The following is a 57,017-nucleotide window of genomic DNA, read 5'->3' as shown; positions in this document are numbered from 1 at the left end:
CCCAGCCGGGACTGGCTGATCGGCAAGCCCGACGACCGGGTGGCCCGCGACCCGGCACCCCGGGTACCCGCCCAGGGCCGCCCCGGCGCGGCCAGGCCCCAGCCCCAGCCGCAGCCGGGAGTGCCGGTGCCGCCGCGGGCCCGGGGGACCGGCGGGCCCGGCCACCGGGTCACCGGCGGTGACATTTCCGCCCTCCGCTCGGTCGGCGAACTGTTCCGCACCCTCGACGACCGGTTCGGCGGCGGCCACGCCCGGCAGGCACTGGTGCGCTATCTGGAGCACGAGTGCGAGCCGATGCTCCGCGGCAGCTACGACGAGCAGACCGGCCGCCGGCTGTTCGGCGCCGCCGCCGACCTGACCCGGCTCGCGGGCTGGACGTCGTACGACATCGCCGCGCACGGACTGGCCCAGCGGTACTTCGTGCAGGCCCTGCGGCTCGCGCAGGCGGCCGGCGACCGGGCGTACGGCTCCTTCGTCCTGGTCACGATGAGCCGCCAGGCCGTGTACCTGGGCCACGGCAGGGAGGCCGTGCAGCTGGCGCGGGTCGCCCAGCAGGGCGTCGGCACGGGTGCTCCGCCGGTCGTGCAGGCGCTGCTGCACGCCGCCGAGGCGCGGGCGCACGGCGTCCTGGGCGAGGTGCGGGCGTGCACCGCGGCGCTCGTGCGGGCCGAGCGCGCCCTGGACGCGGCGCGGGCCGGGGACGACGTGCCGTACTGGGCCGCGTTCTTCGACGAGGCGCAGCTCGCCGACGAGTTCGGGCACTGCCACCGCGATCTCCAGCAGTTCCGGGCCGCCGCCCAGCACGCCGAGCGCTCGCTCCGGCTGCGCGCCCCCGCGTACGCCCGCAGCCGCCTGTTCTGCCGGGTCGTCCTGGCCACCGCCCGCCTCGCCCTCGGCGAACTGGACCAGGCCTGCGCGCTCGGCGCGGAGGCCGCCGGCCAGGCGGCCGAGATGCGCTCCGCCCGCGCGGTGGAGTACGTGCGGGACTTCGAACGCCGGCTGGAGCCCTACCGGGACGCGCTCGCGGTCCGCACCTACCGGGAGAAGGTGGCGGCCCTGGGCTGAGCGGGCCCCGACCGGGCCTAGGCCGCCCGCGGCAGCGTCGGGACCGGGTCGGCCCGGTGGAGGGAGGCCGCCATGCCCAGGTCGGAGAGGATCGCCGTCGCCGCCCGGCGGGCGGAGTGCAGAGCGCCCTGGACGGTGCCGGAGTCCCGGTGGTCCCCGCAGACGTACAGACCCGCCAGCAGTCGCACCGGCCGACGGGGATCGTGCGGTGGGCGCATCACCGGGACCGCCTCCGGGGTGTGGTGCACGGCCAGCGTCTCCCAGCGGCGCGTCGAGGTGCCGTAGAGCCGGGCGAGGTGGATGCGGACGGCCGTGTCCACGCCTTGCGGCGGGGTGCCCAGCACGGTCGAGGAGATCAGCGTCCGGCCGGCCGGCGCCCGGCTCGGGTCCACGTTGCTGAGCACCGCCGTGTGCGCCACCGGCCCGCCCCGGTCGGCGTCCAGCAGCAGCGAGGTCCCGGTCGGGAACGCCGCCCCGGGCTCGTCGGTGGTGTGGTGGAGCACGGTCACCGGGTGGAAGTCCGGCACCCTGAGCCCCGGCAGCAGTTCCGCCGCGGCCCGCGCGTCGGTCGCGAGCAGCACCGCCCGGCACCGGATCTCCCCGTGCTCGGCGGTGGCCACGGACGTCGTGGAGACCGAGGTGACCCGCACCCCGGTGCGCACGGTGTCCGGTGGCAGCGCCCGGGACAGCAGCTCGGGCAGCCTCTCCGCGCCGCCCTCGGGCACGCACAGCCGCCCGCTCGCGAAGGCGTGCAGCGCCAGGTCGGCGCACCGGCTGGACGTGATCAGCTCCGGGTCGCACAGCAGCGCGGCGAGCAGCGGGCGCAGGAAGCCCTCGACGGTACGCGCCGGCACCCCGCGCCGGGCGAGGGCCAGCCCGGCCGGCAGCTCGGGGCGCGCCAGCAGGCGTTCGACGGGCGTGGCCGCGATCCGGCCGAGCGCGGCGCCCAGCCGGGCCTGGTCCACGGCGCCGCCCACCGGCGCGCCGGCCCGGCCGGGCGGGGGGACCGTGCCGCGGGGAGTGCCGGCGAGGGCGCGCACCACGTGAAGTGCGCCCCGTGCGCCCCGCGCGCTCCCTCCGGGCGCCGGCGCGCCCGCACGCTGGGTGCGGCCGTCGCGGTGCAGCAGGACGCCCGGCGCGAAGCGGCGCACGGCCAGCGCGCCCGGGGCCGCGGCCAGGCGGAGTTCGGGGTAGGACGTGGACAGCAGCTGTCCGACGCGGTCGAGCCGGAAGCCGTCGACCTTCTCGGTCGACATGCGGCCGCCGACGGACGGGGCGGCCTCCAGGACCGCGGTCGTCAGTCCTGCGCTGGTCAGCCGGTGAGCCGCCGAGAGGCCGGCGACTCCGGCTCCCACGACGACGACGTCCACCTGGTACGCGGGCTCAAGCACGAGGCCCCTCCTGTGGTTGCGCGGCCGGTGGAGACGTCATGCCCCCAACTGGCGTCCGGGATACCGGAGTTCGCGTCGAGGGTAGGGGGCGCGTTCGGTCAGAAGGAGTCGCGCATCAACAGAGCACGGTCGCATAGAGGTCGCATACGGTCACTTTCGTTCGCCCGGGTTGCCAGTCGGCTCATCCCGCCGCACGGATCGCCTCGTCGATGCCCGGGAACGCGAACCGGAACCCCGACTCCAGCAACCGCTTCGGCACCACCCGCTGACTGCCCAGCACATCCCCGGCCATCTCCCCGAGCGCCGCCCGCAGCGCCGGCGCGGGCACCGCGAACACCGCCGGCCGGCGCAGCACCCGGGACATCGCCGCCGTGATCTCACGGTTCGTCAGCGGCTCGGGCGCCGTCAGGTTGACCGGCCCGGACAGCGTGGCGGTGTCCAGGACATGCCGGATCGCGGCGACCTCGTCGTGCAGCGCGATGTACGACCAGTACTGCCGCCCGTCACCCAGCCGCCCCCCGAGCCCCGCCCGGAACAGCGGGAACAGCCGCGCCCACGCCCCGCCGCCCCGGGCCACGACCAGTCCGGTGCGCAGGAACACCGTCCGTACTCCCGCCTCCCGCACGGGGGCCGCCGCCTGCTCCCACTCCACGCACAGCCCGGACAGGAAGCCGTCGCCCGGCGGGGCGTCCTCGTCCACCACCCGGTCGCCGGTATCGCCGTAGAAGCCGATCGCGCTGCCGTTCAGGAACACCCGCGGCGGCTCGGGGAGCGCGGTCACCGCCTCGGCGAGCGCGGCCGTGCCCCGCACCCGGCTGTCCCGCAGCAGCCGCTTGTACTCCGGGGTCCAGCGCCGGTCACCCACCCCGGCCCCCGCCAGGTTGACCACCGCGTCACAGCCGGCCAGCCCGGCCGGGTCGACGTGACTGCGCCCGGGGTCCCAGCGGACCTCGTCCGCCCCCCGGGGCGCACGGCGCACCAGACGTACCACCTCGTGCCCGTCCGCGGTCAGGGACCGCACCAGAGCGCTGCCGATGAGGCCGGAGGCGCCGGCCACCGCGATGCGTGAACGTTCCATGCCCACCAGCATGACCGCACAGCCGCCGGGAAACCCGGTGGGCGCCCCGGACGGCCCGCCGTAGGGTGATCATCATGCCTGAGCTGTCCCTGCGCGCCGCCCGCCCCGAAGACGACGCCGAACTGGCCCGCCTCGACCGGGCCGCCTGGTCCCCCCTGCACGAGGTGGTGCCCGCGCCCGAGCCGCCCTACGCGCCGTTCTTCGAGCGGCACGACCCGCGGGACCACCTGGTCGCCGAGGCCGGCGGGCGCCTCCTCGGCTACATCCGCCTCGTCCGCCCGACCCCGCTCGCCTCCAACGCGCACGTCCTGGCCGTCCAGGGCTTCGTCGTCGCCGAAGAAGCACGCGGGCAGGGAGCCGGGCGCGCCCTGATCCGGGCCGCCGTCGCCGAGGCCCGGGGACGCGGCGCGCGGCGCCTCACCCTGCGCGTCCTCGGGCACAACACCCCGGCGCGCCGGCTCTACGAGTCCGAGGGGTTCGCCGTCGAGGGCGTGCTCCCCGAAGAGTTCTGTCTGGACGGCACGTACGTCGACGACATCCTCATGGGCCGCCGGCTGTGAGCCCCGCCCACCCGGCGGACCGGGCCGCGGCGACCGGCCGCCCTTGTCAGGAACCGACCAGCTCGCCCGTGTCCACCGGCGCCGTCGCCGTGGCCGCGCGCCGGGCGTCGGCCGCCACCTCGGCCGCCGTCAGCGCGTAACCCGTCTCGGCGTCCGAGGTCGAGCGGGCGAAGACCACCCCGAACACCCGGCCGCCCGTCGTCAGCAGCGGGCCGCCGGAGTTGCCCGGCCGGACCGTGGACCGGATCGAGTACACCTCCCGGGTGACCGCGCGGTCGTTGTGGATGTCCTGCCCCAGCGCCCGCACCCGGTTCGCGACCGTCGCCGCCTGGAGGTCCAGGCCCCCGTCCTGCGGATAGCCGGCCACCACCGCCGAGTCCCCGCGTGCCGCGCCCCCGCCGAACCGCAGCACCGGGGCGCGCAGCCCCGGCACGTACAGCACCGCCACGTCCCGGTCGGGGTCGAACAGCACCACCCGGGCCCCGTACGACGGACCGACCCCGCCGACCCGCACGCCCGGGCGGTCGATGCCGGCCACCACGTGCGCGTTGGTCATCACCCGCTCCGGCGCGTACACGAACCCGCTGCCCTCCCGGCCCTCATTGCCCGCGGCTCCCTCGATCTTCACCGAACTCCTGCGGGCCGCCTCCGACGCCGCGGGCGTCACACTGTCACCGGAGGGCCGGGCCACCCGGGCCGTCGACTCGTTCTCGAACGGGTTGAACACCTGCGGGAAACCCGCATCGGCCAGCGCGGACGTCGCCCGCGAGAACCACGCCGGTGTCGTCTCGGGCATCGCCTGCTGCACCGCGCCCAGCAGCGCCGAGTCGCGAATCTGCGTCGTCAGCGTCCGCGCCGGGGCCGCGCCCAGCACGCTCCCCGCCACCCAGGCCACGATCAGCACCGCCACCGCGTTCGCCGCCGCGCCCCCGGCCCCGTCCGCGACCCGCAGCGGCCCCCGGTCCAGCTCCCCGCGCAGCCGCAGCGCCAGCCGGCCCGCCAGCTCGTGCCCCACCATCGCCGGGACCAGCACCGTCAGCACCGCGAGCACCGTCGCCGCCGACGTGCCCCGCTCCACCTGGCCCGTCACCCACGGCAGCACCCACACCCCGACGACGGCGCCGCCCACGAACCCGGCCAGCGAGACGCATCCGGCCACCAGTCCGCGCCGGTAACCGGACACCGCGTACACGACGATCACCAGCGCGAGCAGCAGGTCGAGCAGATCCACGCCAGCCGCCTCCCTCTCGGACCCCTCCGCACGGCCGGGACGGGTCCGCCGGCCGGCCACCCGTGCGTGAGCGCACCCGGCGGCGAAACCGGCTCACGTACGTGTGTACCCCGGAAACGCCCCGGACCCGGGCAATGGTTCCGGCGGACGGTCCGGGGCCGGCCGCCCTGCTCCACGGCGGGGCCCACCCCCGCAGCGACGCCACAGGCGGCGCGCGGCCCGCCGCGAGCCCCGCGCCTACGGCCGTGCACGACACGAACCGACCGGATGCGGGGACCGTCACCAGCGGCAGCCGCACCGGCCCGCGAGTCCACGCCTCGGGCCGTGCGGCACCGAGCCCGTGCGGCCCGACACGGCCCCGCCGCACCACGCCGCGTCGTCGGCCGTACCGCCGCACGCACCGCTGCCGGGTCAGTCCTTGAACCGCTCCCACAGCCGCGGGTACCGCTGCGCGAGCGCCCGCTCGTCCTCCAGGTCCACCGGCGTGCCCTCGGGTTCCGCGGGCGCCGGGGTGATGCCCAGATCGGGCGCGACGGTCCCGGTCAGCTGCTCGTACGCCTCGTCCGCCGCGTACCCCAGCTCCTCGCCGTCGCCGTCGATCTCCTCGTCGAACTCGCCCAGCAGCCCGGCCAGCGCGTCCGGATCGTGCAGGGCGCCCTCGAAGACCTCCCGGCCCTGGCCGATCAGCCAGCACCGGAAGAAGTCGAACGCGTCGTCGCTGCACCCGTCCAGCAGCACCCAGGCCGCGCCCCACAGGTCCCACCGGTAGGCGCGGTTGTAGCGGGCCTCGAAGTGGCGGGCGAAGTCCAGGACGAGATCGGGGTCCAGCCGGAGCAGCCGTTCCACGAGCAGGTCGGCCTGCTCCTCGGGGTCGCCCCCGGCGGCCTCGCGGGCGGCGTCGATCAGCTCCCAGAACTCCGTCTCGTCCATCACGCCACCAGCATCGGGCCTCGGCCGGTGGGCCGCACGTGGAGTACCGCGGATCGTTACCCGCCGTCCACCCGCCCGTACAGTTGTGCGAGCCGGGCCGCGTCGGCCGCGCACCGCTCCCGCAGGCTCGCCGGAGCCAGTACCTCCGCCTCCGGCCCGAGCGCCGTGAGCTGGGCGTGCGCGACCTCCTCCGACTCCACGGGCAGCGTCACCGTCACCCACCCCTCGGCGTCCGGGGCCCCCACGTCCTCCAGCGCGCGCCGCGCGGAGAGCGGGTCGACGGCGTGCGGCAGCCCGCGCAGGCCCCGCGGGGACAGCCGTACGACGACCTCGGCGCGCAGGATCGACAGCGCGAAGCGCTCCGCCTGGTCCGCCCAGTGGGTGGGCAGGTCGAAGTCCGGGTCGCGGGCGAACCGCTCACCGAGGGCGTCGACGGTGTCGAACCGGTCGACGCGGTACGTCCGCGGGGAGCCGCCGTCGGCCACCCGCGCGCACAGGTACCAGACGCCCGCCTTCAGCACGAGCCCGTACGGCTCCAGCCGCCGCTTCACGGCACTCTCCCCGCGCCGGTAGACCGCGTCGATCCGCCGGTCGTCCCACACCGCCTCCGCGATCACGGGCAGCCGGTCGGGCGTCACCGGCTCCCGGAACCAGGCCGGGGCGTCCAGGTGAAACCGCTGGGCGGCGCCGTCCGGGGCGTCCCGCAGCGAGGGCAGCAGCGCGGCCGCCACCTTCAGCCGGGCCGCCGAGGCGGTGTCCTCCAGCCCCATGTCCCGCAGCGCGCCCGGCACCCCGCTCAGGAACAACGCCTCCACCTCGCCGCGCGCCAGACCCGTCAGCCGCGTCCGGTACCCGCCGGCCAGCCGGTATCCACCGGCCCGCCCGCGGTCGGCGTACACCGGCACCCCGGCCTCCGACAGCGCCTGCGCGTCCCGCGCCACGGTCCGCTCCGACACCTCCAGCTCCCGCGCGAGTTCGGCGGCGGTCATGGCGGGCCGGGACTGGAGCAGGAGAACCATTCTGATGAGCCGGGCCGCACGCATGGACTCATGATGCCGGAGCCGACCGACAGCGGGGACGGCCACGGTCCGCCGCCGGCCGGTCACCGCCGCGCGGGCCGGGCGCCGTCACGGCGGAGGACGAAAGCGGCGGAGGACGAACGCGGCGGAGGACGAAAGCGCGGCGGACCGGGGACGCGACAGGCGTCCCCGGTCCGCCGCGACGGCGGTGCCCGGTCTCTACAGACCGTACTTCTCGCGGGCCTCCTTGACGGCCGTGGCCTTCACCTCGCCGCGGCGGGCGAGCTGGGCCAGGGCCGCGACGACGATCGACGGGGCGTCGATGCCGAAGTGGCGGCGGGCGGCCTCGCGGGTGTCCGACAGACCGAAGCCGTCGGCGCCCAAGGACGAGTAGTCCTGCTCGACCCACTGCGCGATCTGGTCGGGAACCTGGCGCATGTAGTCGGACACGGCCAGCACCGGCCCCTCGGCGCCCTGGAGCGCCTGGCGGACGAACGGCACCCGCTCCTCGCCGCGCAGCAGCGCCGCGTCGGCCTCCAGCGCGTCCCGGCGCAGCTCGGTCCAGGAGGTCGCCGACCACACGTCGGCGGCGACGCCCCAGTCCTCGGCGAGCATCCGCTGCGCCCGCAGGGCCCAGTGGATCGCCGTACCGGAGCCGAGCAGCTGGAGGCGCGGGGCGTCGGCGGGCACGGCCACGCCCGCGGACTCGGCGGTGTTGAAGCGGTACAGGCCCTTGACGATGCCCTCGTCGATGCCCAGGCCCTGCGGCTTGGCGGGCTGCGGCAGCGGCTCGTTGTAGACCGTCAGGTAGTAGAAGACGTTCTGGTCCTCCTCCGGCCTCGCCTCGCCGTACATCCGGCGCAGACCCTCGCGGACGATCACCGCGATCTCGTAGGCGAACGCGGGGTCGTAGCTCAGGGCGGCCGGGTTGGTGGCGGCGATGACCGGGGAGTGCCCGTCGGCGTGCTGGAGGCCCTCACCCGTCAGGGTGGTGCGGCCGGCCGTCGCGCCGACGAGGAAGCCGCGGCCGAGCTGGTCGCCGAGCTGCCACATCTGGTCGGCGGTGCGCTGCCAGCCGAACATCGAGTAGAAGATGTAGAACGGGATCATCGCCTCGCCGTGCGTCGCGTACGCGGTCGACGCGGCGATGAAGTCGGCCATGGAACCGGCCTCGGTGATCCCCTCGTTGAGGATCTGGCCGTTCTCGGCCTCCTTGTAGTACATCAGCTGGTCGCGGTCGACCGGCTCGTACGTCTGGCCCTTGGGGGAGTAGATGCCCAGGGACGGGAACAGCGACTCCATGCCGAAGGTGCGCGCCTCGTCGGGGACGATCGGCACCCAGCGCCGGCCCGTCTCCTTGTCGCGGACCAGGTCCTTGACCAGGCGGACGAAGGCCATGGTGGTGGCCACGTTCTGGGAGCCGGAGCCCTTGTCGAAGGAGGCGAAGGCCTTCTCGGCGGGGGCGGGCAGCGGGGCCACCGCGTGGGTGCGGCGGGCGGGGGCCGGGCCGCCGAGGGCCGCCCGGCGCTCCTGGAGGTAGCGGACCTCGGGGGAGTCGGCGCCCGGGTGGCCGTAGGGGACCACGCCGTCGACGAAGTCGCTGTCCTTGATGGGCAGCTCCAGCAGGTCGCGCATCGCCTTGAACTCGTCCACCGAGAGCTTCTTCATCTGGTGGTTGGCGTTCTTCGACGCGAAGCCCTCGCCGAGGGTGTGGCCCTTGACCGTCTGGGCCAGGATCACGGTCGGCGCGCCCTTGTGCTCGACGGCGGCCTTGTACGCGGCGTACACCTTGCGGGACTCGTGACCGCCGCGCGAGAGGTGGAAGCACTCGAGGATCTTGTCGTCGCTGAGCAGCTTCGCCATCTCCGCCAGCGCCGGGTCGGCGCCGAAGAAGTCCTGCCGGATGTAGGCGGCGTCGCGGGTCTGGTACGTCTGGACCTGCGCGTCCGGTACCTGGCGCAGCCGGCGTACCAGTGCGCCCGTGGTGTCCAGCTGGAACAGCTCGTCCCAGGCGGAGCCCCACAGCGTCTTGACGACGTTCCAGCCGGCGCCGCGGAACTGGGCCTCCAGCTCCTGCACGATCTTGAAGTTGGCGCGGACCGGGCCGTCGAGGCGCTGGAGGTTGCAGTTGATGACGAAGGTGAGGTTGTCCAGTTCCTCACGGGCGGCGAGCGCGAGGGCCGCCGTCGACTCCGGCTCGTCCATCTCGCCGTCGCCGAGGAACGCCCATACGTGCGAGGCGGAGACGTCCTTGATGCGCCGGTTGGTCAGGTAGCGGTTGAAGCGCGCCTGGTAGATCGCCGAGAGCGGGCCGAGGCCCATCGACACCGTCGGGAACTCCCACAGCCAGGGCAGCCGGCGCGGGTGCGGGTACGACGGCAGGCCGCTGCCGCCGGCCTCCTGGCGGAAGTTGTCCAGGTGGTGCTCGTCCAGGCGGCCGTCGAGGAAGGCGCGGGCGTAGATGCCGGGGGAGGCGTGGCCCTGGATGTACAGCTGGTCGCCGGAGCCGTCGCCCTCCTTGCCCTTGAAGAAGTGGTTGAAGCCGGTCTCGTACAGCCAGGCCGCGGAGGCGAAGGTGGCGATGTGGCCGCCGACGCCGTGCTTCGCGCCGCGGGTCACCATGGCGGCCGCGTTCCAGCGGTTCCAGGCGGTGATCCGGGCTTCCATCTCCGGGTCGCCGGGCACGGAGGGCTCGGCGGCGGTCGGGATGGTGTTGACGTAGTCGGTCTCGAGAAGCTTCGGCAGCGCGATGCCACCCGCCTCGGCGCGCTCCAGCGTGCGGCGCATCAGGTACGCGGCGCGGTGCGGTCCGGCCTCCCGGGCGACGGCGTCCAGGGAGGCCTGCCATTCGGCGGTCTCCTCCGGGTCGCGGTCCGGGAGCTGGTCGAGCGCGCTCGGCTGGATGGCCTGGGGGTCGGTCATGTCGCCGCCTTCCTCGGTCGAAGGGGGTTCCCTCATCGGTAAGGGTTCGGGGTTGCCCTTGGTCTTTGGCAGGACAGGGCAGCGGACTCCGGTAGAAGTCCGTCGGCGACTGTAACTCCCTGATCGATGATCGATCAAAGGGTTGAGTGCGAAAACCTCTTGATTTGAAGAAAGTCGGCACGCGGTGCCTCCGGTACTGGCACCCGGTGACGCGTTCCGGAGGAGTTTTCGCAGGTGAGCGGCGGAATGCTCGGGTGCGTCAGGCGCGCGGGGCGCAGCCCAGGACGTGCGCCTTCACCAGCTCCGCGATCCGCGGATCCCGGCGCTTGAACGCCTGCACCAGCTCCTCGTGCTCCTCCGCGTACGACTGCTGGACCGTGCCCAGCCAGCGGATGGACAGCGCCGTGAAGACCTCGATGCCCAGGCCCTCCCACGTGTGCAGCAGCACGGAGTTCCGCGCCGCGCGCACCAGCTCACGGTGGAAGCCGACCGTGTGGCGCACCTGCGCCGTGCCGTCGCCCTCGCGGTCGGCCTCGTACAGGGCCAGCACGTGCGGCTCCAGCGCCGAGCAGTCCTCCGCGAGCCGCTCCACGGCCAGCTCCGCGGCGATGGCTTCCAGGCCCGCCCGGACCGGATAGCTCTCCTCCAGGTCGGCCGCGCTCAGATTGCGGACGCGTACGCCCTTGTTCGGGGCCGACTCGATCAGGCGCAGGGACTCCAGCTCGCGCAGGGCCTCGCGGACCGGGGTCTGGCTGACCTCCAGCTCGGTGGCGATCCGGCGCTCCACGATGCGCTCACCCGGCTGCCAGCGCCCGCTGACGATTCCCTCCACGATGTGCTCGCGGATCTGTTCGCGCAGCGAGTGGACGACGGGCGCGGTCATGAGGGCTCCTTCGGGAGGGCTGACGTGTAGACAATACGGCGGGTCCGCTCCGTAGGCAGGGCGCGCGGGGGTGCTTTGGCGCAGGTGAGACGAGGCGCACACGGTGTGTGCGCCCCCCAACGCCGGTGCCCCCGCCCGGACCTTCCCGGGCGGGGGCACCAGCGTGTGGCGGCCGGTCGGCGCTACAGGCCCAGCTCGACCTCGAACTCGCCCGCCTCCAGGATCGCCTTGACCGCCGTCAGGTAGCGGGCCGCGTCGGCACCGTCCACCAGCCGGTGGTCGTAGGAGAGGGTCAGGTAGGTCATGTCGCGAACGCCGATGACCGTGCCCTCCTCGGTCTCGATGACGGCCGGACGCTTGACCGTGGCACCGATGCCGAGGATCGCGACCTGGTTCGGCGGCACGATGATCGTGTCGAACAGCGCGCCGCGCGAACCGGTGTTGGAGATGGTGAAGGTCGCGCCGGACAGCTCGTCCGGGGTGATCTTGTTGGCGCGGACCTTGCCCGCCAGCTCCGCCGTGGCCTTCGCGATGCCGGCGATGTTGAGGTCGCCCGCGTGCTTGATGACCGGGGTCATCAAGCCCTTCTCGGAGTCCACCGCGATACCGACGCTCTCGGTGTCGAAGTAGGTGATCGTGCCCTCGGCCTCGTTGATCCGGGCGTTGATGACCGGGTGGGCCTTCAGCGCCTGGGCCGCCGCCTTGACGAAGAACGGCATCGGGGAGAGCTTGACGCCCTCGCGCGCGGCGAAGGAGTCCTTGGCCAGGGCGCGCAGGCGCATCAGGCGGGTGACGTCGACCTCGACGACCGACGACAGCTGGGCCTGCTCGTGCAGCGCCTTGACCATGTTGTCGCCGATGACCTTGCGGATGCGGGGCATCTTGACGGTCTGGCCGCGCAGCGGGGATGCCTCCAGGGCGGGGGCCTTCTTCGCGGCGGGCGCGGCGGCGGCAGCGGCCGGAGCCGCGGCGGCCTTCGCGGCCTCGGCGGCGGCGATGACGTCCTGCTTGCGGATGCGGCCGCCGACGCCGGTGCCCTTGACGCCGGACAGGTCGACGTTGTTCTCCGCGGCGAGCTTGCGCACCAGCGGGGTCACGTACGCGCCCTCGTCGCTCGCCTGGGCGGCGGGCGCCGGTGCGGCCGGAGCGGCGGCCGGGGCGGGCGCGGGAGCCGGGGCGGACGGCACCGGGTCGGGGGCCGGGGCCGTGACCTGCTGCGGAGCCGGGGCCGTCGGCGCCTGCGGGGCGGCCGGGGCCGGAGCGGGAGCAGGAGCCGGGGCGGGCGCCGGGGCCGGGGCCGGGGCAGCGGCGGCGGGCTCCGCGGCCGGGGCGGCCGGAGCCGGGGCGGCGGCAGGAGCGGCGCCCGGCGCGCCGATGACGGCGAGCTTGGCGCCGACCTCGGCGGTCTCGTCCTCGTTCACCACGATCTCCAGCAGCACGCCGGAGGCGGGCGCCGGGATCTCGGTGTCGACCTTGTCCGTGGAGACCTCGAGCAGCGGCTCGTCGGCCTCGACGGAGTCGCCCACCGACTTCAGCCAGCGGGTGACGGTGCCCTCGGTGACGGACTCACCGAGCGCGGGCAGGACCACGTCCGTGCCCTCGGCGGACGAACCACCGGCGGCGGCCTCGGCCGTCGGGGCCGGGGCGGGGGCGGCCTGCTCCGTGGAGGGAGCGGCCTGGGCGGCCGGGACGGCCGCCTCGGTCTGCGCCGGCTCGGGCTCGGCGGCCGGCTCGGGCTCGGCGGCGGGTGCCGGGGCGGCGGCGGGCGCGCCCGTGCCGTCGTCGATCACGGCCAGCTCGGCGCCGACCTCGACGGTCTCGTCCTCGGCGACCTTGATGGAGGCCAGCACGCCGGCGGCGGGCGAGGGGATCTCGGTGTCGACCTTGTCCGTCGACACCTCGAGCAGCGGCTCGTCGGCCTCGACGCGCTCTCCCTCGGCCTTCAGCCAGCGGGTGACAGTGCCCTCGGTGACGCTCTCACCGAGCGCCGGAAGGGTTACGGAAACCGCCATGGTTTCGGTTGCTCCTAACGAATTGCGGAAGTCTGTGTCGTCGCGCCCGTGACCGAAGGCTCAGTCGTGGGAGTGCAGCGGCTTGCCGGCCAGCGCCAGGTGGGCCTCGCCCATCGCCTCGTTCTGCGTCGGGTGGGCGTGGATGAGCTGGGCGACCTCGGCCGGCAGCGCCTCCCAGTTGTAGATCAGCTGGGCCTCGCCCACCTGCTCGCCCATGCGGTCGCCGACCATGTGGACGCCGACCACGGCACCGTCCTTCACCTGGACGAGCTTGATCTCGCCCGAGGTGTTCAGGATCTTGCTCTTGCCGTTGCCCGCCAGGTTGTACTTCAGAGCGACGACCTTGTCCGCGCCGTAGATCTCCTTGGCCTTGGCCTCGGTGATGCCCACGGAGGCGACCTCCGGGTGGCAGTACGTCACCCGCGGCACGCCGTCGTAGTCGATCGGGACGGTCTTGAGGCCGGCCAGACGCTCCGCCACCAGGATGCCCTCGGCGAAGCCGACATGCGCGAGCTGGAGCGTCGGGACCAGGTCACCGACGGCGGAGATGGTCGGGACGTTGGTCCGCATGTACTCGTCGACGAGGACGTAACCGCGGTCCATGGCGACCCCGGCCTCCTCGTAGCCCAGGTTCTGGGAGACCGGGCCGCGGCCGACGGCGACGAGGAGGACCTCGGCCTCGAACTCCTTGCCGTCCGCCAGGGTGACCTTGACGCCGTCCTGGGTGTACTCGGACTTCTCGAAGAAGGTGCCCAGGTTGAACTTGATGCCGCGCTTGCGGAACGCGCGCTCCAGCAGCTTCGAGGAGTTCTCGTCCTCGACCGGGACGAGGTGCTTCAGGCCCTCGATGACGGTGACGTCCGCGCCGAAGGACTTCCACGCCGAGGCGAACTCGACGCCGATGACGCCGCCGCCCAGGATGATCGCGGACTTCGGCACGCGGTCCAGGACGAGGGCGTGGTCGGAGGAGATGACCCGGTCGCCGTCGATCTCCAGGCCCGGCAGCGACTTCGGCACGGAGCCGGTCGCCAGCAGGACGTGGCGGCCCTGGACCCGCTGACCGTTGACGTCGACGGAGGTGGGGGAGGACAGCCGGCCCTCGCCCTCGATGTACGTCACCTTGCGGGACGCGATCAGACCCTGGAGCCCCTTGTACAGGCCGGCGACGACACCGTCCTTGTACTTGTGGACGGCCGGGACGTCGATGCCCTCGAAGGTGGCCTTGACACCGAACTGCTCGCTCTCGCGGGCCTGGTCGGCGATCTCGCCCGCGTGCAGCAGGGCCTTGGTGGGGATGCAGCCCCGGTGCAGGCAGGTGCCGCCGACCTTGTCCTTCTCGATCAGAGCGACGTCCAGGCCCAGCTGCGCCCCGCGCAGGGCCGCGGCGTAACCACCGCTGCCACCGCCGAGGATCACTAGGTCGAAAACGGTGCTGGCGTCGTTCGCCACGTCACGTCCTCCATGCATGTGTGCCGCGCGCCGGGCACCCTGTCCCTTCGGGAGGTGACCGGCCGGTCGGCTGGTGTGCGGCCGCTTGATGCTTCGGCCCTTCGGTGGGGGCCCTGTCCTGCCGGGCTCCATCTTTGCACTTGTTCGAGGCGGACGAGACGCCGGGCCGTGGTGTGACGCACCCCACGTCCCCCGGGAGGCGCGGGGCACACGGAAGGGGCGCGGGGAACCGTGCGAACGGCTCCCCGCGCCCCGCGGGCCCGCGCCCGGCGGATCGCGCCGGGCGGTCAGGCGGGCATCAGCCGAGGTCGCCCGCGGCCGTCAGCTCCGCCAGCCGCACCAGCGTCCGCACGGCCGTGCCCGTGCCGCCCTTGGGGGTGTAACCGAACGGGCCGCCCTCGTTGAACGCGGGGCCGGCGATGTCCAGGTGCGCCCAGGCGATGTCCTCGCCCACGAACTCGCGCAGGAACAGGCCGGCGACCAGCCCGCCGCCCCAGCGCTCGCCCATGTTCGCGATGTCGGCCACGGGCGAGTCCATGCCCTTGCGCAGGTGCTCCGGCAGCGGCATCGGCCAGGCCGGCTCGCCGACCTCCTCGGCCGCCTCGTACACGGCGGAGCGGAACGCCTCGTCGTTGGCCATGACGCCGAAGGTCCGGCTGCCCAGCGCCAGCATCATCGCGCCGGTCAGGGTGGCGACGTCCACGATCGCGTCCGGGTTCTCCTGCGAGGCCGCCCACAGCGCGTCGGCGAGGACGAGGCGGCCCTCGGCGTCGGTGTTGAGGACCTCGACGGTCTTGCCGCTGTACATGCGCAGCACGTCACCCGGACGGACGGCGGAACCCGAGGGCATGTTCTCGGCCAGCGCCAGCCAGCCGGTGACGTTGACGGCGAGGCCCAGGCGGGCGGCGGCGACGACCGCGGCGAACACCGCGGCCGCACCCGCCATGTCGCACTTCATCGTCTCGTTGTGCCCGGCCGGCTTCAGCGAGATGCCGCCGGAGTCGTAGGTGATGCCCTTGCCGACGAAGGCCAGGTGCTTGTCCGCATCGGGGTGCGTGTACGACAGCTTCACCAGGCGCGGGGGCGCCTCCGAGCCGCCGCCGACGCCGAGGATGCCGCCGTAGCCGCCCTTGAGCAGCGCCTTCTCGTCGAGCACCTGCACCTTGAGGCCGTGCTCCTTGGCCGCGGTCTGCGCGATGCCGGCGAAGTCGGCGGGGGTGAGGTCGTTCGGCGGCGTGTTGACCAGGTCGCGGGCGCGGTTCAGCTCCTCGCAGATCGCGACCGCGCGGGCGAGCGCGCCCTTGTGGGCGGCGTCGCGCGGCTTGCCGCCGAGCAGCGTGGCCTCGGCCAGCGGCGCCTTGCCGTTCTTGGCCTTCGGGTCCTCGGCGCCGGCCTTGTAGGTGTCGAAGGAGTACGCGCCGAGCAGCACGCCCTCGCCGATCGCCTCGACGGCGCCGGGGCCGTCGACGGGCAGTGCGAACGCGGCCTTCCGCGCCCCGGCGAGCGCCCGGGCGGCCACGCCGGCCCCCCTGCGCAGCGCCTCGGCGTCGTAACCGGCCTCGGCGTCCTCGGCGTCCTCGGCGTCCTCGGCGTCCTCGGCGTCCTCGGTCCCGGGCTCGGCGCCCAGGCCCACCGCCACCACGAGCGGGGCCCGGAAGCCGGCCGGGGAGGGCAGCTTGGTCAGCTCGCCCTCGGCACCCGAGGCGCCGAGGGTCTCCAGGAGGCCGGCCAGCTTGCCGTCGTACGCCTCGTTCAAGGCCTCGGCGCCCGGCGCGAGGACGGGCCCCTGGGCGCCCTTGGCGACACCGATCACGATCGCGTCGGCCCGCAGGCCGGGCGCCGCGGCGGTGCTGAGAGTCAGAGCAGTCACGGTGGTGAGATCTCGCTTCCGATGTGAAGTTGCTGTGGCCGATATGGGGTGGGTCGACCGGGCCCGGGAGCCGACCCTAGGTCCAGGCCTGGAGGCGGGTGGCACCGGGGCCTTCACCCTGTCGGCGAACACCCGGGACGAGACTACGCGCGTACCCCCGTTCGCTCATTCCTTCGGGCGTTCACCCGCGCGTGGCGTCATGGCCACTTCCCGCCCCGCGCACACGTGACCTGAGCCACACTCGGCGGGTTCCGGCGGGGTGACGACCCACGGTTCGCAAGATTGCCACCGATCCGCCACGGGCTCACCGCGGCGGGTCCCCTGGGGGAGGAACCTGTCATGGCCCACCGCGCGCACCGCTGGAGAGCGGCCGGCGTCACCGTCACGGCCGCGGGACTGTTCACGCTGGGGCTCGCCGCACCCGGCGCCTCGGCCGCGGCCGTGCCACGCGTCGACCTGCGGGTGCTGGTCGTCGACGACGGCGCGGGCCCGGCCGGCGCGATCGCCGCCCAGCTGCGGAGCGAGGGCGTCCCGTACACCCTGCTCGACCTCGGCGACTCCGGGCGCCCCACGATCACCGGCGCCTTCCTGAGCGACACCGCCGGCGGCCGGCCCCGGGCCAGGTTCCAGGGTGTCGTCCTGCCGGACGAGGCCCCGTTCGGCGCGGACTCCGCCGAGCGGACGGCCCTGGAGGCGTACGAGAGGACCTACGGCATCCCGCAGGTCGACGCCTACACCTGGGCCCACCCCGGGGTCGGGCTCGACTACGCCGACCACGACGGGTACATCGGCCCGCTGGACGGCCGCGAGGCCGCCGTCACCCCGGCCGGCCGGACGGGCCCCTTCGGCTATCTGCGGGGCTCCTTCTCCTTCGAGGACAACACGCCCTCGGCGGATGAGAGTTACGGCTTCGTCGCCCAGCCCCGCACCGGCTTCACCAGCTACGTCGACACCACCGTGCCCGGCGGTTCCGGCACCGGCACCCTGCTCGGCGAGTACGCGCACGACGGCCGTCGCGAGCTGGTCGTCACCTTCGCCTACAACCAGTACCAGCAGCAGTTCCGGGTACTGGCCCGCGGCATGGTCGAGTGGCTCACCCAGGGCGTGCACCTCGGACAGGCCCACGACTACTTCGCCGTCCACGTCGACGACGTCCTCGCGCCCGACGCCCGCTGGGACACCGGGCGCAACTGCACGCCCGGCGACATCGACTGCGCGGGCGGCGGCGAGGACACCGGGACACCGATCCGCATGACCGCGGCCGACGCCCGGTACGCGGCCCAGTGGGAGAAGAGCCACGGCTTCACCCTCGACCTGGCGTTCAACGCGGGCGCCGGCGAGCAGTGGAGGAGCGGGAACGGCGGCAAGGACCCGCTCGCCGACCAGCTGCTGGAGGACAAGGCCGCCTACCGCTGGGTGAACCACACCTACACCCACCTCTTCCTCGGCTGCGTCCAGGACACCTCGGCCGTGCCGTGGAGCTGCGCGAAGAACGCCGACGGCACGACCAGGTGGGTGAGCCGCTCGGACATCTCCGGCGAGATCTCCGCCAACGCCGACTGGGCGCTCTCGCACGGCCTGCCCGTCGACCGCGGCGAGCTGGTCACCGGTGAGCACTCCGGTCTCAAGACCCTGCCGCAGCAGCCGCAGGACAACCCGAACCTCGGGCCGGCGCTCGCCGCCGACGGGGTGAAGTGGACCGCCTCCGACAACTCCCGCGAGTCCGCCCAGCGCGCCGTGGGCGGCAGCGCGCTCACCGTGCCCCGCTACCCGATGAACGTGTACTACAACGCCGGCACCAAGGCCGAGACGGCCGACGAGTACAACTGGATCTACACCGCCAAGGCCGACGGCGGCAGCGGCGTGTGCACGGACGACCCGGCCTCCACCTGCCTGTCCGAGCCGCTGGACACCGCCACCGGGTTCACCGACCGCATCGTGCCGGCCGAGGCGCACACCGACCTCGGGCACGTCCTGAGCAACGACCCCCGCCCGCACTACGCCCACCAGTCCAACCTGGCCGAGGACCGCGTCCTCTACCCGGTGCTGGACCGGGTCCTCGCCGACCACCAGGCGCTGTTCGCCGGCAACACCCCCGTCGTGAACCTCCGCCAGAGCGCGATCGGCGCCGAACTCCGGAACCGGGCCAGGTGGCGGACCGCGCTCGACTCCGGCAAGGTCACCGCCTACCGCGTCGGGAACACCGTGACGGTCACCGCCCCCTCGGGGACGAGGATCCCGGTCACGGCACCGGAGGGAACCGAGCAGCGGTTCCTGCTCACTTCCGCCGCCTTCGGCACGCCGTACGCGGGCACGCGCTCGGCGTGGGGGGCACCGGGCGCCCTCCAGGCGGCGCTCACACTGAAACTGCCGTAGGGAAGGACGCGAAGCGGCGCGGTAGCACCGGGTGCGGTCCCGCGCCCCTTCGGACGCCGCCGTACGCCGCGGGCGGCGGCTAACGGCCGAGGCACAGCACGACGAGCGCGGCCGTCGCCGCCGTCTCCGCGAGCGCGCCGAACACGTCCCCGGTGACCCCGCCGAACCGGCGGACACAGCGCCGCAGGAGTGGTTCGGCGGCGGCGACGGCGGCGGCCACGGCGAGGGCGGTACGCACGCTGTCGTACCCGCCGAGGCAGGCCCCCGCCGCGCCGGCCGCCACCCCCACCCCGGCCGCCACCGACACAGCCGCGCCCCTGGGCACCACCGCGGCCACCGCCGCGCCCAGCCCCTCCGGGCGGGCGGGCGGCACCCCGGCGCGGGCGGCCAGGGTGAGCGCGAGCCGGGCGGCGGTCGCCGAGACGACCGCGGCCAGCGCGCCCCGCGCCCAGGAACCGCTGTAGAGCTGGGCCAGCGCGGCCACCTGCGCCAGCAGCACCAGGACCAGGGTGAGCACCCCGAACGGCCCGATGTCCGACTGCTTCATGATCCTGAGCGCGTCCTCGGCGGACTTGCCGCTGCCCAGCCCGTCGGCGGTGTCGGCGAGCCCGTCGAGGTGCAGCCCCCGCGTCAGCGCGGCCGGTACGGCGACCGAGGCGACGGCGGCGAGCAGCGCTCCCGCGCCGAGCAGGAGCAGCAGCAGGCCGAGCGCGGCCGCGCAGCCGCCGACGACGAGACCGGCCACCGGGGCGCACAGCATGCCCCCGCGGGCGGCCTCCCGGTCCCACCGGCGCACCCGGACGGGCAGCACGGTGAGGGTGCCGAAGGCGAAGCGGAGACCGTCGAGAGGGGAGGACGTGGACACCGGCGCAGGTTACCGGGCGCCCACCGGACCGCCTCCGGCCCCCGGGCGCTCCCGGTCGTACTGAGACGGCCGGACACAACCGGGTAATGTGCGCCTATGGGGCACTGGTGGGTGCGGAACATCGTCGAGCCGGGCAAGCTGCCCCTGCTGCTCGCCCTCACCGCCTTCGTGCTGACCTTCGTCGTCACCCGCGTCATCACCCGCCTGATCCGCGCCGGCAGGGGCCCGTTCGGCAACGTGAAGGCGGGCGGCCTGCACATCCACCACGCCGTCCCCGGGGTCGTGCTCACCGTCGTCGGCGGCTTCGGCGCGGTGGCCAGTGACCGGCACGGCGCCGGCGGGGCCGTCGCGGCCGTCGTGTTCGGCATCGGCGTGGGCCTGGTCCTGGACGAGTTCGCGCTCATCCTGCACCTGAACGACGTCTACTGGACCGAGGACGGCCGCAAGAGCGTCGAGGTCGTCGTGCTCACCGCCGCCCTGGTCGGCCTGCTGCTGGCCGGCTTCTCCCCGTTCGGCGTCAACGACCTGACCCGGCAGGAACTGGCGGACCGCGGCAGCGTCATCGCCACCATCACCGGGAACTTCCTCCTCTCACTCGTCGCCCTGGGCAAGGGCAAGACCCGCACCGCGATCTTCGGCGCGATCGTGCCGCTGGTCGCGCTCGTCGGCGCCGTCCGGCTGGCCCGCCCCGGCTCCGCGTGGGCCCGCCGCTTCTACGGCGGCCGTCCCCGCGCCCGCGCCAGGGCGGCCCTGCGCGCCTACCACCACGACCGCCGCTGGGCCCGGCCGCGCCGCGCCGTTCAGGACTGGATCGGCGGAAAGCCCGACCCCCGCCCGGCGCGCCTGCCCGGCCGCAGGTGAGGCAGGGCCCGGTGCGGCACGCGGCCGTGCCGGTGCCGCACCGCCACCAGCAGGCACAGCAGCCCCACGGCCATCAGCGCGGCCAGATGCTCCTTGCCCGCCAGGTTCTCCTTCACCAGCACCTCGACGACCATCGACAGGGTCACCGCGCCCGCCGTCCCGTAGGCGCCGTACCGCCAGCTCACGAACACCGCCAGCCCCACGACGGCCGCCGACGGGCCGGTGTCCACCACCTGAGCGTCGGTCCACGGCAGCCCGAACGGGGCGTGCGCGCCGAGCGTGATGCCGACGCGCGCGTACAGGGTGCCGGCGAGCGTGGCGACGTACGCGATGACCAGCGTCCGCCACCAGCCCAGGCACAGCTCGGCGACCCCGAACACCAGCAGGAGCTGCGCCAGCGCCCCCCACACCGGCAGGTCCAGCGCCGGCACGAACAGCGACAGGGGAGTGCGCAGCAGGGCCGGCCACAGCGGGTCCTCGGCCCGTACGGCACCCAGGTCCTGCACCACCCGGTACCCCCACGGCTGGTTCTGCACGTACTGGAGCAACGCCGTCAGGCACACCACCCCGACGGTCATCGGCAGTGCCGCCGGGCCCCGCTCCCGCAGGGGCGTGCGCACGGTGTCGTACAGCAGCCCCCACTCGGCACGGGCCCAGCGGGCGGGCGTTCTCATCACACGTTCCTCACCGGTGCGTGTCCAGGTGCCTGCGGTGCAGCCACTTCGGCAGTCCCGGCGCCTCCAGGAAGCCCTCCGCGCGGGCCGAGGCGAGGCCGATGCGCAGCAGGTCCGCGCTCTTCTCGAAGAGCAGGAACCGCGGCTCCCAGATGGGCCGGTACTTGGCGTTGGCGCGGTACAGCGACTCGATCTGCCACCAGCGGGAGAAGAAGCTGAGCAGCGACCGCCACAACCTGAGCACCGGTCCGGCCCCCAGACGCGCGCCACGTTCGAAGACCGACCTGAACATGGCGAAGTTCAGTGAGACCTGCGTGATCCCGATCTCGCCGGCCCGCCGCAGCAGCTCGATGACCGCGAACTCCATCAACCCGTTGTCGGAGTCCCGGTCCCGCCGCATGAGGTCCAGGGACAGCCCGTGCGGCCCCCACGGCACGAAGGAGAGCAGCGCCCGCAGCCGGCCCTGCGCGTCCGTGCACTCCAGCATCACGCACCGGCCGTCCTCCGGGTCCCCGAGCCGGCCCAGCGCCATGCTGAAGCCGCGCTCGGTAGCGCCGTCGCGCCAGTCGTCGGCGCGCTCCACGAGGTACGCCATCTCGTCCGCCGGGATGTCCTCGTGGCGCCGGATGCGCACCCGGTACCCGGCCCGCCGCACCCGGTTGTGCGCCTGCCGGACGGTACGCATCGCCCGGCCCTCCAGGGTGAACTCGGCGACCTCCACGATCGCCTCGTCGCCCAGTTCCAGGGCGTCCAGACCGTGCCGGGCGTAGACGGTTCCGGCCTCCTCGCCCGCCCCCATCACCGCCGGGATCCACCCGTGCGTCCGTGCCTCCGCCAGCCACGGCACGATCGCCCCGGGCCAGGCCTCCGGGTCCCCGATCGGATCCCCGGACGCCAGGCTCACCCCGCCGACGACCCGGTAGGCGACGGCGGCCTTCCCGGTCGGCGACCACACCACGCTCTTCTCCCGGCGCAGCGCGAAGTAGCCCAGGGAGTCCCGGTCACCGTGCCGCTCGAGCAGGGCCCGCAGCCGCTTCTCGTCGTCCTCGGTGAGCGCGTCGACGGCCCGCCGGGAACGGAAGGCGGCGTAGAACACGGCGAGGACCAGGGCCGTGCTGAGGACGTTGACGGTGACGTTGGTCCAGTTGGGCGGGTCGATCCCCGGGAAGCGGGACTCCTGCGCGGCCACCGACACCAGGCGCAGGGTGCCGTAGTGCCAGCGCTCCAGGAACGTCGAACGAGACGCGTCGGGCGCCTGGTTGGTGACCGTCACCAGCAGCCCGGCCAGCAGGCTCGCGGCGAGCCCCCCGACGACGGCCACCGTGGCCGCGAGCCGGGGGTTGGACCGGTCGCCCTTGGCGTAGAACTCCCGGCGGCCGGCGAGCAGTGCGCCGACGAAGGCGGCCGTCAGCGCGAGGGAGACCCAGTTCTGCGGGTACCGCCGGATGTCCGGGAACGTCATGGCGAACGCGAACAGGGCCAGGAAGAGGCCGCTCACCACCAGGTTCAGGATCCACGCGGCCCGCTTCCGGCGCCGCATGGTGATCGCCAGGAAGGCGGTGAACACCCCGGAGGCGAAGCCGGCCGTCAGCAGGTAGGGCGTGAAGAAGTCGTCCTGGTTGTGCCGGCGCACGTCCTGGCCGAGCGAGACCCACACCCCGCTGAGGAAGTTGATGAACGCGACCGTCCGCAGGTACCAGACGGCGAAGGCGGCGGACCTCCGGGAAGCCCCGGCGGACCACCGCGCCCGCCCGTCCGACCGCTCCGTCTCGACACGCTGCTCCACGGCAATTCGGGCATCTCCCATGGGGCAGGATCATATGGGCGTCACCCCGGCGAACCAGACCCATTCCATCCGACCGACACCATCCACCCGGCTTTTCCCCCCACAACACCACCCCATAGGGACCCGGGCGACGGAGGCGGGCCGCAGGGGAGGTGGCTACTCCGGTTGCGCGAGGGGAGCGGTCCCGGGCTCCGGGTGCGGGGCGGCGTCCCCGGGCTCCGGGTGCTCCGGGCGTTCGGGGAGTTCCGCGGCCAGGGCGGCGGCGCTGCGGACCAGCGGCAGGGCCAGCAGCGCGCCCACGCCCTCGCCGACCTTCACGCCCTGCTCCAGCAGCGGCTCCAGGGCCATCCGGTCCAGCGCCTTGCCCTGCCCGGGCTCCCCGCTGTCGTGGCCGGCCAGCCACCAGTCCGGCGCCCGGAACGCCACCCGCTGCGCGACCAGCGCGCACGCCGCGGCCACGACGCCGTCCAGGATCACCGGCAGCTTGCGCACCGCGCACTGCAACAGGAACCCGGTCATCGCCGCGAGATCCGCCCCGCCCACGGCCGCCAGCAGCCGCGTCTGGTCGCCGAGGACCGGCCGCGCCCGCCGCAGCGCGTCCCGGACGGCCGCGCACTTGCGCATCCACGCCAGGTCGTCGATCGCCAGCCCGCCCCGCCCGGTCACCACGGACGCGTCGGTGCCGCACAGCGCGGCGACGAGCACCGCCGCCACCGTCGTCCCGCCCACGCTGACGTCGCCGAGCACCACGAGATCGGTCCCCGAGTCGGCCTCCTCGTCGGCGACCGCGACCCCCGCGCGCAGGGCCGCCTCGGCCTCGTCCAGGGTGAGCGCGTCCTCGACGTCGATACGGCCGCTGCCCCGCCGCACCCGGTGCCGCACCACGTCCTCGGGCAGCGTGCCCGGATCGCAGTCCAGGGCCATGTCCACGACCCGTACGGGCACCTGGAGCCGGCGGGCGAGCACGGCCACCGGGCTCGCCCCCTCCAGAACCTCGCGCACCAGCCGCTGCGCACCGCCCGCGGGTCGCGCCGAGACGCCCAGCCCGGCGATGCCGTGGTCGCCGGCGAAGAGCACCACGCGCGGCCGTTCGACCTGCCGCACCGGTACGGCACCCTGTGCGGCGGCCAGCCACTCGCCCAGCTCGTCCAGCCGGCCCAGTGCCCCGGGCGGCACGGTCCGACGCTCCCGCCGGGCCTCGGCGTCACGGCGCACGCCCCCGTCCGGGCGCTCGATCAGATCGCTGAAGTCGTCCAGATCAAACCTGCTCATTCGCCGAACAGTACAGCCGGCGGACGAACGCCGAGGCGCCACGTGGCCACCACGCGACCGCGACGTCGTTGCACCTCACGGCGGTATCCCATACGTTCCGGTTTGCAGCGGAATGTCGCACAGGGAGCCGCCCATGCCGACCTCGCCTCTCGTCCCCCGGACCACCACCCCCACCGACCCCTTCCAGGAGCCGCGCCGCGAGGACTGCCCCTGGTGCGGCTCCCGGCGCCTGCGCACCCGGCTGCGCGCGCCCGACCCGCTGCGGCACCGGCCGGGCACGTTCGCCCTGGACGGGTGCCGTGACTGCGGCCACGCCTTCCAGAACCCCCGGCTCAGCGCGGAGGGGCTCGCCTTCTTCCACCGCGACTTCTACGAGCGCGGGCTGGAGCGGCTCACCGAACGCGTCGTCCCCGCCCATGTGGCCCGCCGCCGGCACCGCGCCACCGCCTGGCGCCTGTCGGCACTGGGCGAACCGGAGAGCTGGCTGGACGTCGGCACGGGCCACGCCCGCTTCCCCGAGGCGGCGAAGGAGTTCTTCCCGTACACCAGCTTCGACGGGCTCGACCCGACGGCCCGCGTCGAACAGGCGCTGCTGGCGGGCCGCGTGGAGGAGGCGCACCGCGGTTGTCTCACCACCCCCGGGACGGCGGCCCGGCTGCGCGCCCGCTACGACGTCGTCAGCATGTTCCACCATCTGCCGCACACCCCCGACCCGCGCGCCGAACTCCACGCCGCCCTCACGGTGCTGCGCCCCGGCGGCCACCTGGTCGTCGAAGTCCCCGACCCGCGCTGCCTGTTCGCCACGCTCCTGGGCAGATGGTGGCTCCCGTACGGCCAGCCCCGCCATCTGCACCTGGTCCCGCTCGCCAACCTCCGCACCGAACTGCGGGCCCAGGGCTGCACGGTGCTCGTCACCGACCGCACGACCCCGCACCAGCCGTACGACCTGTCGGCAGCCGCCGTCCTCGCCCTGGCCCACGTCAACCCACTGCTGAGAGGCATGGCCGAGCCCGTGCCGGCGCTGGCCGGGGCCGTGGACCGCACGCTGGCGCCCCTGCTGCGCCGTACGCCGTTCGCCAACGCCTACCGCGTCGTCGCGCGCAAGGACACGCGGTGAGCCGGGCGCCGCTCAGCCCCTGAGGACCAGCGCCTGCCCGGCCACGACCAGCACCACCTGCTCGCACTCCGCCCCGAACGCCGCGTTCAGCCGACCCAGTTCGTCCCGGTAGCGCCGGCCCGACGCCGTCGCCGGCACGATCCCCGACCCCACCTCGTTCGACACCGCCACCACGGTCCGCCGCGCGGCGCGCACCGCGGACGTCAGCTCCCGCACCCGTTCCCGCAGCGCCTTCTGCGCCCCGCCCGCCCACTCCGAGTCGTCCCACGCCCCGACGGCGTCCATCACGCCGGTCAGCCACAGCGACAGGCAGTCGATCAGCAGCGGCGGCCCCTCCCCGGCCAGCAGCGGCACCAGGTCCGTCGTCTCGGCCGTACGCCACGAACCCGGCCGCCGCTCCCGGTGCGTGGCCACCCGCTCCGCCCACTCGGTGTCCCCGCCGCGCGTGCCGCCGGTCGCCACGTACAGCACGCCCGGGAACGACTCCAGGCGCCGCTCCGCCTCCACCGACTTCCCCGAACGGGCCCCGCCCAGCACCAGTGTCCGGCGCGGCACGTCCGGCACGTCCTCGTACGCGCCGACCGTCAGTGTCGTACCGTCCGGCACCGCCCGCGCCCCGGCCGCCGCGAGCCGGCGCCGCAGCTCCGCGCCCGGCGGCACGTCGTGGTCGAGGTGGACGGCGAGCACGTCCGTCGTCGGGCCGGCCGAGCCGGCCGCGCGGAGCCGGGCGAGCGCGTCGGGACGGCCCACGACGTCCGCGAGGACCAGGTCGTACGACTCCGCCGCCGTCCCCTGAAGACCGGCCGGCGCCCCGCCCGGCGGCAGATACAGCAGGCGTTGCCCGTCCGGCCCGGTCACCGCGTACCCGGTGCCGCCCGCGTCCATCGCCACGGCCCGCACCCGATGCCCCGTCAGCAGCGCCAGCTCCCGCCCGTCCGGGACCCGGCCGGGCTGCGGCAGCCCGGCCGGCACCTCCACCGCCGGGCCGTCGTGCGGGTGCGACAGCAGCGCCTGCCGCACCCCGCCCAGCGAATGCCCGGCGCGGGCCGCCGCGAACGCCGCGCCCGGCGTCAGGTCGAGGAGCAGCGTCCCGTCCACGAGCACCGCGGTCGCGGCCCGCGCGTCCGACCCGAGCGCGCTCGCGCAGGCGGCACAGGAACAGTCGGGGCGAGGCAGTCCCGCGGGGGCACCGGTACCGAGCAGAGTGATTTCCACGCACCGATTTTCGCCTGTCCCCGCAGGTCTTGCGCTTCCGGCTAGGCTGCCGACAGGTGTCGCATCGAAGGAGGACCACATGACGGCATGGACGTGGCGGTTCGAGACGGCCGACGGGACGGAGGTCCAGCCGGCCGTGCAGCCGGAGGACTTCACCACGCAGGGGGATGCCGAGTCCTGGATCGGCGAGCACTGGAAGAGCCTCAAGGAGGGCGGGGCCGACCAGGTGCGGCTGTTCGAGGAGACCAGTGAGATCTACGGGCCGATGAGCCTGCACGCCGACGCGTGAACCGGCCGGCGGTGAGGAGGGCCGCCTCCCTCCTCACTGCTCGCCCAGCGTGACCTGAGCCGTCCGCTCCGTGCCGTCCCGCCGGTACGTCACCGTGGTCCGCTGCCCCGGCCGGCCCGCCGCCAGCGCCTCCGAGAGCGAGGTGATGGAGGTGACGGGCTGGTCACCGAGCCCGGTGATGACGTCACCGGGACGCAGGCCCGCCCGGGCGGCCGGGCCGCCGCCGCGCACACTGACCACCGCCGCCCCGGCCGGCCGGTAGCGGTCGTCCACCACCGTCCGCGCGGTGATGCCGAGGGCCGCCCGCCCGGAGTCGACGACCCTGCCCTTCCCGATGATCTGGTCGGCGACCGTACGCACCATGGACGCGGGGATCGCGAACCCGATGCCGGGCGCCGCGCCGCCCCCGAGGTCCGGGTCGGTCGCGGCCAGCGTCGGGATGCCGACGACCCGCCCGTTCAGGCCGACCAGGGCTCCGCCGCTGTTGCCGGGGTTGATGGCGGCCGACGTCTGGACCATGTTCGCGATGGTCGCGCCCGTACCGCCGCCGGTGCTGCCCTCGCTGACGGTCCGTCCGGTCGCCGAGACGATCCCCTGGGTGACGCTGGACGACAGCCCGAGCGGCGAACCCATGGCCAGCACGATCTGGCCGACCTGGACCTTCTCGGAGTCCCCGAACACCGCGGGCCTGAGCCCGCCCGGCGGCCGGTCCAGCCTGATCACCGCGAGGTCCTGCTCGGGATAGGAGTACACCAGCCGCGCGGTGAGGGGCTCCTGGTTGTGGGCGGTGGTCACCTGGAAGGTCTTCTCCGAGCCGACCACGTGCGCGTTGGTGACGATGTGCCCGTCACCGTCGTACACCACCCCGGAGCCCAGGTCGTTGCTCGCCCGGATCTGCACGACCGACGGCAGGACCTCCCTGATGACCTTCAGGTACTGGCCTTCCAGGCCGGCCGCGGCCGCCGGTACGGCCGCCGGGGTGGCCGCCGGGGTGGCCGCCGCGGTGTCCGCTCCGGCCCGGGCGGGACCGGAGCAGCCGGCGGCCAGGGCCGCGCAGCACGCCAGCGCGACGGCCCGGACCACGGCCGTCCGCGGGGCACGGGCAGGAAAAGCGCTCATGTCCCGAGTCTCACCGCGCGGTGATCACCCGGCCCGTGCTGCTGCCCCGAACGGGCTCAGCCGCGTACGCCGCACAGATGCAGCAGCGCCGCCACTGCGCGGTAGGGGTCCGTGCGGCCCGCCCGCTCCTCGGCCGCCAGCAGCGCCTGGAGGTCTTCCGGGACCGCCGCACCGTCCGGCACCGTGTCCGTGAAGACCTGGACGCCGTACCAGGCGTGCAGCGGGGCCGCGATGCCGTCGAGCGTGGCGCTGAGGGGCGCCAGCCGGTCCGCCCGGACGTCCGTACCGAGCCGGACGGGCGTCTCCTCGTCCGCATCCGTCCGGGCGCGCGGGACGTGGGCGGCGGTGTCGAAGGCGGCCAGCGCGCCCGCCCAGTCCCCGCGGAGACCCGGCCGCATGGCCGGCGCGTCGCCGTTGCGGACCAGCAGGGAGAGCAGACCGCCCGGGGCGAGCATCCGGGCCAGACCCGCCACCAGCGGATCGGGCTCCGTCACGTACATCAGCACACCGTGGCACAGCACCACGTCGAAACTGCCCGGCAGGAAGTGCACACCCGTGTCCCGGCCGTCGCTCTGCACCAGCCGGACCCGCTCCCGGATGCCTTCCGGCTCCCGGCCGAGCGCCTCACGGGCGGCGGCGAGCATTGCCGCGTCCTGCTCGACCCCGGTCACCTGGTGGCCGAGCCGGGCCAGCCGCAGCGCCTGCGCGCCCCGGCCCATGCCCACGTCCAGCACCCGAAGCCGCCGCCCGACCGGGAACCGCCCGGCTATCTGCTCGTCCAGCTGCCGGGCCAGCAGTTCCCGCCGTACGACCTCACGCAGCCCGCCGGATTCGGCCGGCCGGGCCGCCTCCCCGGTGAAGGCCTCTGCGCTCAGGGCCGCTCTCCGCGCTTGACCTGAGGCTTCGGCATCCGGAGCCGGCGGATCTGAAGCGACCGCATCAGGGCGTAGGCGACCGCGCCGCGCGTGTTCCCCTCCGGGAAGCGCTCCTTGAGCCGCTTCTTCAGCCGGAAGCCGCTGACGGCCGCGTCCAGCACGATCAGCACGATCACGATCAGCCACAGCAGCAGCGCGACGGTCTGGATCGCGGGCACCCGGACCACGCTCAGCACGAGGATCACGACGGCGAACGGCAGGAAGAACTCCGCCACGTTGAACCGCGAGTCCACCCAGTCCCGGGCGAACTTGCGGACCGGGCCCTTGTCCCGGGCCGGCAGATAACGCTCGTCCCCGCCCGCCAGCGCGCGGCGCTGCCGCTCCAGGGCCTGGCGCCGCTCCTCGCGCTGCCGCTTCGCGGCCTCCTTGCGGTTCGTCGGGGTACTGGCCACGCTGCGGCGCTGGGACTGGGCCTCACTGCGCTTGGGCGTGGGCCGACCCTTGGGGGCCTGCGGGTCACGGGGCTGCTTGGAGAGGGTCACCTGCGCCTTGTCGGCGGTCGGGGCCTTCTCTTCCTTGGCACGGCTACGGAACACAAAACCCAAGGGTAAGCGCTGCGCCGGCATGCTCCCCCGCCCGGCGGGGAACGATCCGGCAACACCGGACGTCCTCAAAGGGACAGAGAGGACACGGGAGCGGGCGCTTCGGTGCGATCACCTACTCCTCAGGCCGGAGCGGTGCACATCGCAGTCGTCCTCGGGGATGAGCGCATCACTCCCCGAACAGTGCGGTAATGGAGGCAGGGCCCGTACTGTGGGTCCTGTCGCAGGATCGGTGAGCTGGAGTCCGTCAGAAGGGGGCGCGCGAAGCCCATGAGCGGTGTCATGAAGCGTATGGGGATGATCTTCCGCGCGAAGGCGAACAAGGCCCTTGACCGGGCCGAGGACCCGCGCGAGACCCTCGATTACTCCTACCAGAAGCAGCTGGAACTGCTCCAGAAGGTGCGGCGCGGCGTCGCCGACGTGGCGACCAGCCGCAAGCGACTGGAGCTCCAGCTCAACCAGCTCCAGCAGCAGTCCTCGAAGCTGGAGGACCAGGGCCGCAAGGCGCTCGCGCTCGGCCGTGAGGACCTCGCCCGAGAGGCGCTGTCCCGGCGCGCCGCCCTCCAGCAGCAGGTGACGGACCTGGAGACGCAGCACACCACCCTCCAGGGCGAGGAGGAGAAGCTCACCCTCGCGGCCCAGCGCCTCCAGGCCAAGGTGGACGCCTTCCGCACGAAGAAGGAGACCATCAAGGCCACCTACACCGCCGCCCAGGCCCAGACCCGGATCGGCGAGGCCTTCTCCGGCATCTCCGAGGAGATGGGCGACGTCGGCCTGGCCATCCAGCGTGCCGAGGACAAGACGGCCCAGCTCCAGGCCCGCGCCGGCGCCATCGACGAACTGCTCGCCTCCGGGGCCCTGGACGACCCCTCCGGCATGCAGAAGGACGACCTCCAGGCCGAGCTGGACCGGCTCTCCGGTGGTACGGATGTAGAGCTGGAACTCCAGCGCATGAAGGCGGAGCTGGCCGGCGGTTCCCCGCAGCAGGCCATCGAGGGTGGCACCGGCCAGGGACAGACCCGGCAGCAGCCACAGGACACCCCGCGCTTCGACAAGCAGTAGCCCCGCGCCGGGACCGAGCCGAGGAGGCCGACGTGATCGTACGGATCATGGGGGAGGGCCAGGTCGAGCTGGACGACGTCCACCTCACCGAACTGAACAGGCTGGACGACGACCTGCTCGAAGAGATGGAGAGCGGTGACGGCGAGGGCTTCCGCCGCACGCTCTCCGCACTCCTGGACGCCGTCCGCCGGCTCGGCACCCCGCTGCCGGACGACGCGCTGGAACCCTCGGGACTGATCCTGCCGTCGCCGGACGCGACGCTGGAGGAGGTCCGGGACCTGCTCGGCGACGACGGCCTGATCCCCAGCTGACCCCAGCCACCCGCTTTCCCGCTCGGCACCGGTCGGCCTGCCGCCGAAAGCCGGGCTCGCGGGGCGGCGGCCTCCGGGCCGGCGCCGCCGGGCGGGCGGGCCGGCCGGCGCCTCTCCCCCCTGCTGCGTCTCCCGGGCCGGACAGGGCGGCCCGCCTGGCTTTGGCTCCCGGGCCGCCCAGGTCGGCCCGCCCCACGGTGCGTGTGGGGCCTGCTCGCGGTGCTGTCACCGAGGCCGCGTTCCCGCGGTGGCGGGCCCCGGCCGTGCCGCGCGCGGCGTTCGTCCGTGTGGCTGACCGGCACGGAGCCGGGCCGTACTGTTCACCCGTGAGCACTCTCGAACGCGCCCGGTGCAGCCTCAGGGCCCACCCCCTCGCGCTGGACGCGGCGCTCGCCGCGGGCGTGCTGGCCTGCATGGTCGCCGGCTCCTTCGTGGTGCCCCGGAGTGAGAGCGGAGTGACCTGGGGCGTACGCGTCCCGGACACCCTCAGCCTGCTGCTGATGCTGGCCGGCGCGGCGGCGCTCGTCCTGCGCCGCCGCCACCCCAAGGCGGTCCTCGCCCTCACCGGCACCTTCTCCGTGGTCGAGTGCGTCACCGGTGACCCGCGCGCCCCGGTCGCGATGTCCGCCGTCGTCGCCCTGTACACCGTCGCCTCGACGACGGACCGCGCCACCACCTGGCGCCTCGGCCTGCTCACCATGACCGTGCTGACGGCCGCCGCCGTGTTCGCGGGCCCGCTGCCCTGGTACGCCCAGGAGAACCTCGGCGTCCTGGCCTGGACCGGTATCGGCGCCACCGCCGGGGACGCCGTACGCAGCCGCCGCGCCGTCGTCCAGGCCATTCGGGACCGCGCCGAACGCGCCGAACGCACCCGCGAGGAGGAGGCCCGCCGCCGGGTCGCCGAGGAACGGCTGCGCATCGCCCGCGACCTGCACGACGTCGTCGCCCACCACATCGCCCTGGTGAACGTGCAGGCCGGTGTCGCCGCGCACGTCATGGACAAGCGGCCCGACCAGGCCAAGGAGGCCCTCGCCCACGTCCGCGAGGCCGGCCGCAGCGCGCTGAACGAACTGCGCGCCACCGTCGGTCTGCTCCGCCAGTGCGGTGACCCGGAGGCCCCCACCGAGCCCGCCCCGGGCCTGGACCGCCTGGAGGACCTCCTCACCACCTTCCGCAGCGCCGGCCTCCCGGTGCGGCTGGTCGGTGCCGACCGGGCCCCCTCACTGCCCGCCGCCGTCGACCTGGCCGCCTACCGCATCGTGCAGGAGGCGCTGACCAACGTGCAGAAGCACGCGGGTCCCGGGGCCGGCGCCGAGGTGAGCGTCGTCCGCGCCGGCCCCGACGTGGAGGTCACCGTCCTCGACGACGGCCCGGGAGAACCCGGCGCGCCGGAGGCCGGCGGCGGGCACGGGCTGCTCGGCATGCGTGAGCGGGTCACCGCCCTCGGCGGCACCTTGACCACCGGCCCGCGCCCCGGCGGCGGCTTCCGCGTCCATGCGATCCTGCCGGTCCAGACGGTGACGGCCCAGGGGGAGCCCGTATGACGATCCGTGTCCTGCTCGCCGACGACCAGGCGCTGCTGCGCAGCGCGTTCCGGGTGCTGGTCGACTCCGAGCCCGACATGGAGGTGGTGGGGGAGGCGGCCGACGGGGCGGAGGCGGTCCGGCTGGCCCGGGAGCACGGCCCCGACGTCGTCCTCATGGACATCCGGATGCCCGGCACCGACGGCCTCGCCGCCACCCGGCTGATCAGCGCCGACCCCTTGCTCGGGCAGGTCCGTGTGGTCATCCTGACCACGTTCGAGGTGGACGACTACGTCGTCCGGGCGTTGCGCGCCGGCGCCTCCGGCTTCCTCGGCAAGGGCAGCGAACCCGGGGAGCTGCTCAACGCCATCCGGGTCGCGGCCGGCGGCGAGGCGCTGCTGTCCCCGGCCGCCACCAAGGGTCTGATCGCCCGCTTCCTCGCCGGGGGAGACGACGGCGACGGCCCGGATCCGGCCCGTTCCGAGCGGCTCGGCGCGCTCACGGGCAGGGAGCGGGAGGTCCTCGGCCTGGTCGCCGGCGGCCACTCAAACGACGAGATCGCCGAGCGCCTCGCCGTCAGCCCGCTGACGGTGAAGACGCACGTCAACCGGGCCATGGCCAAGCTGGGCGCGCGCGACCGGGCGCAGCTCGTCGTGATCGCGTACGAGTCGGGACTGGTCCGTCCGCGGACGGAGTGATCTCCACCCGGGCGTACTGCGCACGGAGTAGGAGCCGGACGGGGAACGGGACCTGGGGGCTACGGAGCGGCTCCCCGTGATGGTCCAGGGTGGTGGGGTGGGCGCTCACCTGTGCGTCCCGTCGCTGCTTCCGCCCCGGTCCAGGGCCGTGGCGCAGCACTTCTGCCGCTCACAGAAGAGAGACCCTCACCCATGTCCCGGCTGTCCGGATTCAGCCTCGCGCAACGGGCCCTCGTCGGGCTCGTGTCGCTCGTCGCGCTCGCCTTCGGGTTGATCGCGATACCCCAGATCAAGCAGCAGCTGCTGCCCACGATCGACCTGCCCATGGTGTCGGTGATCGCCCCCTACCAGGGTGCTTCACCCGACGTCGTGGAGAAGCAGGTCGTCGAGCCGATCGAGGACAACCTCCAGGCCGTCGACGGCGTCAGCGGTGTCACCTCCACCGCGAGCGAGGGCAACGCCGTGATCATGGCGTCGTTCGACTACGGCAACGACACCAAGCGCATCGTCTCCGACGTCCAGCAGGCCGTGAACCGGGCCCGCAACCGGCTCCCCGACGGCGTCGATCCGCAGGTCGTCTCCGGCTCCACGGACGACATGCCGACCGTCGTCCTCGCCGTCACCTCCGACAAGGACCAGCAGGCCCTCGCGGACCAGCTCGACACGACGGTCGTCCCCGCGCTGAAGGACATCGACGGCGTCGGCCGCGTCCAGGTCATGGGCGTCCGCGACCTCCAGGTCACCGTCACCCCCGACGACGCCGAGCTCGCGCGGGCCGGCCTCACCACCGCGTCCCTCGGCGAGGCCCTCAGGGCGGCCGGGGCGACCGTCCCGGCCGGCTCCTTCGACGAGGACGGCGCCAACCGCACCGTCCAGGTCGGCGGCGGTCTCACCTCGCTGAAGCAGATCAGGGACCTGACGGTCAGCGGCGAGGGCGCCCGGGGGCCCGTACGCCTCGGTGCCGTGGCCACCGTCCGGGAGCAGCCCGCCCCGGCCGACTCCCTGACGCGCACGGACGGCCGGCCCAGCCTCGCCGTCAACGTGACGATGGACCACGACGGCAGCGCGGTCGCCATCTCCGAAGCGGTCGCGGACAAGCTGCCCGGCCTGCGCGCCGACCTCGGCTCGGGCGCCGGGCTCACGGTCGTCAGCGACCAGGGCCCGGCGGTGTCCAAGTCCATCAAGGGCCTGACCACGGAGGGCGCGCTCGGCCTGCTGTTCGCGGTCGTGATCATCCTGGTCTTCCTGGCGTCGGTGCGCTCGACGCTGGTCACGGCGGTGTCCATTCCGCTGTCCGTCGTCCTCGCGCTGATCGTGCTGTGGACGCGCGGCCTGTCGCTGAACATGCTCACGCTCGGCGCGCTGACCATCGCCATCGGCCGGGTCGTCGACGACTCGATCGTGGTCCTGGAGAACATCAGGCGGCACCTCGGCTACGGCGAGGAGCGGCAGGAGGCCATCCTCACCGCGGTGCGCGAGGTGGCCGGCGCGGTCACCTCCTCCACCCTCACCACGGTCGCCGTGTTCCTGCCGATCGGCTTCGTCGGCGGCATGGTGGGCGCGCTGTTCGGCTCGTTCAGCATCACGGTCACGGCCGCGCTGCTGGCGTCCCTGCTGGTGTCGCTGACGGTCGTGCCGGTCCTGTCGTACTGGTTCCTGCGCGCCCCCAAGGGCACCCCCGGGGACGCGGCCGAGGCCCGCCGCGCGGCCGAGGAGAAGGAGGCGAACAGCCGCCTCCAGCGCGTGTACGTCCCCGTCCTGCGCTTCGCGACCCGCCGCCGCCTCACCAGCGTGCTCATCGCCGTCGCCGTCCTGGCCGTCACGTTCGGCATGTCCGGTCTGCTCAAGACCAACTTCTTCGACCAGGGAGACCAGGAGGTCCTCACCCTCCGGCAGAAGACGAAGCCCGGCACCAGCCTGGCCGCCACCGACGCGCAGGCCCGGCGGGTGGAGAAGCTGCTCGCCGGCACCGAGGGCGTGCAGGACTACCAGGTCACCGTCGGCTCCTCCGGCTTCATGGCCGCCTTCGGCGGCGGCACCGACACCAACCAGGCCACCTACCAGGTGATGCTGAAGGACTCGGCGTCCTACGACGACGTCCGCCGGCGCGTCACGGACGGGTTGGCGAAGCTGCACGGCACCGGCACGACCACCGTGTCCGCGGGCGGCGGCTTCGGCAACCAGGACCTGAGCGTCGTCGTGAAGGCCTCCGACCCGCGGGCGCTGCGCACGGCGGCCGAACAGGTGCGCTCCGCGGTCGCCGGCCTCGACCACGTCACCGACGTGACCAGCGACCTCGCGCAGAGCGTGCCCCGGATCTCGGTCAGGGCGAACGCGAAGGCCGCCGCGGCCGGTTTCGACGACCAGAAGCTGGGCGCCGCGGTCGCCCAGGCCGTGCGCGGTACGACGGCCACGAAGGCCGTCCTCGACGACACCGAGCGCGACGTCGTCGTACGGTCGGCGAAGCCCGCCACGACCCTGGCCCGGCTGAAGGCGCTGCGCCTCGGCCCGGTGAAGCTGGGCGACATCGCCACGGTGAAGGCGGTGGACGGCCCGGTGTCCATGACCCGGATCGACGGGCGGCGCGCGGCCACCGTCACGGCCAGGCCTACGGGCGACAACACCGGCGCGGTCAGCAGCAGGCTCCAGTCGGAGATCAAGGCCCTGAAGCTGCCCGCGGGCGCCACGGCCGAGATCGGCGGGGTCACCTCCGACCAGGACGACGCGTTCAAGAACCTGGGCCTGGCCATGCTGGCGGCCATCGCGATCGTCTTCATGCTCCTGGTCGCGACCTTCCGCTCGCTCGCCCAGCCGCTGATCCTGCTGGTCTCCATCCCCTTCGCGGCGACGGGTGCGATCGGCCTGCTGGTCGCGACCGGCACCCCGATGGGCGTGCCGGCGATGATCGGCATGCTGATGCTGATCGGCATCGTGGTGACCAACGCGATCGTGCTGATCGACCTGATCAACCAGTACCGGGCCCAGGGCTACGGTGTGGTGGAAGCCGTGGTCGAGGGCGGCCGGCACCGCCTCCGCCCGATCCTGATGACGGCGCTGGCCACCGTCTTCGCCCTGCTGCCCATGGCCCTGGGTGTCACCGGTGAGGGCGGCTTCATCGCCCAGCCGCTGGCGGTCGTCGTCATCGGCGGCCTGATCACCTCCACCCTGCTGACCCTGCTCCTCGTCCCGACGCTCTACGCGATGCTGGAGCTGCGCAAGGAGCGCCGGGCGCACAAGCGGGCGGAGAAGCGGCGGACGAAGGCACGGCAGGCGCCGGAGCCGGCCGGGGTGTGACGGCATGACGAAGGGCCGGGCCTCACAGGGAGGCCCGGCCCTTTCGCGTGTCGCGGCAGCGCGCCGGCTACGGCAGCGCCAGCATCCGCTCCAGCGCCAGCTTCGCGAACGCCTCCGTCTCCTTGTCGACCTCGATCCGGTTGACCAGGTTGCCCTCGGCCAGGGACTCCAGGGTCCAGACCAGATGGGGCAGGTCGATGCGGTTCATGGTCGAGCAGAAGCAGACCGTCCGGTCGAGGAAGACGATCTCCTTGCCCTCGGGAGCGAAGCGGTTCGCCAGGCGGCGCACCAGGTTGAGCTCGGTGCCGATGGCCCACTTGGAGCCGGCCGGGGCCGCCTCGAGCGCCTTGATGATGTACTCGGTCGAACCGACGTGGTCCGCCGCGGCGACGACCTCGTGCCGGCACTCGGGGTGGACCAGGACGTTCACGCCCGGGATGCGCGCGCGGACGTCGTTCACCGACTCCACGCTGAACCGGCCGTGGACCGAGCAGTGGCCGCGCCACAGGATCATCTTGGCGGCGCGCAGCTCGTCCGCCGTGAGGCCGCCGTTCGGCTTGTGCGGGTTGTACAGCACGCAGTCGTCCAGGGACATCCCCATGTCCCGGACGGCGGTGTTGCGGCCCAGGTGCTGGTCGGGCAGGAAGAGGACCTTCTCGCCCTGCTCGAAGGCCCAGTCCAGGGCGCGCTTGGCGTTGGACGACGTGCAGATCGTGCCGCCGTGCCTGCCTGTGAACGCCTTGATGTCGGCGGAGGAGTTCATGTACGAGACGGGGACCACCTGGTCGGCCACCCCGGCCTCGGTGAGCACGTCCCAGCACTCCGCGACCTGCTCGGCCGTCGCCATGTCGGCCATGGAGCAGCCGGCGGCGAGGTCGGGGAGGACGACCTTCTGGTCGTCGGAGGTCAGGATGTCCGCCGACTCGGCCATGAAGTGAACACCGCAGAAGACGATGTACTCGGCCTCCGGGCGCGCGGCGGCGTCCCGGGCCAGCTTGAAGGAGTCGCCCGTGACGTCGGCGAACTGGATGACCTCGTCGCGCTGGTAGTGGTGGCCGAGCACGAAGACCTTGTCTCCGAGCTTCTCCTTGGCGGCGCGGGCCCGCTCGACCAGGTCGGGGTCGGACGGGGAGGGCAGGTCACCGGGGCACTCGACGCCCCGCTCGCTCTTCGGGTCGGCCTCACGGCCGAGCAGCAGCAGGGCGAGCGGAGTCGGCTGCACGTCGAGTTCCGGGGTCTGGGCGGTGGTCACGACACGCGACCCTTTCTGCTTTTCGTCTAACTGACGCTATCTATCATAGCCGGTTCACGTCACTTTGACGACGGCCATAGCGTCCATGTGACGTGAATCCCCTCGGCGCTCCCTCCGGCCCTCTGCGGTACCTCTCCGCCCGCCGAAGTCCCGCTCCGGGTCGCTCTCCACCTCCGGAGGCATGTGCGAGCATGAAGAAGGAACAAGAAACGCGACCACGTGACTGCCCGGCCCGGAATGAATCCGCGGAAGCGCCGGTTGCACTCGTCGGCAAGCAGTCTCCGTACAACCCGGGAGAGATGTAGATGTCCGTATCGGACGAGACCACCACCGTCACCGACGGCATCATCCTGACCGACGCCGCCGCGGCCAAGGTGAAGGCCCTGCTCGACCAGGAAGGCCGTGACGACCTCGCCCTGCGCGTCGCCGTCCAGCCCGGCGGCTGCTCCGGCCTGCGCTACCAGCTCTTCTTCGACGAGCGCTCGCTCGACGGCGACGTGGAGAAGGACTTCGACGGCGTCAAGGTCGTCACCGACCGCATGAGCGCCCCGTACCTGGGCGGTGCGACCGTCGACTTCGTGGACACCATCGAGAAGCAGGGCTTCACGATCGACAACCCGAACGCGACCGGCTCCTGCGCCTGCGGCGACTCCTTCAGCTGATGCCGTGACCGTCCGGCGGCGCGACCGCCGGCGGTGTGACGAAGGCGGCGGCCCCTGCCCCGGGGGCCGCCGCCTTCACGCGTGCGCGACGAAGTCAGCGCGGCACGGCCGACGCGTCCGGCCGCAGTGAGCCGGCCTTCGCCCTCGTGATCTTCCTGCCGTCGGTGCCGACCACGGTCCGCCCGTCCAGCGGGGCGTCCAGCCGTACGGACTTCACGTACTCCTTGGCGATCAGCACGCACACCCGGCCCGGCCAGGGCGTCTCGGTGACCCGCACGATCACCCGGCCGCCGCTCTCCCGCGCCGACGTCCGGTAGTCGGCGCACACCCCCCCGGAGAAGCTCAGGTCCAGCGTCCGCCCGTCGGCGGTGTAGGCGGTCACCCGCACGCTCCGGCTCCTCCCGGGCGCACCGGGCGTCCGCGGCGCCGAGGGCCCGCCGGACGCCGGGGACGGGGACGCCGACGCCAGATACGCCGGGTCGACCGCCGGGTACGTCACCGTGAACGCGCCGCCCGCCGTGGATCCCCGCACCCGGAACAGCCAGGACGGCACCAGCGCCCGCCGGCCCCCGACGGAGTGCGCGGCCAGCCCGAACACCGCCTTCTCCACGGTCACCGTGTCCCGGACCGTCCCGGGCGCGGGGGCCGTGGCGGCCGTACCGCACGGCTGTTCCAGCCGGTCCTTCAGCGGCACCGGGGTGGCGCACCCGCCGATCCCCATCCGGTGGCCGCCCCTCACCGGCCCGTTCAGCAGCGCCAGCGTCCCGCGCGCGCCCAGCACGGGGTACGTGTCGCCCTTCACCGGCGTGGCCAGCAGCCCGTGCCCGCCGACCAGCTCGCCCCGCCGGCCGACGGTCAGGCCGGTCGTCCAGCCGTACGTGGGCAGGCCGCCGACGACCGGGTCGGCGTTGACCAGCCGCTGGTCGCCCATGACCTCGCTCGCGTCGGTCTTCGCGTCGCCCAGCCCGGCCGCCTTCAGGACCGGCGCCGCCGCCTTCTCGGCGCGGGCCACGCTCACCGGGTCGACGGCCGGCGCGGCCGGGTCGTGCGTGCAGACGGTGGCCTTCCGGCAGTCGTCGGTGCCGGGCGCCAGCCGGGTGAAGGTCCAGCTGCCGGGTGCGTCCCGGCTCACCTCCAGGACCGGACCGGAGCCGTCCTGGCCGCCGACCCGCCACAGCCGTCCCTCGGCCACCGGACCGCCCGTGAGGCCGAACGCCTTCGCCAGCCGGACCACCCGGTCCCGGCCGACCCCGGCCCCCGGCTCGTACACCGGCGCGGAACCGGGCCCGTCCGGCAGCTCACCCCGGGCCACGTACCGGACGCCGTACGGGTCCGGCTCGCCGGGCGCGACACCGCCGGTGCCGCCCGTGCCTCCGGTGGTCCAGCCGTCCAGGGCGAGCGGCGGGGGAGCGGGGCTCCCGCCGGACGCGGCCGGGCCGTCCGTACGGCCGCCGCCGTCGCTCGCGGCGAGGTACGCGCCGCCGCCCCCGGCCAGGAGTACGGCCGCGGCGACGGACACCACGACGGCGGCCGGCCGCCGCCGCCCCGCCCTCTCCGGGGCTCCGGGTGCCCCGGAGGTCGCGGGCTCCGGGGAGATGTCCGGTACCTCCGCAGGGGGCCGGGAGGCACTGTCCTCGGGGCCGGACGCCCCGGAAGGCTCAGCCGGCCGTTCCCCGGACGGAGGGGGAATCTCCGCGTTCCCGGCGTTCTCAGGCCGCTCGGTGTTCACCGCATCGCTCCTCGCTGGGTCGTGTCCCGCAGTCCCCGGCGCGGGGGACGCCGATGGGACGCGGGAGGGGAGCGCACGGTTCCCCGGAGCGTGACCCCGGGGGTCCCGCCCCGGGGTCACGATTCTGCGGACGGAGTCCCGCGGATCAGTCGCCGTAGTCCGACATCGCGTCCAGCAGCCGGGCGGACCGCACCGGCACCGACACGCCGTGGATGCGGGACGGCGGCACCGGCCGGGACTCGGCGTGCTCGGGGGCCGCCCAGTGCGGGGCCATCCGGGCGCAGTCGCCGCGGAGGGCGGCCAGGCCGCCGTCGGTTTCGGCCGGGGCGGAGGAGGTGACCTTCGGGTTCGTCATGACCGCACCGTAAGCACGTCACCGGCCGCGAAGAAAGATCTACTATCGGGTAGTTTCGTCAGCTACAGCGGTGGCCCCCGAGCGGGTAGCGTGAACTGTCAACTCAGCCTCCCGCAGGAGAATTCGCGTCGTGCGCATCGCAGTCACCGGCTCCATCGCCACCGACCACCTCATGACCTTCCCCGGCCGCTTCGCCGACCAGTTCGTCGCGGACCAGCTGCACACGGTCTCGCTCTCCTTCCTCGTCGACAACCTCGACGTACGCCGGGGCGGAGTCGGCGCCAACATCGCCTTCGGCATGGGCCAGCTCGGCACCAGGCCCATCCTGGTCGGAGCCGCCGGCTTCGACTTCGACGAGTACCGCGCCTGGCTCGACCGGCACGGCGTGGACACCGAGTCCGTCCGCATCTCCGAGACCCTGCACACCGCCCGCTTCGTGTGCACCACGGACGCCGACCACAACCAGATCGGCTCCTTCTACACCGGTGCGATGAGCGAGGCGCGCCTCATCGAGCTGAAGACCGTCGCGGACCGCGTGAACGGCCTCGACCTGGTGCTCATCGGCGCCGACGACCCCGAGGGGATGCTCCGCCACACCGAGGAGTGCCGTTCTCGCGGCATTCCGTTCGCCGCCGACTTCTCCCAGCAGATCGCCCGCATGGCGGGCGAGGAGATCCGCATCCTGCTGGACGGCGCCACCTACCTCTTCTCCAACGAGTACGAGAAGGGCCTCATCGAGTCCAAGACCGGCTGGACCGGCGACGAGATCCTGGCCAGGGTCGGCCACCGCGTCACCACGCTCGGCTCGCGCGGCGTGCGCATCGAGCGGGCCGGCGACGACCCGATCGAGGTCGGCTGCCCGGACGAGGACCGCAAGGCCGACCCCACGGGCGTCGGCGACGCCTTCCGCGCGGGCTTCCTCTCCGGGCTGGCCTGGGGAGTCTCCCTGGAGCGGGCGGCGCAGGTGGGCTGCATGCTGGCGACGCTCGTCATCGAGACCGTCGGCACGCAGGAGTACCGGCTGCGCCGCGAGTCCTTCATGGAGCGCTTCACCAAGGCGTACGGGGAGCCGGCCGCCGAAGAGGTGCGCGGCCACCTGCGCTGAGCCCCGGCCCGGGGACGCGAGGGTCCGCTCCGGCGGCCCCACACGCCCTCGGGCCGGCGCCCTCGGGTGCGGCGCCCTCCAAAACCGCGCCCCGGAACCGCGCCCCCCGAACGGCACCCCTGAACCGAGCCCTCAGCTCACCCGGCGGACCACGTACGCCGTACCCCGTTCCGCCGGCTCCTCGCCGACGTACTCCTGCCCGCGCATCTCGCACCACGCCGGGATGTCCAGGCGGGCCGCCTCGTCGTCGGACAGCACCCGCACGGTGCCGCCCACCGGTACGTCCCCGATCACTTTGGCCAGCTCGATGACCGGGATCGGGCACCGTCTGCCGAGCGCGTCGACGAGGAGTTCCGCCGCCCGGACGGCCGTCACCGGCGCCGGAGCCGGTGCTCCCAGCTTCTCCCGCACCCCGGCCACCGCCCCCGGCAGCACCTTCAGGAAGCGCTCCACGTCCGCCTCGGCGGTGCCCGGCGCCAGGGAGACCCGGACGTTCCCCTCGCTCAGCACCCCCATCGCCTTCAGCACATGGCTGGGCGTCAGCGTGCTGCTCGTGCAGGAGGAGCCGGAGGAGACCGAGAAACCCGCCCGGTCCAGTTCGTGCAGCAGCGCCTCACCGTCGACGTAGAGGCAGGAGAAGGTGACGATCCCGGGGAGCCGCCGCTCGGGGTCGCCGACCACCTCCACGTCCGGCACCAGCTCCGGCACCCGCGCCCGGATCCGCTCCGTCAGCCCCCGCAGCCGTACCGCCTCCTGGGCCGCCTCGGCCCGTACCGCGCGCAGCGAGGCCACGGCCGCCACGATCGCCGGCAGGTTCTCGAAGCCGGGCGCCCGGCCCGACTCCCGCTCGTCCACCGGCCCCTGTGCGGCGAACCGCACCCCCTTGCGTACGACCAGCAGCCCGGCCCCCGGCGGCCCGCCCCACTTGTGCGCGCTGGCCGCCAGCAGCGACCAGTCGCCCGCGACCGGCCCCCAGCCCAGCGACTGCGCCGCGTCCACCAGCAGCGGCACCCCGGCCGCCCGGCACGCCTCGGCCACCTCGGCCACCGGCTGCACGGTGCCCACCTCGTGGTTGGCCGACTGGAGGCAGGCCAGCGCGGTGTCCGGGCGGAGCGCGGCGGCGTAGGCCGACGGGTCGACGGCTCCCGTCCGGCCGACGGCCACCCGGGTGACCGTACCCCCGTCCGCCTCGAACACGTCCGCCGAGTGGAGGACGCAGGAATGTTCGACGGCGGACACGATCAGGTGGCGTCCGGCCCGGCGCCGTCCGGCCAGCGCCCCCGCCGTCCCGCTGTGCACGGCGCGGGTCCCGGACGCGGTGAACACGACCTCGTCCGCCCGGCATCCCACGGCCTCGGCCGCCGCCTCCCGGGCGGCGTCCAGCAGCATCCGCGCCCGGCGCCCCTCTCGGTGGAGCCGGGCGGGATCGGCCCAGCCGTCGTCCAGCGAGGCCAACAGGGCCTGGCGGGCCACGGGGTGGAGCGGGGCGGCCGAGGCGGCGTCGAAGTAGGACACACAGCCACGGTAGAACGTCGTCCGGGACGGCCCGCCGCAGGGGCGCGCGGCAGTGCCCGAACAAGGGGCCGCCGCGCGGCGCGAGCAGCCAAGACGCCCTTCACGGCGGTGCCCCAAAACGCGACAACCACGAGCTATCAGGCACCCGATGCCACCCCGTCGGAGTGACAGGCGGCGCGTATGCCCCCCTCCCCGCGAACCCCCGAACGGCGTCGGCTAGGGTTTGGTCCGCATAAACATCCAAACCCCTGCCCGACGCAGGGCGGCGACCGACCAGCGAGAAGGCCGCAGCCGACCGCGCGGGCGAGACTCTCGGGAAGGCGCTACGTGAGTCCCAACGGCTCCGACCGCTCGCCGCGGCGCCCGATGCGGCGGAAGCTGCTGCAGGCACTGACCGCGGGCCTGGTCCTGGCGACCGCAACCGGTTGCACATACAAGGACTTCCCCCGCCTTGGCATGCCCACCCCGACCACGGAAGAGGCTCCGCGGATCCTCTCCCTGTGGCAGGGCTCCTGGGCCGCCGCGCTCGCCGTCGGCGTGCTGGTGTGGGGCCTGATCCTGTGGAGTGCTTTCTTCCACCGGCGCAGCCGCACGAAGATCGAAGTACCTCCGCAGACGCGGTACAACATGCCGATCGAGGCCCTCTACACAGTGGTCCCGATCATCATCATCTCGGTGCTCTTCTACTTCACGGCCCGGGACGAGTCCAAGCTCCTCGACCTGTCGAAGAAGCCCGACGTCACGGTCAACGTGGTCGGCTACCAGTGGAGCTGGGGCTTCAACTACATCGCCGATGTCCCCGGTTCCACCGGTGACGCGCGGACCGACGCCAACCTGGCCGGTGTCCCGGACCGGTACAAGAAGTTCTTCCCGGCGCACGCCGGCGGTGTCTACGACGCCGGTACGCCCGGTACGCGCAACCCGCAGACCGGCAACCCCGGTCCGACGCTGTGGCTGCCCAAGGGCAAGACGGTCCGCTTCGTCCTGACCTCGCGTGACGTCATCCACTCGTTCTGGGTGCTGCCGTTCCTGATGAAGCAGGACGTCATTCCGGGCCACCCCAACGCCTTCCAGGTGACTCCCAACAAGGAGGGCACCTTCCGGGGCAAGTGCGCCGAGCTGTGCGGCGTCGACCACTCCCGCATGCTGTTCAACGTGAAGGTCGTCTCTCCGGAGCGCTACGAGCAGCACCTCAAGGACCTCGTCAAGAAGGGGCAGACCGGTTACATTCCCGCGGGCATCGAGCAGACGACCCACGAGAAGAACCGGGAGTCGAACATCCTGTGAGCATCCTCAACGAACCCCAGGGTGCCGCGGCAGCAGGGTCCCACTACGAGGACGAGCTGCCGGTCCGGCGCCAGCGCCGCGGTGAAGTCGTCATCAAGTGGCTCACGACCACCGATCACAAGACGATCGGCACGCTGTATCTGGCGACGTCGTTCGCGTTCTTCCTGATCGGCGGCGTGATGGCGCTGCTCATGCGCGCCGAGCTGGCCCGGCCGGGCCTGCAGATCATGTCGAACGAGCAGTTCAACCAGGCGTTCACGATGCACGGCACCGTGATGCTGCTGATGTTCGCGACCCCCCTGTTCGCCGGTTTCGCGAACTGGATCATGCCGCTCCAGATCGGCGCGCCCGACGTGGCGTTCCCCCGGCTGAACATGTTCGCCTACTGGCTGTACCTGTTCGGCTCGCTGGTCGCCGTCGCCGGCTTCCTCACCCCGCAGGGTGCCGCCGACTTCGGCTGGTTCGCCTACTCGCCGCTGTCGAACGCGGTGCGTTCGCCGGGCATGGGCGCCGACATGTGGATCATGGGCCTGGCCTTCTCCGGCTTCGGCACCATCCTCGGCTCGGTCAACTTCATCACCACGATCATCTGCATGCGCGCCCCGGGCATGACCATGTTCCGCATGCCGATCTTCGTGTGGAACGTCCTGCTGACCGGTGTCCTGGTCCTGCTGGCCTTCCCGGTGCTGGCCGCCGCCCTGTTCGCCCTGGAGGCGGACCGCAAGTTCGGTGCCCACGTCTTCGACGCCGCGAACGGCGGAGCGCTGCTGTGGCAGCACCTCTTCTGGTTCTTCGGCCATCCAGAGGTGTACATCATCGCGCTGCCGTTCTTCGGGATCATCTCCGAAGTGATCCCGGTGTTCAGCCGCAAGCCGATGTTCGGCTACATGGGGCTGATCGCCGCGACCATCGCGATCGCCGGCCTGTCCGTGACCGTGTGGGCCCACCACATGTACGTCACCGGTGGTGTGCTGCTGCCGTTCTTCTCCTTCATGACCTTCCTGATCGCCGTCCCGACCGGTGTGAAGTTCTTCAACTGGATCGGCACGATGTGGAAGGGCTCGCTGTCCTTCGAGACACCGATGCTCTGGGCCACCGGCTTCCTGATCACCTTCACGTTCGGTGGTCTGACCGGTGTCATCCTGGCCTCGCCGCCGATGGACTTCCACGTCTCCGACTCCTACTTCGTGGTGGCGCACTTCCACTACGTGGTCTTCGGTACGGTCGTCTTCGCCATGTTCTCCGGCTTCCACTTCTGGTGGCCGAAGTGGACCGGCAAGATGCTGGACGAGCGCCTCGGCAAGATCACCTTCTGGACGCTGTTCATCGGCTTCCACGGCACCTTCCTGGTCCAGCACTGGCTGGGCGCCGAGGGCATGCCGCGCCGCTACGCCGACTACCTGGCGGCCGACGGCTTCACCGCCCTGAACACGGTCTCGACGATCAGCTCGTTCCTGCTGGGCCTGTCGATCCTGCCGTTCCTCTACAACGTGTGGAAGACGGCCAAGTACGGCAAGCCGGTCGACGTGGACGACCCGTGGGGCTACGGCCGCTCGCTGGAGTGGGCGACCTCCTGCCCGCCCCCGCGGCACAACTTCCTCACCCTGCCGCGGATCCGCAGCGAGTCCCCGGCGTTCGACCTGCACCACCCCGAGATCGCCGCCCTCGAGCAGCTTGAGCACGCCGGCCACGGCACCAGCGCTGTCACGGGCAGCAAGGAGGCCGGCAAGTGAAGATCCAGGGCTGGTTGTTCATCTGGCTGAGCGTCTTCATCCTGATCATGGCCAGCGTGTACGGCGTGTGGTCGAAGGAGCCGGCCGGTACCACCGCGCTCTTCCTGGCCTTCGGCCTGACCGTCATGATCGGCTTCTACCTGGGCTTCACCGCCCGGCGGGTCGACGCGGGCGCCCAGGACGACAAGGAAGCGGACGTCGCGGACGACGCGGGCGAGCTGGGCTTCTTCAGCCCGCACAGCTGGCAGCCGCTCATGCTGGGCGTCGGTGGCGCGTTCGCCTTCCTCGGTGTCGCGGTCGGCTGGTGGCTGCTCTACTTCGCCGCCCCGATCATCATGATCGGCCTGTTCGGCTGGGTGTTCGAGTACTACCGCGGTGAGAACCGCACCCAGTAGCACCCGCCGAGCGCACCGGGAGCCCGGACCCTCCGCCAGGAGGGTCCGGGCTCCCGTCGTTCGCACGCCTGGGCGAGTCCGTCCTTTGCCGGAGTGTTGTTCGCTCGTACGGATTACCTGCCGTGCCGGTAAGGTCTCCGCCTCATAGCGTGATCATATGAATCACACTCCGCGGACCCGCACCGTCGTCAGCTGCACCCTGCTGGTGACCGCCCTCGGCGCGGGCGTCACCGCCTGCGGTTCGGACGGCAACCCCCTGTCGGCCAAGCCGTACGACGCAGCGGGCCTGATCTCCTTCAACGGCCCCACCGGTGCAGAGAAGCGGGCCGATCCGGACAAGCCCCTGGAGGTCACCGCCAACGGTGACGAGGGGCGCATCACCGACGTCACCGCCCAGGACTCCACCGGGCGCTACGTCGCGGGTGAACTCGCCGCCGACGGCAGCCGCTGGCACAGCACCTCCCCCTTGGCCGCCAACGCCCACTACACGGTCTCGGTGAGCACCGAGGACGAGGACGGGGCACCCGGCCGCAAGGTCCTCACGTTCGACACCAGCAAGCCCACCAGCAAGAAGCGCCTGAACGTCACCTTCGGGCCGCAGGCGGGCACCTACGGCGTCGGGCAGCCCATCACCGCCCAGCTCGACCAGGAGATCAAGGACAAGGCGCAGCGCGCCGTCGTGGAACGCGCCCTGCGGGTGGATTCCACGCCGGCCGTGCAGGGCGCCTGGTACTGGGTGAACGCCAAGGAACTCCACTACCGCCCCAAGGAGTACTGGCCCATCCACGCCACCGTCCGGGTGCACAGCAACCTGGACGGCATCCGCATCGGCGACCGGCTGTGGGGCGGCACCTCCAAGCCACTGAAGATCACCACGGGCGACCGGGTCGAGGCCGTCACGGACGCCTCGTCGCACCAGATGACGGTCTACAAGAACGGTGCGGAGATCAACCAGATCCCCGTCACCACCGGCAAACCCGGCTACGAGACCCGCAACGGCGTCAAGGTCGTGCTCGGCAAGCAGTACTTCGTACGCATGCGCAGCACCACGGTCGGCATCGCCGAAGGCAGCTCCGACTCCTACGACCTGCCGGTCTACTACGCCACCCGGGTGACCTGGTCCGGCGAGTACGTCCACGCCGCCCCCTGGTCCGTGGGCTCGCAGGGCTACGCCAACGTCAGCCACGGCTGCACCGGCATGAACACGTCCAACGCCGAGTGGTTCTTCGACACCGTCCGCGAGGGCGACATCGTGCGGGTCGTCAACTCCGACGGCGACCCGATGGAGCCCTTCGGCAACGGCTTCGGCGACTGGAACGTCGACTGGGCGAAGTGGCGCCAGGGCAGCGCCCTCTTCAACGGCACACCGGACGGCCCGGCGCCGGGCGACGCGCTGCGCCTCCAGCCGACGGCCGTGTGAGCGTCACCCGGGGGCGCGGGGCCGTACCGGAGCACGGTCCCCCCGTGCGGGCGCGGGGAGCACCCGCGGGGCCGTACGCGCGCACGGCCCCGCGCCCCGGGTCACTAGGCGCTCAGCAGCCTCTTGCGGCGCAGCAGGGAGGCCAGCGAGGAGGCGAACCCCACCGGGTCCACCGGCAGCGTCACGGCGGCGTCGGCGCGGCTCCAGGTGGCCAGCCAGGCGTCCTGGGGGCGGCCCATCAGGAGCAGCACCGGCGGGCAGTCGAACACCTCGTCCTTGATCTGCCGGCACATCCCCATGCCGCCCATCGGCACCGCCTCGCCGTCGAGCACGCAGGCGTCGATGCCGCCCTTGTCGAGCTCGCGCAGCACCGCCTCGGGGGTCGCGCACTCCAGGAACTCCACCAGGGGGACGTCCGGGGCCGGCCTGTGCCCGGCGGCCAGCCGTACTTGCTCGCGGGTGTTGGAGTCGTCGCTGTAGACCAGCACCGTGGCGGTCGGCTGCATTGTTCCTCCGGGACGTCAGCGTCGTACGGACAGGACGGACAGGGCCGTTCGGGCGGATGCTACTCCCATGAACGCCACGTCAGCACCGGTTCGGCGGGCGGCAACACTCCGAACGGCACCCCCCGGAGTGAGGGCGGGATAAGCGACCGACATAATGTCGGTCGTGGCGACAGCAACGACAGTAGAAACCGGGCACGCGCACCCGTCGGTCAACCGGCCGAACCTCACCAGCGTCGGAACCATCATCTGGCTGAGTTCCGAGCTGATGTTCTTCGCGGCCCTCTTCGCGATGTACTTCACCCTCCGGTCGGTGACCGGACCGGCCCATTGGAAGGAGATGGCGCACGCGCTCAACGTGCCCTTCTCCGCGACGAACACCACGATCCTGGTGCTCTCCTCCCTCACCTGCCAGCTCGGTGTCTTCGCTGCCGAACGCGGCGACGTGAAGAAGCTCCGCGGCTGGTTCACTCTCACCTTCATCATGGGTGCGATCTTCATCGGCGGTCAGATCTTCGAGTACACGGAGCTGGTGAAGAAGGACGGCATCTCGCTGTCCTCGGACCCGTACGGCTCGGTGTTCTACCTGACCACCGGCTTCCACGGCCTGCACGTGACGGGCGGTCTCATCGCCTTCCTGCTGGTCCTCGGCCGCACCTACGCGGCCAAGAGGTTCACGCACGAGCAGGCGACCGCCGCCATCGTCGTGTCCTACTACTGGCACTTCGTCGATGTCGTCTGGATCGGCCTCTTCGCCACGATCTACCTGATCAAGTAGCGGGGACCGCTCCCGTAATCCAGCAGCACCGACGCAGAAGATCCTGACACCGGGGTAATCCGTGAAAAAGCTCTCCGCACGACGACGCCATCCGCTGGCGGCGGTCGTCGTCCTACTCCTCGCGCTGGCGGCCACTGGGGGGCTGTACGCCGCGTTCGCGCCCGCGGGCAAGGCGCAGGCCGACGACTCCTCCCAGTCCCTCACCATCAAGGAGGGCAAGAAGCTCTACGAGGTCGGCTGCGCCAGCTGCCACGGCACCGGTGGCCAGGGCTCCTCCGACGGCCCCAGCCTGGTCGGCGTGGGTGCGGCCGCGGTCGACTTCCAGGTGGGCACCGGCCGCATGCCGGCCTCCACCTCCCAGATGGCGCAGCTCCCGCGCAAAAAGGTCAGCTACACGCAGGCCGAGATCGACCAGCTCGCCGCGTACGTGGCGTCGCTGGGCGCCGGCCCGAGCGTGCCGACCAAGGACCAGTACGGTCCGGCCGGCGCGGACATCGCCCAGGGCGGCGAACTGTTCCGGACCAACTGCGCGCAGTGCCACAACTTCACCGGCAAGGGCGGTGCCCTCACCAAGGGCAAGTACGCGCCGAGCCTGGAGGGTGTCGCTCCCAAGCACATCTACGAGGCCATGCAGACCGGCCCGCAGAACATGCCGTCCTTCCCCGACACCACCATGTCGGAGAAGAACAAGAAGGACATCATCGCGTACCTGAACGCGGTCAACGGCGATGAGACGGAGAACCCGGGTGGTCTGGAGCTGGGCGGCGTCGGGCCGGTCAGTGAGGGTCTCTTCGGCTGGATCTTCGGTCTCGGCGGACTGATCGCCGTCGCCGTGTGGGTCGCCGCCCGGACCGCAAAGGCCAAGAAGTCATGAGTAGCCAAGACATTCCAGAAGAGAACCTGCCCGCCGGGCGGGACCACGCGCACGGCGCGGTGGACGTCGCGGACCGGGAGAACCCGTTCGCGAACCCCGGACTGCCGCCGCACGAGCACCGGATCCAGGACATCGACGAGCGGGCCGCCAAGCGGTCCGAGCGCGTGGTCGCCCTGCTGTTCACGGTGTCGATGCTGGCGACGATCGGCTTCATCGCCGCCTACCTGGCGATCCCCAACGACAAGTCGATCTTCGTCTTCCCGCTCGGGCACATCAGCGCGATGAACTTCGCGCTGGGGCTGACCCTCGGCATCGCCCTGTTCTGCATCGGCGCGGGCGCGGTCCACTGGGCCCGCACCCTGATGTCCGACGTCGAGGTCGCCGACGAGCGTCACCCGATCGAGGCCTCCCCCGAGGTCCGCGCGAAGGTCCACGACGACTTCCGCCTGGGTGCCAAGGAGTCGGCGCTCGGCCGCCGCAAGCTGATCCGCACCACCATGTTCGGCGCGCTGGCCCTGGTGCCGCTCTCCGGCGTGATGCTGCTCGGCGGTCTGGGCCCGGCCCCCGGGACCAAGCTCCGGCACACCCTGTGGGCCAAGAACAAGCGCCTGGTCAACATGAACACGAACCAGCCGCTGCGTCCCGAGGACATCGAGGTCGGCTCGCTCACCTTCGCCAAGCCCGACGGGCTGGAGGAGCGTGCCGAGGACTTCCAGGACCAGATGGCCAAGGCGGCCCTGATGATCGTCCGGCTCCAGCCGGACAACATCAAGGACAAGCGCGAACTCGACTGGTCGCACCAGGGCATCGTCGCGTTCTCGAAGATCTGCACCCACGTGGGCTGCCCGATCTCGCTGTACGAGCAGCAGACGCACCACGTGCTCTGCCCGTGCCACCAGTCCACCTTCGACCTCTCCGACGGCGCCCGGGTCATCTTCGGCCCCGCCGGCCACGCCCTGCCGCAGCTGCGCATCGGTGTGGACAGTGAGGGTTACCTCCAGGCGCTCGGCGACTTCGAGGAGCCCGTCGGTCCTGCTTTCTGGGAGCGCGGATGAGTACTGCATCGAACGACAACAATGCCGCTGCCGCTGCCGCGGCGGGCCGCTCTCGCGGGAAGGCTCCGGCCGGCGAGCGGATCGCCGACTGGGCCGACGGCCGGCTCGGGATCTACTCCCTGGCCAAGGCCAACATGCGCAAGATCTTCCCGGACCACTGGTCCTTCATGCTCGGCGAGATCTGCATGTACAGCTTCATCATCATCATCCTGACGGGTGTCTATCTGACGCTGTTCTTCCACCCGTCGATGAACGAGGTCGAATACCACGGCAGCTACATCCCGCTCCAGGGACAGCTGATGTCCGAGGCGTTCAACTCGACCATGCACATCTCGTTCGACGTGCGCGGTGGTCTGCTCATCCGGCAGATCCACCACTGGGCGGCGGTCGTCTTCCTCGCCGGCATGTTCGTGCACATGATGCGCGTGTTCTTCACCGGCGCGTTCCGCAAGCCGCGTGAGATCAACTGGCTGTTCGGCTTCCTGCTGTTCGTCCTCGGCATGTTCACCGGCTTCACCGGTTACTCCCTGCCGGACGACCTGCTCTCGGGCACCGGCGTCCGCTTCACCCAGGGCGCGATCCTGTCCGTGCCGGTCGTCGGCACGTACATCTCGATGTTCCTGTTCGGCGGCGAGTTCCCCGGCCACGACTTCGTGGCCCGGTTCTACTCGATCCACATCCTGCTGCTGCCGGGCATCATGCTCGGCCTGATGGTGGCGCACCTGATCCTGGTCTTCTACCACAAGCACACGCAGTTCGCGGGTCCCGGCCGGAACAACACGAACGTCGTCGGCATGCCGCTGCTGCCGGTCTACATGGCCAAGGCCGGCGGGTTCTTCTTCCTGGTGTTCGGCTTCATCGCCCTCATCGCCGGCATCGCGTCCATCAACCCGATCTGGGCGATGGGCCCCTACCGTCCGGACCAGGTCTCCACGGGCGCCCAGCCCGACTGGTACATGGGCTTCGCCGAGGGTCTCGTCCGCGCCATGCCGGGCTGGGAGATCAACTTCTGGGGCCACACGCTGGTCCTGGGCGTGTTCATCCCGCTGGCCCTGTTCGGGCTGTTCCTCGCGATGATCGCGCTGTACCCGTTCATCGAGTCCTGGATCACCGGCGACAAGCGCGAGCACCACATCCTGGACCGGCCGCGCAACGCCCCGACCCGCACCGCCTTCGGCGCCGCGTGGGTCGCCGGCTACGTGATCATGCTGATCGGTGGTGGCAACGACATCATCGCCACGCACTTCCACCTGTCGATCAACGCGGTCACCTGGTTCGTCCGGATCGCGTTCTTCGCCGGGCCGGTCCTCACGTTCATCGCCACCCGGCGGATCTGCCTCGGCCTCCAGCGCCGTGACCGCGACAAGGTGCTGCACGGCCGCGAGACCGGCATCATCAAGCGGCTGCCGCACGGTGAGTTCATCGAGGTGCACGAGCCGCTCAGCCAGGAGCAGCTGCACACGCTCACCGCGCACGAGCAGTACCGGCCGGCCGAGATCGGTCCGACGACCGACGAGAACGGCGTCGAGCGCAAGGTGGGCACCTCGCAGAAGCTGCGGGTCAAGCTCTCCAACGCCTACTACGGCGAGGACAGCCAGATCCCGAAGCCGACCGTCGAGGAGTTCAAGGAGATCACGAGCGGCCACGGCCACCACTGATCCCCGCGTCGCCACACCACGCAGAAGGGCCCCGTCCGCCTCGCGGACGGGGCCCTTCGCGGTGCCTCCGGCTGGATAGGGTGGGGGTAGGACCGGGCAGGACTGTGTACGAGGAGCGGCTGATGAGCGCTGTGACCCCCGCTGGAGGCGACACCGCGGCGGGCCGCTCCTGGCCCGTCCTGCTGAACGGTCTTCTTCAGGGCCGTGACCTGGCGGCCGACGACACCGCGTGGGCGATGGACCGCATCATGCGCGGTGAGGCGACCGACGCCCAGATCGCCGGGTTCGCGGTGGCGCTGCGGGCGAAGGGGCAGACGGTCCAGGAGATCACCGGCCTGGTCCGCACCATGTACGAGCACGCGAACGTCATCGAGGTGCCCGGCCGCACCGTCGACATCGTCGGCACGGGCGGCGACGGGGCCCGGACGGTGAACATCTCCACCATGTCCTCGCTGGTCGTGGCCGGCACGGGCGCGAAGGTCGTCAAGCACGGCAACCGGGCCGCGTCCTCGGCGTCCGGTTCCTCCGACGTCCTGGAGAAGCTCGGCGTCAACCTCGACCTGAGCCCCCGCCGGGTCGTGGAGGTCGCGGAGGAGGCCGGCATCACCTTCTGCTTCGCCGTGAAGTTCCATCCCGCGCTGCGCCATGTGGGAGCCGCCCGCGGGCAGCTGGGCATCCGGACCGTGTTCAACCTGCTCGGCCCGCTGACCAACCCGGCGCGGGTGCGGGCCCAGGCGGTCGGCGTCGCCGTCGCGCACGAGGCGCCCATCGTCGCGGGCGTGCTCGCGGAACGGGGCAACTCCTCCCTGGTCTTCCGCGGCGACGACGGCCTGGACGAGCTGACGACGACGGCGACCTCCCGGGTGTGGGTGGTCCGCGACGGCCGGGTCCGCGAGGAGTCCTTCGACCCCCGTGACGCCGGTCTCCCCCTGGTCCCGGTGGAGGCGCTGCGCGGCGGCGACCCGGCCCACAACGCCGACGTCGCCCGCCGTCTGCTCGACGGCGAGCAGGGCCCCGTACGGGACGCCGTCCTGCTGAACTCGGCGGCGGCCCTGGTGGCCCTGGAGCCGACCGGCGCGTCGCTCACCGAGCAGCTCCGCGCGGGCATGGCGAAGGCCGCCGAGTCGATCGACTCGGGCGCGGCCCGGCGGACGCTGGAGCGGTGGGTGGCGGCCAGCAACGCCTGACCGCACCGCACGTCGTCCCGCGATCCGGACACGGGTTGCGGGACGACGATCAGTTCGCGTACGTTCTTCCACCAGGTCATGAGTGACAGTCATGAGGCCCCGGCCGACTGTCCGGCAACCCTCCGTCCGTGGCGGGGTGCCCCGGGTGAAGACCAGGCCGTGGACAGCAAGGTCCCCGGCAAGCGCGGATCCCTCGCACACTTCTCAGGTGTGGGACCAGGGATCCTGGTCGTCGAGGAGCCTCCCGTGAGCAAGCGAATGCGCTAGGGCCGCAGAGCCCCGCCTCCGCATCCCCCTTCACCCCACCGGCGCTCGAGCACACCCGCTCGCCCGGTGTATTCCACCTGCCTTCACGGGAGTTCAGCCATGTCCGTCTCCACCGCTGTCGCCGACCGGTCCCTCTGCGCCCCGCTGCCCGTCCTGGGCCGCGACGTCACCGTCCCGCTCGTCACGGGCGGCGAGGTCGCCTACGCCGCGCTCGACTACGCGGCCAGTGCCCCCGCCCTCCAGCGGGTCTGGGACGACGTCGCGGCCTACGCCCCGTACTACGGCAGTGTCCACCGTGGCGCCGGCTACCTCTCCCAGCTCTCCACCGACCTGTTCGAGAACGCCCGCAGGACCGTCGCCGAGTTCCTCGGCTGCCGCCCGGACGACCAGGTCGTCTTCACCCGCTCGACCACCGACTCCCTCAATCTCCTGGCGCGCGCCCTACCGGCCGGCTGCCAGGTCTTCGTCTTCGAGACCGAGCACCACGCCTCCCTGCTGCCCTGGCAGGACGCCCAAGTGACCTACCTCGACGCCCCGCGCACCCCGCGGCAGGCGGTCCGTACCCTGGAGCGGGCCCTCGCCGACCGCGACCCCCACGGCCCGGCCCTGGTCTGCGTCACCGGCGCCTCCAACGTCACCGGCGAGCTGTGGCCGGTACGCGAGCTGGCCGCCGCCGCGCACGCCCACGGTGCCCGCATCGTCCTGGACGCCGCCCAGCTGGCCCCCCACCACCCGGTGGACATCCGGGACCTGGACGTCGACTGGGTCGCCTTCTCCGGCCACAAGCTGTACGCGCCCTTCGGCTCCGGAGTCCTGGCCGGCCGCGCCGACTGGCTCCGGGCGGCCGAACCGTACCTCGCGGGCGGCGGCGCCAGCCGCAAGGTCACCCGGCGGCAGGACGGCGGGGTGGCCGTGGAGTGGCACGACGGCGCCGCCCGCCACGAGGCCGGCTCCCCGAACGTGATCGGCGCCTACTCCATCGCCGCCGCCTGCAAGGCCCTCACCGAGGCCGGCTGGGACACCCTCGTCGCCCGCGAGGAGCAGCTGATCCGCACGGTCCGCGAGGGCCTCGCCGAGGTCCCGGAGGTCAGGTTCCTCTCCCTCTTCGGCGACGACGCCCCGCGCGTGGGTGTCCTCTCCTTCGTCGTCGAGGGCTGGAACAGCTCGCACTTCGCCGCCGCCCTCTCCGCCGAGTACGGCATCGGCGTCCGCGACGGCCTCTTCTGCGCCCACCCCCTGGTCCGCACCCTGCTGGGCACCGACCCGCAGACCCAGGGGGAGTGCGGCGCCCCGGAGGCGGCCCCGGGCGAGAGGTCCCTGAACGCCGTCCGGGTCAGCTTCGGCGCCGGCACCCCCGACGAGCACGTCGAGCGCTTCGTGAACGCCGTACGGGAACTGGTGCGGGACGGCGCCCGGTGGCAGTACCGCACGGAGGACGGCCGCTGCGTCCCGGCGGTCTGAGACCACCCGGCCCGCCTCCCGGCTCCTGCCGGGGTGGCGGGCCCTAGTTGTCGAGGCCGATCGCGAACGCCGCTTCCAGGTCGTGCTGGGAGTAGGTGCGGAACGCGACGTGCGTGTCGGTGGCCTCCACGCCGGGGATCTTGCTGATCCGGCCGGGGATGATCTCGGCGAGGTCCTCGTGCTGCCCGACCCGGACCATGGCGATCAGGTCGTAGGTGCCGGTGACCGAGAAGACCTCGCTGACGCTCTCCAGCGCGGCGATGCGCTCCGCGATCTCGGGGATCCGGTCCACGCTGGTCTTGATCAGGACGATCGCGGTGATCACGGCTGTGTCTCTCCCTCGGTGACCGGAGCTGGTGCGGCCCTCAGTCTAGTCGCCCGCCCGTCTCCCACCACCGCGCCACCGGGCCCGCCCGCGCGGCCGCTCCCGCGTCCGTAGCACACCCACGCGTAGCCGAACCCCAGGCCGAACCCGACCAGGTGCGCGAGGTAGGCCACCCCGGGCCCGTCGGAGGCCCGCCCCGCCGCGAACCACTGGAGTGCCGCCCAGAACGGCAGCACCACCCAGGCCGGGAAGCGCAGCGGCAGGAAGAACAGGAACGGCAGAAGACTGGTGACCCGGGCGCGGGGGAACAGGTAGAGGAAGGCTCCGAGGACCGCCGAGATCGCCCCGGAGGCGCCGACCAGCGACTGTTCGGAGGCGGCGTTGGCGGCCGCGTAGCCCAGCAGGGCGAGGTAGCCGCAGCCGACGTAGAACAGGGTGAACCGCACCCGTCCCATGCGTTCCTCGGTCATCGCCCCGAAGACGAAGAGGAACAGCATGTTGCCGAGCAGGTGGACCCAGCCGCCGTGCACGAACAGCGCGGTGGCCGGGGTGAGCGCCTCCCGGGCCGGTCTGCCGAACAGCACGGCCGGCACCACGCCCCACCGCCGGAAGTACGTCCGCTGCGCGGCGAGCAGCGCGTCCCCGGTGCCGTACCCGGGGGTGAGCCCGGAGGCGGGGCCCAGGACGAAGATCAGGCAGCACAGGACGATGAGGCCGTACGTGATCGGTGCCGGGGTGCCCCGGACCGCTCTGAGGGTCCTGCCGGCCGCCGTGCTCCAGGTGCTGATCATGACTACAGAGCATGACGTAACGGGACGCAAGCTGACAGACCGCCTCGCCGCCGTGGACGGGCGGGCGGCGGGGACCCGGCAGGCCGTAGGGTTACGAGCCACACGCGCCGGGGAACGGCGCGGAACGACACGAGAAGGAAGCGGACAGTCACGATGACGGTTCCCCTGCCGACGGCCACGACACGATGGCGCTGCACCCTGTGCGGCAACCTCACCCGCTTCGACGTGACCCGCTCGTCCAAGGTCGTCGAGTACGTCCATCTCGACCTGGCCGGTGAGCCCACGGTGGAGGAGCGCGAGGTGGTCAGTGAGACCA

The 57,017-nt window shown here is 72.8% G+C and carries 49 protein-coding genes and 1 riboswitch (2 of these 50 only partly in view); of the genes, 24 read left to right on the top strand and 25 right to left on the bottom strand.

Features of this window, described 5'->3' with window-relative positions:
* A protein-coding gene (locus ACGFT1_RS29080) for a regulator (RefSeq protein WP_373911953.1) crosses the window boundary here: on the top strand, positions 1-1,065 show its 3' portion. 405 nt of this gene lie to the left of the window's left edge; the window shows 1,065 of its 1,470 coding nt (coding positions 406-1,470); the start codon falls outside the window, past its left edge; the stop codon is at positions 1,063-1,065.
* Positions 1,066-1,082: 17 nt separating this feature from the next.
* On the opposite strand, the gene ACGFT1_RS29075 is transcribed toward ACGFT1_RS29080, so the two are convergent.
* Both ACGFT1_RS29075 and ACGFT1_RS29070 read right to left on the bottom strand, forming a co-directional pair.
* Entirely contained in the window at positions 1,083-2,456 is a 1,374-nt protein-coding gene (locus ACGFT1_RS29075) for an NAD(P)/FAD-dependent oxidoreductase (RefSeq protein WP_373911952.1), read from the bottom strand.
* 181 nt (positions 2,457-2,637) lie between these two features.
* Positions 2,638-3,534 (bottom strand): TIGR01777 family oxidoreductase, encoded by an 897-nt coding sequence (locus ACGFT1_RS29070; RefSeq protein ID WP_373911951.1) that lies wholly within the window; start codon positions 3,532-3,534, stop codon positions 2,638-2,640.
* A gap of 74 nt (positions 3,535-3,608) precedes the next feature.
* Between ACGFT1_RS29070 and ACGFT1_RS29065 the strand changes: the two genes are divergently transcribed.
* Positions 3,609-4,094, top strand: coding sequence for an N-acetyltransferase family protein (locus tag ACGFT1_RS29065; protein ID WP_373911950.1), 486 nt, complete (start codon positions 3,609-3,611; stop codon positions 4,092-4,094).
* A gap of 46 nt (positions 4,095-4,140) precedes the next feature.
* Here the strand turns inward: ACGFT1_RS29065 and ACGFT1_RS29060 are convergent, their stop codons facing one another.
* The 8 genes from ACGFT1_RS29060 to ACGFT1_RS29025 all read right to left on the bottom strand — a co-directional run bounded on the left by ACGFT1_RS29060 (position 4,141) and on the right by ACGFT1_RS29025 (position 16,410).
* Positions 4,141-5,325 (bottom strand): MarP family serine protease, encoded by a 1,185-nt coding sequence (locus ACGFT1_RS29060; protein ID WP_373911949.1) that lies wholly within the window; start codon positions 5,323-5,325, stop codon positions 4,141-4,143.
* Between the two features lie 411 nt (positions 5,326-5,736).
* Positions 5,737-6,255 carry a DUF4240 domain-containing protein gene (locus ACGFT1_RS29055; protein ID WP_373912066.1) on the bottom strand — a complete coding sequence of 173 codons (519 nt, stop codon included), beginning with the start codon at positions 6,253-6,255 and terminating at the stop codon, positions 5,737-5,739.
* Between the two features lie 56 nt (positions 6,256-6,311).
* Complete coding sequence (locus ACGFT1_RS29050; RefSeq protein WP_373911948.1) at positions 6,312-7,298, bottom strand: helix-turn-helix transcriptional regulator; 987 nt, start codon at positions 7,296-7,298, stop codon at positions 6,312-6,314.
* Between the two features lie 195 nt (positions 7,299-7,493).
* Positions 7,494-10,196, bottom strand: a complete 2,703-nt coding sequence (aceE, locus tag ACGFT1_RS29045; RefSeq protein WP_373911947.1) for a pyruvate dehydrogenase (acetyl-transferring), homodimeric type — start codon at positions 10,194-10,196, stop codon at positions 7,494-7,496.
* A 259-nt stretch (positions 10,197-10,455) separates the two neighbouring features.
* Positions 10,456-11,079: a GntR family transcriptional regulator gene (locus ACGFT1_RS29040; RefSeq protein ID WP_373911946.1), complete on the bottom strand. Its 624-nt coding sequence runs from the start codon at positions 11,077-11,079 to the stop codon at positions 10,456-10,458.
* A gap of 182 nt (positions 11,080-11,261) precedes the next feature.
* A complete protein-coding gene (gene sucB / locus ACGFT1_RS29035; protein ID WP_373911945.1) occupies positions 11,262-13,091 on the bottom strand; it encodes a 2-oxoglutarate dehydrogenase, E2 component, dihydrolipoamide succinyltransferase in 1,830 nt (609 codons plus the stop codon).
* Between the two features lie 60 nt (positions 13,092-13,151).
* Positions 13,152-14,540, bottom strand: a complete 1,389-nt coding sequence (gene lpdA / locus ACGFT1_RS29030) for a dihydrolipoyl dehydrogenase (RefSeq protein ID WP_373911944.1) — start codon at positions 14,538-14,540, stop codon at positions 13,152-13,154.
* Between the two features lie 298 nt (positions 14,541-14,838).
* Positions 14,839-16,410, bottom strand: coding sequence for a leucyl aminopeptidase (locus ACGFT1_RS29025; protein ID WP_373911943.1), 1,572 nt, complete (start codon positions 16,408-16,410; stop codon positions 14,839-14,841).
* A gap of 339 nt (positions 16,411-16,749) precedes the next feature.
* On the opposite strand from ACGFT1_RS29025, the gene ACGFT1_RS29020 reads away from it, so the two are divergent.
* A complete protein-coding gene (locus ACGFT1_RS29020; RefSeq protein WP_373911942.1) occupies positions 16,750-18,786 on the top strand; it encodes a hypothetical protein in 2,037 nt (678 codons plus the stop codon).
* 79 nt (positions 18,787-18,865) lie between these two features.
* Here ACGFT1_RS29020 and ACGFT1_RS29015 read toward each other — a convergent pair whose 3' ends face one another.
* Positions 18,866-19,651, bottom strand: coding sequence for an adenosylcobinamide-GDP ribazoletransferase (locus tag ACGFT1_RS29015; RefSeq protein ID WP_373911941.1), 786 nt, complete (start codon positions 19,649-19,651; stop codon positions 18,866-18,868).
* Between the two features lie 96 nt (positions 19,652-19,747).
* Here ACGFT1_RS29015 and ACGFT1_RS29010 point away from each other — a divergent pair, with 96 nt between their 5' ends.
* The gene (locus ACGFT1_RS29010) at positions 19,748-20,512 is read left to right on the top strand and encodes a hypothetical protein (RefSeq protein WP_373911940.1); all 765 of its coding nucleotides are present in this window, start codon (positions 19,748-19,750) and stop codon (positions 20,510-20,512) included.
* Here the strand turns inward: ACGFT1_RS29010 and ACGFT1_RS29005 are convergent.
* From ACGFT1_RS29005 to cobT, 3 genes are all read right to left on the bottom strand, one after another.
* Positions 20,452-21,186 (bottom strand): hypothetical protein, encoded by a 735-nt coding sequence (locus ACGFT1_RS29005; protein WP_373911939.1) that lies wholly within the window; start codon positions 21,184-21,186, stop codon positions 20,452-20,454. The genes ACGFT1_RS29010 and ACGFT1_RS29005 overlap by 61 nt on opposite strands.
* Positions 21,187-21,196: 10 nt before the next feature.
* The gene (locus ACGFT1_RS29000; RefSeq protein ID WP_373911938.1) at positions 21,197-22,993 is read right to left on the bottom strand and encodes a phosphatidylglycerol lysyltransferase domain-containing protein; all 1,797 of its coding nucleotides are present in this window, start codon (positions 22,991-22,993) and stop codon (positions 21,197-21,199) included.
* 135 nt (positions 22,994-23,128) lie between these two features.
* The gene (gene cobT, locus ACGFT1_RS28995) at positions 23,129-24,244 is read right to left on the bottom strand and encodes a nicotinate-nucleotide--dimethylbenzimidazole phosphoribosyltransferase (protein WP_373911937.1); all 1,116 of its coding nucleotides are present in this window, start codon (positions 24,242-24,244) and stop codon (positions 23,129-23,131) included.
* 133 nt (positions 24,245-24,377) lie between these two features.
* On the opposite strand from cobT, the gene ACGFT1_RS28990 reads away from it, so the two are divergent.
* Complete coding sequence (locus ACGFT1_RS28990) at positions 24,378-25,361, top strand: class I SAM-dependent methyltransferase (protein ID WP_373911936.1); 984 nt, start codon at positions 24,378-24,380, stop codon at positions 25,359-25,361.
* Positions 25,362-25,373: 12 nt separating this feature from the next.
* On the opposite strand, the gene ACGFT1_RS28985 is transcribed toward ACGFT1_RS28990, so the two are convergent.
* A complete protein-coding gene (locus ACGFT1_RS28985) occupies positions 25,374-26,576 on the bottom strand; it encodes a bifunctional adenosylcobinamide kinase/adenosylcobinamide-phosphate guanylyltransferase (protein WP_373911935.1) in 1,203 nt (400 codons plus the stop codon).
* A gap of 79 nt (positions 26,577-26,655) precedes the next feature.
* Between ACGFT1_RS28985 and ACGFT1_RS28980 the strand changes: the two genes are divergently transcribed.
* Positions 26,656-26,865 (top strand): hypothetical protein, encoded by a 210-nt coding sequence (locus tag ACGFT1_RS28980; RefSeq protein WP_121789169.1) that lies wholly within the window; start codon positions 26,656-26,658, stop codon positions 26,863-26,865.
* 33 nt (positions 26,866-26,898) lie between these two features.
* Here the strand turns inward: ACGFT1_RS28980 and ACGFT1_RS28975 are convergent, their stop codons facing one another.
* The 3 genes from ACGFT1_RS28975 to ACGFT1_RS28965 form a co-directional block, all read right to left on the bottom strand.
* Positions 26,899-27,984: a S1C family serine protease gene (locus ACGFT1_RS28975; RefSeq protein WP_373911934.1), complete on the bottom strand. Its 1,086-nt coding sequence runs from the start codon at positions 27,982-27,984 to the stop codon at positions 26,899-26,901.
* Between the two features lie 56 nt (positions 27,985-28,040).
* Entirely contained in the window at positions 28,041-28,778 is a 738-nt protein-coding gene (locus tag ACGFT1_RS28970; protein WP_373912065.1) for a class I SAM-dependent methyltransferase, read from the bottom strand.
* Positions 28,779-28,855: 77 nt separating this feature from the next.
* Positions 28,856-29,485: a DUF3043 domain-containing protein gene (locus tag ACGFT1_RS28965; RefSeq protein ID WP_373911933.1), complete on the bottom strand. Its 630-nt coding sequence runs from the start codon at positions 29,483-29,485 to the stop codon at positions 28,856-28,858.
* 246 nt (positions 29,486-29,731) lie between these two features.
* Between ACGFT1_RS28965 and ACGFT1_RS28960 the strand changes: the two genes are divergently transcribed.
* From ACGFT1_RS28960 to ACGFT1_RS28940, 5 genes are all read left to right on the top strand, one after another.
* Positions 29,732-30,523, top strand: coding sequence for a PspA/IM30 family protein (locus ACGFT1_RS28960; protein ID WP_373911932.1), 792 nt, complete (start codon positions 29,732-29,734; stop codon positions 30,521-30,523).
* A gap of 32 nt (positions 30,524-30,555) precedes the next feature.
* The gene (locus ACGFT1_RS28955; RefSeq protein WP_373911931.1) at positions 30,556-30,834 is read left to right on the top strand and encodes a hypothetical protein; all 279 of its coding nucleotides are present in this window, start codon (positions 30,556-30,558) and stop codon (positions 30,832-30,834) included.
* 326 nt (positions 30,835-31,160) lie between these two features.
* Complete coding sequence (locus tag ACGFT1_RS28950) at positions 31,161-32,378, top strand: sensor histidine kinase (protein ID WP_373911930.1); 1,218 nt, start codon at positions 31,161-31,163, stop codon at positions 32,376-32,378.
* A complete protein-coding gene (locus ACGFT1_RS28945; RefSeq protein WP_373911929.1) occupies positions 32,375-33,055 on the top strand; it encodes a response regulator in 681 nt (226 codons plus the stop codon). Before ACGFT1_RS28950 ends, ACGFT1_RS28945 begins: the two co-directional genes overlap by 4 nt.
* 192 nt (positions 33,056-33,247) lie before the next feature.
* Positions 33,248-36,349 carry an efflux RND transporter permease subunit gene (locus ACGFT1_RS28940; RefSeq protein ID WP_373911928.1) on the top strand — a complete coding sequence of 1,034 codons (3,102 nt, stop codon included), beginning with the start codon at positions 33,248-33,250 and terminating at the stop codon, positions 36,347-36,349.
* Positions 36,350-36,416: 67 nt separating this feature from the next.
* Here the strand turns inward: ACGFT1_RS28940 and nadA are convergent, their stop codons facing one another.
* Complete coding sequence (gene nadA, locus ACGFT1_RS28935; protein ID WP_373911927.1) at positions 36,417-37,601, bottom strand: quinolinate synthase NadA; 1,185 nt, start codon at positions 37,599-37,601, stop codon at positions 36,417-36,419.
* A gap of 305 nt (positions 37,602-37,906) precedes the next feature.
* Between nadA and erpA the strand changes: the two genes are divergently transcribed.
* Entirely contained in the window at positions 37,907-38,263 is a 357-nt protein-coding gene (gene erpA, locus ACGFT1_RS28930; protein ID WP_121789178.1) for an iron-sulfur cluster insertion protein ErpA, read from the top strand.
* 94 nt (positions 38,264-38,357) lie between these two features.
* Here erpA and ACGFT1_RS28925 read toward each other — a convergent pair whose 3' ends face one another.
* Both ACGFT1_RS28925 and ACGFT1_RS28920 read right to left on the bottom strand, forming a co-directional pair.
* A complete protein-coding gene (locus ACGFT1_RS28925; RefSeq protein ID WP_373911926.1) occupies positions 38,358-39,992 on the bottom strand; it encodes a hypothetical protein in 1,635 nt (544 codons plus the stop codon).
* Between the two features lie 145 nt (positions 39,993-40,137).
* Positions 40,138-40,347, bottom strand: coding sequence for a hypothetical protein (locus tag ACGFT1_RS28920; protein ID WP_373911925.1), 210 nt, complete (start codon positions 40,345-40,347; stop codon positions 40,138-40,140).
* A 130-nt stretch (positions 40,348-40,477) separates the two neighbouring features.
* On the opposite strand from ACGFT1_RS28920, the gene ACGFT1_RS28915 reads away from it, so the two are divergent.
* Complete coding sequence (locus tag ACGFT1_RS28915) at positions 40,478-41,452, top strand: carbohydrate kinase family protein (protein ID WP_373911924.1); 975 nt, start codon at positions 40,478-40,480, stop codon at positions 41,450-41,452.
* A 132-nt stretch (positions 41,453-41,584) separates the two neighbouring features.
* Here ACGFT1_RS28915 and ACGFT1_RS28910 read toward each other — a convergent pair whose 3' ends face one another.
* The gene (locus ACGFT1_RS28910; RefSeq protein WP_373911923.1) at positions 41,585-42,967 is read right to left on the bottom strand and encodes a cysteine desulfurase/sulfurtransferase TusA family protein; all 1,383 of its coding nucleotides are present in this window, start codon (positions 42,965-42,967) and stop codon (positions 41,585-41,587) included.
* Between the two features lie 327 nt (positions 42,968-43,294).
* Here ACGFT1_RS28910 and coxB point away from each other — a divergent pair, with 327 nt between their 5' ends.
* The 4 genes from coxB (at position 43,295) to ACGFT1_RS28890 (ending at position 47,802) form a co-directional block, all read left to right on the top strand.
* The gene (gene coxB / locus ACGFT1_RS28905) at positions 43,295-44,254 is read left to right on the top strand and encodes a cytochrome c oxidase subunit II (protein ID WP_373911922.1); all 960 of its coding nucleotides are present in this window, start codon (positions 43,295-43,297) and stop codon (positions 44,252-44,254) included.
* Entirely contained in the window at positions 44,251-45,987 is a 1,737-nt protein-coding gene (gene ctaD / locus ACGFT1_RS28900; protein WP_373911921.1) for a cytochrome c oxidase subunit I, read from the top strand. Before coxB ends, ctaD begins: the two co-directional genes overlap by 4 nt.
* Positions 45,984-46,382 carry a cytochrome c oxidase subunit 4 gene (locus ACGFT1_RS28895; RefSeq protein WP_356820620.1) on the top strand — a complete coding sequence of 133 codons (399 nt, stop codon included), beginning with the start codon at positions 45,984-45,986 and terminating at the stop codon, positions 46,380-46,382. The genes ctaD and ACGFT1_RS28895 overlap by 4 nt, the downstream gene beginning before the upstream one ends.
* Before the next feature lie 157 nt (positions 46,383-46,539).
* Entirely contained in the window at positions 46,540-47,802 is a 1,263-nt protein-coding gene (locus ACGFT1_RS28890; RefSeq protein WP_373911920.1) for an Ig-like domain-containing protein, read from the top strand.
* Between the two features lie 104 nt (positions 47,803-47,906).
* On the opposite strand, the gene ACGFT1_RS28885 is transcribed toward ACGFT1_RS28890, so the two are convergent.
* Positions 47,907-48,308 carry a hypothetical protein gene (locus tag ACGFT1_RS28885; protein WP_373911919.1) on the bottom strand — a complete coding sequence of 134 codons (402 nt, stop codon included), beginning with the start codon at positions 48,306-48,308 and terminating at the stop codon, positions 47,907-47,909.
* Positions 48,309-48,462: 154 nt separating this feature from the next.
* On the opposite strand from ACGFT1_RS28885, the gene ACGFT1_RS28880 reads away from it, so the two are divergent.
* From ACGFT1_RS28880 to ACGFT1_RS28855, 6 genes are all read left to right on the top strand, one after another.
* Positions 48,463-49,083, top strand: coding sequence for a heme-copper oxidase subunit III (locus ACGFT1_RS28880; RefSeq protein ID WP_373911918.1), 621 nt, complete (start codon positions 48,463-48,465; stop codon positions 49,081-49,083).
* Between the two features lie 61 nt (positions 49,084-49,144).
* Entirely contained in the window at positions 49,145-49,957 is an 813-nt protein-coding gene (locus tag ACGFT1_RS28875) for a c-type cytochrome (RefSeq protein ID WP_356820626.1), read from the top strand.
* A complete protein-coding gene (locus tag ACGFT1_RS28870; protein ID WP_373911917.1) occupies positions 49,954-51,012 on the top strand; it encodes a Rieske 2Fe-2S domain-containing protein in 1,059 nt (352 codons plus the stop codon). Before ACGFT1_RS28875 ends, ACGFT1_RS28870 begins: the two co-directional genes overlap by 4 nt.
* Positions 51,009-52,670: a cytochrome bc complex cytochrome b subunit gene (locus ACGFT1_RS28865; protein ID WP_373911916.1), complete on the top strand. Its 1,662-nt coding sequence runs from the start codon at positions 51,009-51,011 to the stop codon at positions 52,668-52,670. The genes ACGFT1_RS28870 and ACGFT1_RS28865 overlap by 4 nt, the downstream gene beginning before the upstream one ends.
* Before the next feature lie 122 nt (positions 52,671-52,792).
* Positions 52,793-53,857, top strand: a complete 1,065-nt coding sequence (trpD, locus tag ACGFT1_RS28860) for an anthranilate phosphoribosyltransferase (protein WP_373911915.1) — start codon at positions 52,793-52,795, stop codon at positions 53,855-53,857.
* Between the two features lie 74 nt (positions 53,858-53,931).
* A riboswitch (SAM riboswitch) is annotated at positions 53,932-54,048 on the top strand.
* Between the two features lie 175 nt (positions 54,049-54,223).
* On the top strand, positions 54,224-55,585 hold the full coding sequence (locus ACGFT1_RS28855) for an aminotransferase class V-fold PLP-dependent enzyme (protein WP_373911914.1): 1,362 nt from the start codon (positions 54,224-54,226) through the stop codon (positions 55,583-55,585).
* Positions 55,586-55,628: 43 nt separating this feature from the next.
* Here the strand turns inward: ACGFT1_RS28855 and ACGFT1_RS28850 are convergent, their stop codons facing one another.
* A complete protein-coding gene (locus ACGFT1_RS28850) occupies positions 55,629-55,910 on the bottom strand; it encodes an Lrp/AsnC family transcriptional regulator (protein ID WP_121789193.1) in 282 nt (93 codons plus the stop codon).
* Complete coding sequence (locus ACGFT1_RS28845; RefSeq protein WP_373911913.1) at positions 55,907-56,701, bottom strand: rhomboid family intramembrane serine protease; 795 nt, start codon at positions 56,699-56,701, stop codon at positions 55,907-55,909. Before ACGFT1_RS28845 ends, ACGFT1_RS28850 begins: the two co-directional genes overlap by 4 nt.
* A gap of 153 nt (positions 56,702-56,854) precedes the next feature.
* Here ACGFT1_RS28845 and ACGFT1_RS28840 point away from each other — a divergent pair, with 153 nt between their 5' ends.
* Positions 56,855-57,017 carry the 5' portion of a hypothetical protein gene (locus tag ACGFT1_RS28840; RefSeq protein WP_356820636.1) on the top strand. It continues 77 nt past the right edge of the window, so only the first 163 of its 240 coding nucleotides appear in the window; the start codon lies at positions 56,855-56,857; its stop codon lies beyond the right edge, outside the window.

The sequence above is a fragment of the Streptomyces sp. Y20 genome (assembly GCF_043195475.1).
In the GTDB taxonomy this organism is placed as follows: domain Bacteria; phylum Actinomycetota; class Actinomycetes; order Streptomycetales; family Streptomycetaceae; genus Streptomyces.
Note: the sequence above shows the minus strand (reverse complement) of the source record. Positions and strands in the feature narration are given on the sequence as shown.

What these genes read in the sequence shown, in the direction of transcription:
- ACGFT1_RS29070 (WP_373911951.1), bottom strand. Translation starts at nt 3,534, where the DNA reads ATGGAACGTTCACGCATCGCGGTGGCCGGCGCCTCCGGCCTCATCGGC.
- ACGFT1_RS29065 (WP_373911950.1), top strand. Translation starts at nt 3,609, where the DNA reads ATGCCTGAGCTGTCCCTGCGCGCCGCCCGCCCCGAAGACGACGCCGAA.
- ACGFT1_RS29055 (WP_373912066.1), bottom strand. Translation starts at nt 6,255, where the DNA reads ATGGACGAGACGGAGTTCTGGGAGCTGATCGACGCCGCCCGCGAGGCC.
- ACGFT1_RS29050 (WP_373911948.1), bottom strand. Translation starts at nt 7,298, where the DNA reads ATGCGTGCGGCCCGGCTCATCAGAATGGTTCTCCTGCTCCAGTCCCGG.
- aceE (WP_373911947.1), bottom strand. Translation starts at nt 10,196, where the DNA reads ATGACCGACCCCCAGGCCATCCAGCCGAGCGCGCTCGACCAGCTCCCG.
- ACGFT1_RS29040 (WP_373911946.1), bottom strand. Translation starts at nt 11,079, where the DNA reads ATGACCGCGCCCGTCGTCCACTCGCTGCGCGAACAGATCCGCGAGCAC.
- sucB (WP_373911945.1), bottom strand. Translation starts at nt 13,091, where the DNA reads ATGGCGGTTTCCGTAACCCTTCCGGCGCTCGGTGAGAGCGTCACCGAG.
- ACGFT1_RS29020 (WP_373911942.1), top strand. Translation starts at nt 16,750, where the DNA reads ATGGCCCACCGCGCGCACCGCTGGAGAGCGGCCGGCGTCACCGTCACG.
- ACGFT1_RS29010 (WP_373911940.1), top strand. Translation starts at nt 19,748, where the DNA reads ATGGGGCACTGGTGGGTGCGGAACATCGTCGAGCCGGGCAAGCTGCCC.
- ACGFT1_RS29005 (WP_373911939.1), bottom strand. Translation starts at nt 21,186, where the DNA reads ATGAGAACGCCCGCCCGCTGGGCCCGTGCCGAGTGGGGGCTGCTGTAC.
- ACGFT1_RS29000 (WP_373911938.1), bottom strand. Translation starts at nt 22,993, where the DNA reads ATGGGAGATGCCCGAATTGCCGTGGAGCAGCGTGTCGAGACGGAGCGG.
- cobT (WP_373911937.1), bottom strand. Translation starts at nt 24,244, where the DNA reads ATGAGCAGGTTTGATCTGGACGACTTCAGCGATCTGATCGAGCGCCCG.
- ACGFT1_RS28990 (WP_373911936.1), top strand. Translation starts at nt 24,378, where the DNA reads ATGCCGACCTCGCCTCTCGTCCCCCGGACCACCACCCCCACCGACCCC.
- ACGFT1_RS28980 (WP_121789169.1), top strand. Translation starts at nt 26,656, where the DNA reads ATGACGGCATGGACGTGGCGGTTCGAGACGGCCGACGGGACGGAGGTC.
- ACGFT1_RS28975 (WP_373911934.1), bottom strand. Translation starts at nt 27,984, where the DNA reads ATGAGCGCTTTTCCTGCCCGTGCCCCGCGGACGGCCGTGGTCCGGGCC.
- ACGFT1_RS28965 (WP_373911933.1), bottom strand. Translation starts at nt 29,485, where the DNA reads ATGCCGGCGCAGCGCTTACCCTTGGGTTTTGTGTTCCGTAGCCGTGCC.
- ACGFT1_RS28960 (WP_373911932.1), top strand. Translation starts at nt 29,732, where the DNA reads ATGAGCGGTGTCATGAAGCGTATGGGGATGATCTTCCGCGCGAAGGCG.
- ACGFT1_RS28945 (WP_373911929.1), top strand. Translation starts at nt 32,375, where the DNA reads ATGACGATCCGTGTCCTGCTCGCCGACGACCAGGCGCTGCTGCGCAGC.
- ACGFT1_RS28940 (WP_373911928.1), top strand. Translation starts at nt 33,248, where the DNA reads ATGTCCCGGCTGTCCGGATTCAGCCTCGCGCAACGGGCCCTCGTCGGG.
- erpA (WP_121789178.1), top strand. Translation starts at nt 37,907, where the DNA reads ATGTCCGTATCGGACGAGACCACCACCGTCACCGACGGCATCATCCTG.
- ACGFT1_RS28920 (WP_373911925.1), bottom strand. Translation starts at nt 40,347, where the DNA reads ATGACGAACCCGAAGGTCACCTCCTCCGCCCCGGCCGAAACCGACGGC.
- ACGFT1_RS28890 (WP_373911920.1), top strand. Translation starts at nt 46,540, where the DNA reads ATGAATCACACTCCGCGGACCCGCACCGTCGTCAGCTGCACCCTGCTG.
- ACGFT1_RS28885 (WP_373911919.1), bottom strand. Translation starts at nt 48,308, where the DNA reads ATGCAGCCGACCGCCACGGTGCTGGTCTACAGCGACGACTCCAACACC.
- ACGFT1_RS28880 (WP_373911918.1), top strand. Translation starts at nt 48,463, where the DNA reads ATGTCGGTCGTGGCGACAGCAACGACAGTAGAAACCGGGCACGCGCAC.
- ACGFT1_RS28870 (WP_373911917.1), top strand. Translation starts at nt 49,954, where the DNA reads ATGAGTAGCCAAGACATTCCAGAAGAGAACCTGCCCGCCGGGCGGGAC.
- ACGFT1_RS28865 (WP_373911916.1), top strand. Translation starts at nt 51,009, where the DNA reads ATGAGTACTGCATCGAACGACAACAATGCCGCTGCCGCTGCCGCGGCG.
- trpD (WP_373911915.1), top strand. Translation starts at nt 52,793, where the DNA reads ATGAGCGCTGTGACCCCCGCTGGAGGCGACACCGCGGCGGGCCGCTCC.
- ACGFT1_RS28855 (WP_373911914.1), top strand. Translation starts at nt 54,224, where the DNA reads ATGTCCGTCTCCACCGCTGTCGCCGACCGGTCCCTCTGCGCCCCGCTG.
- ACGFT1_RS28845 (WP_373911913.1), bottom strand. Translation starts at nt 56,701, where the DNA reads ATGATCAGCACCTGGAGCACGGCGGCCGGCAGGACCCTCAGAGCGGTC.